At 45.6% G+C, this 57,671-nt stretch carries 41 protein-coding genes and 1 tRNA gene (1 of these 42 cut by a window edge); 11 read left to right on the top strand and 31 right to left on the bottom strand.

The window, feature by feature from the left end:
* Positions 1–105 carry the beginning of a phosphatase PAP2 family protein gene (locus LQ567_RS20285; RefSeq protein ID WP_231007556.1) on the bottom strand. The gene continues 555 nt to the left of window position 1, outside the view, so the window shows 105 of its 660 coding nt (coding positions 1–105); the start codon lies at positions 103–105; the stop codon falls past the left edge of the window.
* 221 nt (positions 106–326) lie between these two features.
* On the opposite strand from LQ567_RS20285, the gene LQ567_RS20280 reads away from it, so the two are divergent.
* The 4 genes from LQ567_RS20280 to LQ567_RS20265 all read left to right on the top strand — a co-directional run bounded on the left by LQ567_RS20280 (position 327) and on the right by LQ567_RS20265 (position 3,503).
* The gene (locus tag LQ567_RS20280) at positions 327–1,151 is read left to right on the top strand and encodes a 3-keto-disaccharide hydrolase (protein ID WP_231007555.1); all 825 of its coding nucleotides are present in this window, start codon (positions 327–329) and stop codon (positions 1,149–1,151) included.
* A gap of 15 nt (positions 1,152–1,166) precedes the next feature.
* A complete protein-coding gene (locus LQ567_RS20275; protein ID WP_231007553.1) occupies positions 1,167–1,451 on the top strand; it encodes a SemiSWEET family sugar transporter in 285 nt (94 codons plus the stop codon).
* A complete protein-coding gene (locus tag LQ567_RS20270) occupies positions 1,448–1,813 on the top strand; it encodes a septal ring lytic transglycosylase RlpA family protein (RefSeq protein WP_231007552.1) in 366 nt (121 codons plus the stop codon). The genes LQ567_RS20275 and LQ567_RS20270 overlap by 4 nt, the downstream gene beginning before the upstream one ends.
* A gap of 436 nt (positions 1,814–2,249) precedes the next feature.
* Positions 2,250–3,503 (top strand): ROK family protein, encoded by a 1,254-nt coding sequence (locus LQ567_RS20265; protein WP_231007551.1) that lies wholly within the window; start codon positions 2,250–2,252, stop codon positions 3,501–3,503.
* Between the two features lie 5 nt (positions 3,504–3,508).
* Here LQ567_RS20265 and metH read toward each other — a convergent pair whose 3' ends face one another.
* From metH to recR, 3 genes are all read right to left on the bottom strand, one after another.
* A complete protein-coding gene (gene metH, locus LQ567_RS20260) occupies positions 3,509–6,199 on the bottom strand; it encodes a methionine synthase (RefSeq protein WP_231007550.1) in 2,691 nt (896 codons plus the stop codon).
* Between the two features lie 88 nt (positions 6,200–6,287).
* Positions 6,288–7,328 carry a homocysteine S-methyltransferase family protein gene (locus LQ567_RS20255; protein ID WP_231007549.1) on the bottom strand — a complete coding sequence of 347 codons (1,041 nt, stop codon included), beginning with the start codon at positions 7,326–7,328 and terminating at the stop codon, positions 6,288–6,290.
* A gap of 353 nt (positions 7,329–7,681) precedes the next feature.
* Positions 7,682–8,299, bottom strand: coding sequence for a recombination mediator RecR (gene recR, locus LQ567_RS20250; RefSeq protein ID WP_231007548.1), 618 nt, complete (start codon positions 8,297–8,299; stop codon positions 7,682–7,684).
* A 178-nt stretch (positions 8,300–8,477) separates the two neighbouring features.
* On the opposite strand from recR, the gene LQ567_RS20245 reads away from it, so the two are divergent.
* Positions 8,478–9,914 (top strand): Ig-like domain-containing domain, encoded by a 1,437-nt coding sequence (locus LQ567_RS20245; RefSeq protein ID WP_231007547.1) that lies wholly within the window; start codon positions 8,478–8,480, stop codon positions 9,912–9,914.
* A gap of 356 nt (positions 9,915–10,270) precedes the next feature.
* Here the strand turns inward: LQ567_RS20245 and LQ567_RS20240 are convergent, their stop codons facing one another.
* Positions 10,271–10,921: a tetratricopeptide repeat protein gene (locus tag LQ567_RS20240; protein WP_231007546.1), complete on the bottom strand. Its 651-nt coding sequence runs from the start codon at positions 10,919–10,921 to the stop codon at positions 10,271–10,273.
* Between the two features lie 219 nt (positions 10,922–11,140).
* Here LQ567_RS20240 and LQ567_RS20235 point away from each other — a divergent pair, with 219 nt between their 5' ends.
* Positions 11,141–11,485 carry a hypothetical protein gene (locus LQ567_RS20235; protein ID WP_231007545.1) on the top strand — a complete coding sequence of 115 codons (345 nt, stop codon included), beginning with the start codon at positions 11,141–11,143 and terminating at the stop codon, positions 11,483–11,485.
* Between the two features lie 273 nt (positions 11,486–11,758).
* Here the strand turns inward: LQ567_RS20235 and LQ567_RS20230 are convergent, their stop codons facing one another.
* From LQ567_RS20230 to LQ567_RS20220, 3 genes are all read right to left on the bottom strand, one after another.
* Positions 11,759–13,282 (bottom strand): alpha-L-fucosidase, encoded by a 1,524-nt coding sequence (locus LQ567_RS20230; RefSeq protein ID WP_231007543.1) that lies wholly within the window; start codon positions 13,280–13,282, stop codon positions 11,759–11,761.
* A gap of 221 nt (positions 13,283–13,503) precedes the next feature.
* The gene (locus LQ567_RS20225) at positions 13,504–15,453 is read right to left on the bottom strand and encodes a heparinase II/III domain-containing protein (RefSeq protein WP_231007542.1); all 1,950 of its coding nucleotides are present in this window, start codon (positions 15,451–15,453) and stop codon (positions 13,504–13,506) included.
* 207 nt (positions 15,454–15,660) lie between these two features.
* Positions 15,661–16,410: a hypothetical protein gene (locus LQ567_RS20220; protein WP_231007541.1), complete on the bottom strand. Its 750-nt coding sequence runs from the start codon at positions 16,408–16,410 to the stop codon at positions 15,661–15,663.
* A gap of 216 nt (positions 16,411–16,626) precedes the next feature.
* On the opposite strand from LQ567_RS20220, the gene LQ567_RS20215 reads away from it, so the two are divergent.
* Positions 16,627–16,700, top strand: a tRNA-Ile gene (locus LQ567_RS20215).
* Between the two features lie 429 nt (positions 16,701–17,129).
* Here the strand turns inward: LQ567_RS20215 and LQ567_RS20210 are convergent.
* From LQ567_RS20210 to LQ567_RS20185, 6 genes are all read right to left on the bottom strand, one after another.
* Positions 17,130–18,065, bottom strand: a complete 936-nt coding sequence (locus tag LQ567_RS20210; protein WP_231007540.1) for a Dyp-type peroxidase — start codon at positions 18,063–18,065, stop codon at positions 17,130–17,132.
* A 70-nt stretch (positions 18,066–18,135) separates the two neighbouring features.
* Positions 18,136–18,501, bottom strand: a complete 366-nt coding sequence (locus tag LQ567_RS20205) for a hypothetical protein (protein WP_231007539.1) — start codon at positions 18,499–18,501, stop codon at positions 18,136–18,138.
* 18 nt (positions 18,502–18,519) lie between these two features.
* Positions 18,520–19,041 carry an RNA polymerase sigma factor gene (locus tag LQ567_RS20200; protein WP_231007538.1) on the bottom strand — a complete coding sequence of 174 codons (522 nt, stop codon included), beginning with the start codon at positions 19,039–19,041 and terminating at the stop codon, positions 18,520–18,522.
* Between the two features lie 512 nt (positions 19,042–19,553).
* Positions 19,554–20,564: a hypothetical protein gene (locus LQ567_RS20195; RefSeq protein ID WP_231007537.1), complete on the bottom strand. Its 1,011-nt coding sequence runs from the start codon at positions 20,562–20,564 to the stop codon at positions 19,554–19,556.
* 72 nt (positions 20,565–20,636) lie between these two features.
* Positions 20,637–25,046 carry a beta strand repeat-containing protein gene (locus LQ567_RS20190; RefSeq protein ID WP_231007536.1) on the bottom strand — a complete coding sequence of 1,470 codons (4,410 nt, stop codon included), beginning with the start codon at positions 25,044–25,046 and terminating at the stop codon, positions 20,637–20,639.
* Between the two features lie 573 nt (positions 25,047–25,619).
* Positions 25,620–26,969 carry a M12 family metallopeptidase gene (locus tag LQ567_RS20185; protein ID WP_231007535.1) on the bottom strand — a complete coding sequence of 450 codons (1,350 nt, stop codon included), beginning with the start codon at positions 26,967–26,969 and terminating at the stop codon, positions 25,620–25,622.
* Between the two features lie 903 nt (positions 26,970–27,872).
* Here LQ567_RS20185 and LQ567_RS20180 point away from each other — a divergent pair.
* Together LQ567_RS20180 and LQ567_RS20175 are read left to right on the top strand one after the other, a co-directional pair.
* Positions 27,873–28,403: a FecR domain-containing protein gene (locus LQ567_RS20180; protein ID WP_231007534.1), complete on the top strand. Its 531-nt coding sequence runs from the start codon at positions 27,873–27,875 to the stop codon at positions 28,401–28,403.
* Positions 28,404–28,495: 92 nt separating this feature from the next.
* Positions 28,496–29,818, top strand: coding sequence for a DUF3472 domain-containing protein (locus LQ567_RS20175; RefSeq protein WP_231007533.1), 1,323 nt, complete (start codon positions 28,496–28,498; stop codon positions 29,816–29,818).
* Between the two features lie 480 nt (positions 29,819–30,298).
* Here LQ567_RS20175 and ctlX read toward each other — a convergent pair whose 3' ends face one another.
* From ctlX to LQ567_RS20125, 10 genes are all read right to left on the bottom strand, one after another.
* Positions 30,299–31,246: a citrulline utilization hydrolase CtlX gene (gene ctlX / locus LQ567_RS20170; RefSeq protein ID WP_231007532.1), complete on the bottom strand. Its 948-nt coding sequence runs from the start codon at positions 31,244–31,246 to the stop codon at positions 30,299–30,301.
* Positions 31,247–31,275: 29 nt separating this feature from the next.
* Positions 31,276–32,706: an arginine deiminase family protein gene (locus LQ567_RS20165; protein WP_231007531.1), complete on the bottom strand. Its 1,431-nt coding sequence runs from the start codon at positions 32,704–32,706 to the stop codon at positions 31,276–31,278.
* Positions 32,707–32,829: 123 nt separating this feature from the next.
* A complete protein-coding gene (locus LQ567_RS20160) occupies positions 32,830–34,164 on the bottom strand; it encodes a DUF3472 domain-containing protein (RefSeq protein WP_231007530.1) in 1,335 nt (444 codons plus the stop codon).
* 35 nt (positions 34,165–34,199) lie between these two features.
* A complete protein-coding gene (locus LQ567_RS20155; RefSeq protein WP_231007529.1) occupies positions 34,200–35,471 on the bottom strand; it encodes an RICIN domain-containing protein in 1,272 nt (423 codons plus the stop codon).
* Position 35,472: 1 nt separating this feature from the next.
* Positions 35,473–36,384, bottom strand: coding sequence for a metallophosphoesterase (locus tag LQ567_RS20150; protein WP_231007527.1), 912 nt, complete (start codon positions 36,382–36,384; stop codon positions 35,473–35,475).
* Between the two features lie 50 nt (positions 36,385–36,434).
* Positions 36,435–38,234 carry a RagB/SusD family nutrient uptake outer membrane protein gene (locus LQ567_RS20145; RefSeq protein WP_231007526.1) on the bottom strand — a complete coding sequence of 600 codons (1,800 nt, stop codon included), beginning with the start codon at positions 38,232–38,234 and terminating at the stop codon, positions 36,435–36,437.
* A 59-nt stretch (positions 38,235–38,293) separates the two neighbouring features.
* The gene (locus LQ567_RS20140; RefSeq protein ID WP_231007525.1) at positions 38,294–41,515 is read right to left on the bottom strand and encodes a SusC/RagA family TonB-linked outer membrane protein; all 3,222 of its coding nucleotides are present in this window, start codon (positions 41,513–41,515) and stop codon (positions 38,294–38,296) included.
* A gap of 31 nt (positions 41,516–41,546) precedes the next feature.
* The gene (locus LQ567_RS20135; protein ID WP_231007524.1) at positions 41,547–42,890 is read right to left on the bottom strand and encodes a FecR family protein; all 1,344 of its coding nucleotides are present in this window, start codon (positions 42,888–42,890) and stop codon (positions 41,547–41,549) included.
* Between the two features lie 235 nt (positions 42,891–43,125).
* On the bottom strand, positions 43,126–43,692 hold the full coding sequence (locus LQ567_RS20130; protein ID WP_231007523.1) for an RNA polymerase sigma factor: 567 nt from the start codon (positions 43,690–43,692) through the stop codon (positions 43,126–43,128).
* A 352-nt stretch (positions 43,693–44,044) separates the two neighbouring features.
* On the bottom strand, positions 44,045–45,457 hold the full coding sequence (locus LQ567_RS20125) for an aminotransferase-like domain-containing protein (protein ID WP_231007522.1): 1,413 nt from the start codon (positions 45,455–45,457) through the stop codon (positions 44,045–44,047).
* A 177-nt stretch (positions 45,458–45,634) separates the two neighbouring features.
* On the opposite strand from LQ567_RS20125, the gene serC reads away from it, so the two are divergent.
* A complete protein-coding gene (gene serC, locus LQ567_RS20120) occupies positions 45,635–46,717 on the top strand; it encodes a 3-phosphoserine/phosphohydroxythreonine transaminase (protein WP_231007521.1) in 1,083 nt (360 codons plus the stop codon).
* Positions 46,718–46,811: 94 nt separating this feature from the next.
* Entirely contained in the window at positions 46,812–47,702 is an 891-nt protein-coding gene (locus LQ567_RS20115; RefSeq protein ID WP_231007520.1) for a DMT family transporter, read from the top strand.
* Positions 47,703–48,040: 338 nt separating this feature from the next.
* On the opposite strand, the gene LQ567_RS20110 is transcribed toward LQ567_RS20115, so the two are convergent.
* The 7 genes from LQ567_RS20110 to LQ567_RS20080 are packed head-to-tail and all read right to left on the bottom strand — an operon-like array spanning position 48,041 to position 57,232.
* On the bottom strand, positions 48,041–48,400 hold the full coding sequence (locus tag LQ567_RS20110) for a hypothetical protein (protein ID WP_231007519.1): 360 nt from the start codon (positions 48,398–48,400) through the stop codon (positions 48,041–48,043).
* A gap of 26 nt (positions 48,401–48,426) precedes the next feature.
* Entirely contained in the window at positions 48,427–48,762 is a 336-nt protein-coding gene (locus LQ567_RS20105; protein ID WP_231007518.1) for a hypothetical protein, read from the bottom strand.
* 10 nt (positions 48,763–48,772) lie between these two features.
* Positions 48,773–48,940 (bottom strand): hypothetical protein, encoded by a 168-nt coding sequence (locus LQ567_RS20100; RefSeq protein ID WP_231007517.1) that lies wholly within the window; start codon positions 48,938–48,940, stop codon positions 48,773–48,775.
* Complete coding sequence (locus LQ567_RS20095) at positions 48,934–49,383, bottom strand: hypothetical protein (protein ID WP_231007516.1); 450 nt, start codon at positions 49,381–49,383, stop codon at positions 48,934–48,936. The genes LQ567_RS20100 and LQ567_RS20095 overlap by 7 nt, the downstream gene beginning before the upstream one ends.
* A gap of 5 nt (positions 49,384–49,388) precedes the next feature.
* Complete coding sequence (locus LQ567_RS20090) at positions 49,389–53,477, bottom strand: DUF6443 domain-containing protein (RefSeq protein WP_231007515.1); 4,089 nt, start codon at positions 53,475–53,477, stop codon at positions 49,389–49,391.
* Positions 53,478–53,519: 42 nt separating this feature from the next.
* A complete protein-coding gene (locus tag LQ567_RS20085; protein WP_231007514.1) occupies positions 53,520–53,870 on the bottom strand; it encodes a hypothetical protein in 351 nt (116 codons plus the stop codon).
* A 23-nt stretch (positions 53,871–53,893) separates the two neighbouring features.
* On the bottom strand, positions 53,894–57,232 hold the full coding sequence (locus LQ567_RS20080) for an RHS repeat domain-containing protein (RefSeq protein WP_231007513.1): 3,339 nt from the start codon (positions 57,230–57,232) through the stop codon (positions 53,894–53,896).
* Between the last annotated feature and the right edge of the window lie 439 nt (positions 57,233–57,671).

Genomic DNA, 57,671 nt, shown 5'->3' with positions numbered 1-57,671 from the left:
TTCCTTGGGGACCAGCAGACTGGGAAACGCCAGCAAAAAAGCAAAGAGCAACAGGATACCGGCAAACGTCCTGTGCTGACCGATAAGGCTCCGGAAGTATTGCATAAACGGATATTTGCTTTCAAAACTATCCTTCTCCTGTTGCCTTTATATTAACTCCGGAAAATTAACAATCAGATAAAATACCGGTGCGGTTCACTGGCCTTATCTGATTTGGAGTCCTGTTGAAATTCAAAGTGAAACAGGAACGGCTACTCATTTTTGCGGGGATTTTATAAAATAGTATCTTTAAAAGTTCGATATCGTAATTTTAAAAAATTCTTTTTATGCGGATCCTTTTCCTTGTCTTTTTATCAGCCATTAGTGTTTTTTCAAATGCACAGGAACATTTTCCGCGAAAATGGGTGCAGCTTTTTAACGGCAAGGATCTTACCGGCTGGACACCCAAGATCACCGGTTATGCCTATGGCGATAACTACGGCAACACCTTCCGCGTAGTGAATAAAAGGCTTACGGTTAATTATGATCATTATAAAACCTTCGACGAACGTTTTGGCCACCTGTTCTATAAGGCGCCTTTTTCCTATTACCTGCTGGCGGTGGAATACCGTTTTGTAGGCAAACAAAATACCGGTGCGCCCGGCTGGGCTTATAAGAACAGCGGCGTGATGATCCATTGCCAGCCACCTGCTACCATGGGTAAGGACCAGGACTTTCCGATTTCAATTGAAGTGCAACTGCTGGGCGGAGACGCTACCGGTGAACGAAGCACCTGTAATTTGTGCACGCCCGGAACCAACGTGGAAATGAACGGCAAGCTGGTAACGCAGCATTGTATCAACTCTACCTCAAAAACCTTCCGCAATGAAGAATGGGTGCGGGCAGAAATTTTGGTACTGGGCGATTCTGTGATCAAGCATATCGCCAATGGCGATACGGTGCTGGTTTATCAGAAACCACAGATCGGCGGCGGCAGTGTAACCCATTTTGATCCGTCGGTAAAAAAAGACGGCCAGCTTTTGCAATCGGGTTATATCTCCTTACAAAGTGAAGGGCATCCTGTTGAATTCAGGAAAGTGGAAATCATAGACCTGAGTCCCTATTACGACAAAAAACCGGTGGTTACAGCCCGGAAGCCTATTCAGCAATAATTCAACTTTTCAATTATGTCATTGATGGTATCCGGAGTTGATATTTTGGGGTATGTGGCCGGCGCCATTACCACCCTTACGTTTTTACCCCAGGTGTTGAAAACGATCCGCGACAAATCGGTAAAAGACATCTCACTGATGATGTTTATCATCGCCGCCGTAAACGAGATCCTTTGGATCATTTATGGCGCCCTGAAAAACGACTGGGTCATTATTTTGACCAATGCCGTCATTCTTTGCCTGTCGCTGACCATGATCTACCTTAAGTTTGCCTACGCAAATAAACAGAACGCCTCATGAAAGGCCGTATACTCCGGCTACTGCCGTTGCTGTTGTTGCTGTTGGTGCTGTTCTCCTGCAGCCGAAAAATCAGCGAAACCGGCAAGGCTTCGTATTATGCAGACAGTTTTATCGGCCGGAAAACGGCCAGCGGTGCAATATTCCGTCAAAATAAACGAACGGCGGCGCATCCCTCCCTGCCTTTTGGTACCACCGTTAAAGTGACCAACCTGAAAAACGGCCGTCATGTAAAAGTCCGCATCAACGACCGTGGCCCTTTTGTGCAGGGGCGCATCATCGATCTTAGCAAAAAACCGGCTAGAAAGATTGGTATGCTGAACGACGGGGTGGTACCCGTAAAACTTACTTACAAAAAAAGATAGCCGCCGGATGTATCGTACCGGCGGCCTGCTGTTTAGAGGGCTAAGAGTAGCCATATAGTGTTACCCGGCGTACAATATGCACACCGACACCTGTTTCAAATATCTTTTTGATTGTTTCCCGGGTCAGTTTTGGATTCCGATGCGTAAAAATAAGGCTTATCTCATTAACCCGCTGTTATTTTTAATAGCTTTTGACTTCTTTTTTTCTTTTTCTCTCCTCTTTTATGATTTCCGGACCAGAAATAGCAGGAAATATCCCGGAGAATTAAAAAACTTTTACAATCATACCCTATTACACATAATTAATATAGAATTCAAGTAAAAAAAACATTTAATAAGCAAAACTTCTTTAATTTTTGATCGATTTTCCATTCTTGATTAAATTTTTAAAATAAGTTTAGCTATTTTCGGTAGCCTTAACGAAACAGACTGGATCATGAAATCAAAAACGATTGTAGAGAGCGAACAACCCTTGCTGCTGTCCGAAAGCAGGAAGCAATACCTTTTTAAAGTACGGCTGCTAAAATACCTGTATGAAGTGGATGCTGCATCCGTAGGAGAAATCTGTAAAGCCCTGTCGATAAGTACCCCCACTACCCTCAAATTGCTGGGTGAGCTCAGCAAGGAGCAATGGATCGAAAAAAGGGGCTTTGGAAAATCCATGGGTGGCCGTAAACCCGACCTGTTTGGGTTAAAGGCTGGATCCCTGTATACCCTTTGTATCGATATTGAACTGTTTAGTGTAAAGATGGTCATTATGGATAACGTGCACAAAGAGAGCACGCCCATTGTAACCACGGTGCATACCTTATCTAAAGACCGGCAGGGGATCGACCAGGTACACCAGATGGCGGTATCACTGCTGGATCAGTCCGGTATCGACAAGAGCCGCCTGATCGGCGTAAGCATTGGTATGCCGGGACTGGTAGATTCTTTCCAGGGCGAAAACTACAGCTATCTTACCAACGATATTCCCGGGAAAACGCTCCAGCATGCCTTTGAAGAAAAATTCAACCTGCCCGTGGTTTTACAGAATGATGTAAAAGGCACGGCGCTGGCAGAACTGCGGCACGGATTGGCCCTGGGCAAAAGGAATGCGCTGGTATTGCTGATGGACTGGGGGGTTGGACTGGGTATTATCATGGATGGAAAAGTGCGCCAGGGTGCTTCGGGTTTTTCGGGAGAGATGGGGCATATTCCCTTTATCGACAACGGCGACTTATGCTACTGCGGCAAACATGGCTGCCTGGAAACAGTGGCTTCCGGATTGGCACTGGCCAAGATGGCGAAGGAGGGGATCTTATCCGGCAAGAACTCCATACTGGCTGAACTTTCTGAAAAAGAAATTGACAATATTGAAGCAGAAGTGGTCATTAAGGCTGCCAACCGCGGTGATCAATATGCCATTAAATTATTGTCCAATATCGGCACCAATATGGGAAAGGGTATTTCAACGCTTATTCAATTATTTAACCCGGAACTGATCATCCTGGGCGGTAAAATTGCAGAAGCCCGGCAATACATCACCCTGCCGATGCAGCAGGCCATCAATACCTATTGCATGACGCAGATCCGGGAGAAGGCATCCATCGTATCCTCCGAACTGGGAAAGAACGGCCGCCTCCTGGGCTATGCCACGGCCTCCTTCGATCATTATTTTGATTCGCTGCTGCGGGAGCTGGAAGGGTAACTCTTTTATTCCAGCACCGGGCGGAGCCAACGCCGGAGGTCATCTTCCGGCATTTCCTTGCGTTGTACGTAATCCAGGAACTGGTCTTCCTGGATCTTTCCAACCCCGAAGTATTTGCTCTCCGGGTGACTGAAATACCAGCCGCATACGGAAGAAGCAGGGTACATGGCCAGGGATTCGGTCAGGTGGATGCCGGTATTTTCCTCGCCGCCCAGCAGGTTGAATAATTTATATTTTTCGGTATGATCCGGGCAGGCCGGGTAACCCGGGGCCGGGCGGATACCGCGGTATTTTTCCTGGATCAGCTCTTCGTTCGACAATGTCTCCTCTTTTACATACCCCCATAATTCCTTCCGCACCTTTTCGTGGAGCAGCTCGGCAAAAGCCTCTGCAAAACGGTCGGAAAGCGCTTGCAGGTTGATCTTTCCGTAATCATCGTTCTGTGCGATGAACCGCTCCAAATGAGGTTCGATCCCTTGTATGGTTACTGAAAAAGCACCGATAAAATCACCCTCTAGGGATGGGCAGATAAAATCTGCCAGGCTCAGGTTGGGCTGCCCCGCTGCCTTTTTTATCTGCTGACGAAGGAACTGAAGCGGTATGGTTTTCCCTTCGCTTTCCTGCACAAGCACGGTATCATCCGCCGTTTTTGTTACCGGCCAAAATCCGACAGCCCCCTGTGCAGTGAGCCATTTTTCAGCAATGATCTGATCCAGCATTTTATTGGCATCCTGGTATAGCTTTGTAGCCTCTTTTCCTACCACCGGATCTTCCAGTATCTGCGGAAACTTGCCATGCAGCTCCCAGGAAATAAAAAACGGCTGCCAGTCGATATACTTCCGGATCTCCGACAGGTCGTAATGATTAAACGTACGCACACCGGTAAAAGAAGGTGTCACCGGCTGAAACCCGGTCCAGTCGATAGCTACTTTATTCTTCTGCGCCTCACCAAACGGAAGGAATTCCTTTACCTTTCGCTTGCTGGCAAAATCCTCCGCCAGTTTGATATATTCAGTCCGGATGTTTGCCAGGAACTGCGGTTTCTGTTCGGGATTTAACAGTGAACCTACGACGGTTACGCTGCGGGAAGCATCCAGTACGTGCACCACTCCTTTATCAAATTGCGGGGCAATCTTCACCGCTGTGTGCATGCGGGAAGTGGTAGCTCCGCCAATCAGCAAGGGCTGCGGCATATTACGCCGCTGCATTTCATGTGCCACATTTACCATCTCATCCAGGGAGGGTGTAATCAACCCGCTAAGCCCGATGATATCGGCTTTTTCCCTTTCAGCAGTATCCAGTATTTTATCGGTAGGTACCATCACTCCCATGTCGATGATCTTATATCCGTTACAGGCCAGTACCACGCCTACGATATTTTTACCGATATCATGCACATCTCCTTTTACCGTAGCCATCAGGATGGTAGGGGCCGCATCATCATTGACATCAGGATTCGCCAGCTTTTCTTCCTCAATAAAAGGAGTAAGCCAGGCCACACTTTTCTTCATCACTCTTGCGCTTTTTACCACCTGTGGCAGGAACATTTTACCCGAACCAAACAGGTCGCCGACCACATCCATCCCGGACATCAGTGGTCCTTCAATTACATCCAGCGGCCGCGGGTATTTCAGGCGGGCCTCTTCTGTATCAGTATCGATATAGTCCGTAATACCGTTTACCAGTGCATGTTTCAGCCGCTCCTCCACCGGAGTATTTCTCCAGGCCAGGTCCTTCTTTTCTGTCTTGCCGGAGGCCTTTACGGTTTCGGCAAAGGCCAGCAGTTTTTCAGTGGCCTCATTATTTTCATTGTTGCGGTTCAGGATCACATCTTCACACAGCTCGCGCAACTGCAGTTCAATTTCATCGTATACCACCAGCTGCCCGGCATTCACAATGCCCATATTCATACCCGCCTTTATGGCGTAGTATAAAAACACCGCATGCATGGCTTCCCGCACCGGTTCATTACCCCGGAAAGAAAACGACAAATTACTCACCCCACCGCTGATGCTTACAGCAGGCATCCGTTCTTTGATCTCCTTTACCGCTTCAATAAAATCGACCCCGTAGTTATTGTGCTCTTCCAATCCCGTGGCGATGGCAAAAATATTCGGATCAAAAATGATATCCTGCGGAGCGATCCCTACTTTTTCGGTCAGTATTTTATAGGCCCGGTGGCAGATCTCCACCTTCCGCTCTTTGGTATCCGCCTGGCCCTGTTCATCAAAAGCCATCACCACTACTGCAGCACCAAAGCTTTTGCAGATAATTGCCTGTTCTATAAACTTCGCCTCGCCCTCTTTCATGGAGATCGAGTTTACGATACATTTGCCCTGTACACATTTAAGACCGGCCTGAATGATCTCGAACTTGGAAGAGTCGATCATCACGGGTACTTTGGCAATGTCCGGCTCACTCTGCACCAGGTTGATAAAGGTGGTCATGGCCTGCACCCCATCCAGCAGGGCATCATCCATATTAATATCAATCACCTGTGCTCCGTTCTCCACCTGCTGGCGTGCTACGCTCAGTGCTTCCTCGTATTTGTTTTCGCGGATCAGGCGGGCAAATTTCTTGGAGCCGGTTACGTTGGTACGTTCCCCAACATTTATAAAATTCGTTTCAGGCCTTACCACCAATGGTTCAAGCCCGGATAAACTTAAGAAAGAATGAATTTTTACAGTTGCTGACATGAATACTCATTTGAGCCACAGCGGTACGAAGACACAAAGCGGCGCTAAAATTTTATAATATCGTTCGTTTGCAGTTTATCACCGTCCATTAATTATACGCAGCCACCGGTACCGTTCGCGGTGTTACGTCTTTTACAGCTTTGGCGATGGCCGCAATATGTGCCGGTGTAGTGCCGCAGCAGCCGCCTACAATATTCACATACCCCTCTTTAGCCCAATCTTCCAGGAAGGCGGCCGTTTGCTCCGGAAGTTCGTCGTATTCGCCCATTGCATTGGGCAGGCCGGCATTGGGGTAGGCAGACACATAACAGCCGGCCAGGTGTGCCAGCTCGCTCACATGCGGACGCATTTCCTTTGCTCCCAGCGCACAGTTCAGGCCCACACTCAACGGACTTGCATGGGCCACCGAAATATAAAAGGCCTCCAGCGTTTGCCCGCTCAGGGTTCTGCCGGACGCATCCGTGATTGTACCACTGATCATCACCGGCGCACCCTCGGCACCGTTGTTGAAACGGGTTGCCTTCTCCGGGTGATCCCTGAAAAATTGCTTGACAGCAAAAATGGCCGCTTTTGCGTTGAGTGTATCAAAAATGGTTTCGATCAGCAGCAGATCCGCTCCCCCGTCTATCAATCCGTGAATCTGTTCGGTATAGGCCGCCACCACCTCGTCAAAGGTTACGGCCCTGTAACCCGGATTATTTACATCCGGCGACAGGGAAAGCGTTTTGTTCAGCGGTCCGATCGCACCGGCAATAAACTTCGGTCCGGTACCCGGATGCTCGCTCACAAAGGCGTCGATGGCTTCACGGGCGCATTTTACAGACGCCACATTCAGCTCATACGCCAGGGATTGCATATCATAATCTGCCTGTGCAATGGAGGTGGAGCTGAACGTATTGGTTTCGATAATATCCGATCCGGCTTCCAGGTACTCTTTATGAATGGCCTTAATCACATCCGGCCGCGTAATACTCAACAGATCGTTGTTTCCTTTTACATCCGAGTGCCAGTTCTGAAACCGGTTACCCCGGTAGTCTTCCTCTGTTAACCGATACCGCTGGATCATGGTACCCATAGCACCATCCAGCACCAGTATGCGCTGCTGTAACAGTTCCTTTATTTTGCTCATTATACAAAATTTTATTAGTGGCAACAGTGTTGCCGGAATCTGTAATCCCAAAAAAATAAACGTGGAAAATCTTTAGCAGGAATTCTAACGTTTATTAGTTCAGATTTTTAAACAGGCTGAACAATAAACAAATCCGCCTGCGGGTGCAAAGGTACGGTTTTTTAGTTATCAGATTTCAGAATTGAGAATCGAGAATTGAGAAGAAGCGCCAGGGATCAAACCGGCCCAACAAGGAACAAGCATTTGAAACCCTTGTGAATCGCAGCTGTTCACTTTTGTTCCGGAGCGAACGTGAACCCTGGAACTTCACACCTGAAACCCTTAATCTGATGGCTGACCGATGATACCTGCACTTACCGGCTCATATATTTTTCCACCGGAAGCCGGTTTTGCAGGCTGCGGCCCAGGGTTAATTCATCCGCGTATTCCAGCTCGCCACCAAAGGCAATTCCCCGGGCAATGGTGGTGATACGGACCGATTGATCCTGCAGCTTTTTCTGGATATAGTAGATGGTGGTATCGCCCTGGATGGTAGGATTTAAGGCAAAAATGAGCTCCTCCGTCTTTTCATGTTCTACCCGGTGCAGCAGCGATCCGATGTTCAGTTGGTCAGGCCCCACCCCATCCAGCGGGGAAATAACCCCTCCCAGTACATGATAGGTACCATTGTATTGCTGGGTGCTTTCGATGGCGATCACATCCCGGATGGTTTCTACCACGCAAATGGTGTGCTGTTGCCGGTGCGAATTGGAGCAAACCGAGCAAAAATCACCGTCTGCCACATTAAAACAACGTTTACAAAAACAAATATCCCTGCGCATCCTGTCGATGGTTTCACTAAACCGGCTCACTTCTCCCGGCTCCTGCCGCAACAGGTGCAGCACCAGCCGAAGCGCTGTTTTTTTACCAATGCCCGGAAGTTTTGCAAACTCATTGACCGCTGATTCCAATAAACCGGAAGAAAACTGCATCTTGCAAAGATACACCGGAAAACAGAAAATGCGGGGCTTTGCCGTATCAATTCAGCACCGTCAAAACACCCGTTAGCTGGTATAAGCGGAAGATTACGCAAATGACGCCCGCTTCAAAAACCGCAGATATTAACAATCACTAAGCAACGGGGAGCGTTTCATTTCCCCAAAAGCGATTATGTTTGCAATTCATATGCAAATAAAGCGTCTTTCGGGTTTGTTTTTTGTTGCTGCTGCTGTGATTGTGTTGATCTATTCAGGCGGTGGTTGTGCCAATATTATCGCCCCTACGGGAGGGCCAAAAGATAGTCTGCCGCCACAGATCGTTCGGGTAACCCCTCCGAATAAAACCAAGCATTTTGACCAGCAGCGGATCACCTTTTACTTTGACGAGTATGTAGATCTGAATGATGTATATCAGAACCTGGTCATATCCCCCCTGCCGAAAACCATTCCGCAGGTAGACCGCAAGCTGAAAACAGTAACCGTACGGCTCAAGGACAGCTTGAAAGAAAACACCACCTATGTACTCAATTTTACCAATGTAATTAAAGATATTACCGAAGGCAATAAGGCCAAGGACATGTTATACGTGGTAACCACCGGTGACTACTTTGATTCGCTGCAGCTAAGCGGCAACGTAAAAATGGCGAAAACCGTAAAACCGGATTCTACCTTAACGGTAATGCTGCATTCCGACCTGGAAGACAGCGCCGTTTTTAAACACAATCCGGAGTATATTGCCAAGCTGGACAGTACCGGCGACTTCCTGTTCCGGTACCTGCGCCCGGGCACCTACCGGCTTTATGCCCTTAAGAGTGAAGGCGGGGCTTATATGTATACCAGCAAACAGCAGGTATTTGCTTTTGCCGATACCCCGATCGTTATACGCCCGGTTCCCCCGCCACCGGTACGGTTGTATGCTTATGTACAGGAAGAAGAGAAGCAGGCCGGCGCAACCGCCGAGGAACCGGAGCTCGACAAAAAAGAAAAACGCCTGAAATTCCAAACCAATTTACAGGCACAGCAGCAGGACCTGCTGTCGCCCCTGCAGATCAGTTTTGCCAATTCCTTAAAGAACTTTTTCCCGGAAAAAATGATCCTGACCACCGATAGTAATTTTACCCCTGCTACCGGATATAAATTTACGCTAGACAGCACCCGGAGGATCATTACAATGAATATACAGTGGGAAGAAGGGAAACGATATAACCTGATCCTGCCAAAGGATTTTGCTTCCGACAGCCTGGACCGGGGGCTGTTAAAGCCAGACACGCTGAAATTCAACACACTGTCGCGAAAAGATTACGGACAGGCACGGCTTACGTTTAACAACCTGGATACTTCGGTTCACCCCGTGCTGCTGGTTTCGCAGGGCGATCAGCTGAAAAACGCCTTCCCGCTTCGCTCCAATATCCTCGAAATTGACCTGTACACCCCGGGCGACTATGACCTGCAGGTGCTTTTTGACCGGAACGGGAACGGCAAATGGGATCCGGGAGATTTTTACAAACATATACAACCGGAGATCATCGTGCCCCTGGACCGCAAGCTTAATTTTAAAGCCAACTGGACACTGGAACCGGAAATCAATTTAAAACCGCCGCCGAAATAGTTTTGGGTGTTGAGATTCGGGCATTAATGCCGTTGCGTTAGAGCCGCAGCTGCGCAGATCTGGTACCGGCTTTAATCGCACCCCAAATAGCACCGCAGGCGCCATCAGCGTATCTGCGGCAATAATAAAAAAAACGCTTCGTAAACGACATTGACTCGGGAACTGAGATTTGATTTCAACACATAAAGCGCTTGTCCGGTACCACCACTAACAACCATTTTTTCAGTTAAACAGGAAAACACTTCCGTCCACCAGTGTTATCTGTTATCGGTAGAAAACCCTGCTGATGGTCAATAAAACGGGTACGAATGGCTGCATGCCGGTTCTCAAATCGGAATGCGCAATGCTGCATACGGCTATCCCGGCATCCGGGAGATGTATTTTTCAATTTCCTTGATCTGGCTTACGATCTGTGGTGTGGTGGGTTTGCAGGCTTTGGCTTTACGGAAGAAATCCTTTGCAGCCCTGAATTCCCGTTTATTCATCATAATGCTGCACATCTGCAGGTAAGCAGCCGCTTCATTTTCTTTATCGGGCAATCCCTTACGAATGGCCTGGCGGATATAACTTTCGCCCTGGCGGGTATTGCCTTTTTGCATAGCCAGCATTCCCATTTGCAGCAAACTGGCGCCTTCGGCCTCTTTCATGGGCATACCCAGATCCAGTCCTTTTTTCATCATGGTTTCGGCGCTATCGAAGTCCTGCTTGCTCATCGCAATATTTCCCTTTAGCGTATAATATACGGAGCGGATGGGCTTGTACAACAGATTCGGGAAGCGGATCGAGTTCAGTACTTTTTCAGCACCGTCCAGGTCGCCTGTTTCCATATACTCCTGGATCAGGCGCAGCGGTCCAAAGAAAAAATGACTGAATAAAAGAATGGCTCCTACCAGGTACAACGGAAAAGCCGGCCAAAAACTACCCGCATAATTCACATATACACCCGCAAGGATTAAAAGAATGCTGATCGGTAACCGGTATTTTATTAAAACATTATACGCTTTCATGCTGATTTTTATTTTTTTAAGGATCGCCGTAGCCCTCCTTTTGGGGCTGCAAAGATAAGGGTTGCTATCCACCGTAAAAAGACGCGTGCCTTTTTTTATAGAATACGCCCTTTTTCCAGGCCCGCAATCATTGCACCGCGTGCACTGCGAAACCGATCTTATCCGATCGCGCTAAAAAGACCTTATGCGGGATATTTCATAACCCTGTACTTTTGCAGTATGGTAATGAGTGATGATCTGCAGGTGCGCTGGTGGAACCTGGAAGCAAAATTGGTGGAACGTTTTGGGAAAAAGCCGGATATGGAAACGCTTTTGTTCCTGATCGGCATCCAGGAATTCGGACAGATAAAACCCAAATTCTCCAAGGAGCAAAAGCAGGACCTGATGCATGTGGCTATTTGTAGCTTGCTGACGCCCAGCGGCTACTATGTTTATGAAGGAAAAGACAAGGATGGCTGGCCCCATTTTAAGCAGCTCAAACAAATGCCGGTAATGAGCCCGGTGGAGCAGGAAAACTTTTTAAAGGACCATGTACTGCTCTATTTTGAAGAGCACGGCATCTGATACAGCTAAACGATAAAAATATGCAGGTGTAAATACTACTCCCGGGCGACCTGGGCTCCTGAATATCCAGGAGATTGCAATAGTCACCTGCCTTCTATTGATGAAGATCCGGTTTCGGTGCCGGTTTTACCTGGTTCGCGCATCGTATTTTACACGTGTATTCCATACAATATAATGCATTTGCCCAGATTCAGGTTTTTCCAATAGACAAATGTCATTCAGGCCTCATCTGCCGGCAGACAAGATCTGAATGGCATTTGAAAGGCCGCGGCATTACTTATTTCCCGTTCCGGCCAGTTCCTTACAGAAGTAGAGCCCTGCTTCTGCGATTGCAGGGTTTAACCTCGACGACTCTATTTCAATTTTTACTTCAGCGGCGGTTATGGGGGCAAAATGAAGCAACCGTTTATACCCGATAGTGGTTTCGTTTGCAAAAGGTTTCCACTCACCGCTCTCCTTATACCAGGCACTGAATTTTTCCACGCGCTGTCCCACCCGGATATTTTCCTGGAGCGAAAGCACATTGAAGGTAGCCGGCTTTTTTAATTTGAAGAGGATGGTAGCAGCCGTATCCGTGCCGGTTGTGGTAAAATGCGTGGCATTGTTGCCGTCCAGCAAGGCACCGGTACGTATTCCATTCCTGCAAAGCATGGTTGCCCCTTTAAGGTAATTGGTGCTGAAAAGCCGGTTCCGTATCTGCGTCCATTCCCGCAGCGATCTGATATCGGCATCGGCGATAAGTCCCCGTTTGTTGGGCGGAATATTCAGCAGCAACACACTGTTCATTCCTACCGATGTAAAATAAATCTTCAGCAGTTCTTCCGGCGTTTTCACTTTTTTATCCTGGTCTTCATGATAGAACCAGCCCGGTCTTATGGATACATCCGTTTCGGCCGGGTACCACACCAATCCCTTTGCCTGTACAATTTTTTCGCGGCTTCCGAGATCGTCTCCCTTCAGATCGCTAACGGGTTTAAACAGCATTCCCTGCTGCGAGTTTGCAGCAATCTGTCCCTGGTCCAGGTTGTTAGTGGTTACCACGCTCCATTCCATCCGGCGTCCGCGACCGGTTTCGGTGCCTACCCACCGCACATCAGGTCCCATAATGGCAATGGTTGCCTGTGGCTGCAATTTCCGTATCAGCTGATACCAACGGTTAAAATCATAGACCTGCTTTTTACCGTTAGGTCCCTCGCCGTTGGCCCCGTCAAACCAAACCTCATCTACTTTTCCATAGCGGGTAAGCAGTTCCGTTAGCTGCCGTACAAAGAAATCATTATAGGCTTCGGTACCATAAACCGGGGCATTCCGGTCCCAGGGAGACAGGTAGACCCCAAAGCCCATATTGAGTTTTTTACAGGCCTCCGCTACTTCTTTTACCACATCGCCCTGCCCGTTCTTCCAGGGACTGCTTTTTACGGAATGTGCTGTGGTAGCAGTGGGCCATAAACAGAACCCGTCGTGATGTTTAGCCGTGATGATCACCTGTTTAAAGCCCGCATCCTTTACGGTCTTTACCCATTGCTGCGCATCCAGCGCCGTTGGATTAAAGATCGCCGGGTCTTCTTTACCATCGCCCCATTCCCTGCCGGTAAATGTATTGATGCCAAAGTGAAAGAAGGCGGTGAGCTCCAGCTGCTGCCAGCGCAACTGTCGTGCGGTAGGCACCACGTTGGCTGCTTTTTGGATGATCTGTTTTTCAGATTCACCCGGAGCAATTGCTACATAATTTTCTTTTTGGGCCTGTATCGTTCCGCAAGCGGATATCAGTCCCACAGTCATCAGTAAGTGCTTCATCTTCATTTTTACGCTGTCTTTGATTCAAAAAGGAGAGGTTGTATCAAAAAACCAATGATACAACCTCTTACCCATTCACGGTTTAATGTTACGATTTATTTTTGAATTTGTCAATCCAGAAGCGGCAGTTCTTCAAGAGTGGGCATGAATATGATTTTTCTAAAATCTCTTGTCTTCCAGAATAAAAAGCATTCCGTATCTGAATCCAGCATCCTGTTTGTTTACAATTGCCGGATCCGGAACACATAACTTCCCGACTGTTGCAACCTGCGGGCAGTCAGTACTACCCGGCTGAGCTGCTTTCCCCAAACGGATGATAAGCGGGCATCATCCTGGGGAACCGTTTCAACGGTGGCTTCAAAATCCCGGCTGTTGTACATAAATTCGGCTTTGCCCTGCGCCTGCTCGATCAGGATTTTTCCGGGTGCTTCCTTTTTTACGGAGCCATAGCAAAGGAAATGAACCCTGTTTTCCTTTTCCGGACGGTTGATCGAGAACTGGTCTTTTATTTCCAGCAGGCCGTTGGTAAGCCGGTAACTCCGCAACCAGCGTATTACGCCGGCGGCTTCGGGATACGCCTTGCTGATATCCAGCGAAAAGGTTTTTGTGGCTTCCCGGAATTGCGCATCCCGGGCTTTATAAGCGGCCCCGTTCTTCTGTTCGTACCCGTTAATTACCGGTACATTATGATAGCCGCTTTGCATGGTCCAGATGGAGTACCGCCCCGGACCAAAAGTTTGGCGGGTATAAGTGCCCACACCGGCATCGATAAACACCGGAACATCGTTCATGTACACATTGAACGTACCGACGTCGTTATGGTTATGACTTTCATTGTTATGCCCTCCTTTACCGGCGAAGAAAAGCGTTCCCTGCTTCATAAAGCACACCTGGGTTTGCGGGTACCAGGTTACCGCCGGAATATCGTGCGCGGCTGTAGCAGCGGCCAGATCGTTATCAAAGCGCAGCGTTTGAAACAACCGGTAGGCATCTCTCCCTGCCACAGGTACCTGTCCTTCTTTCCGGCTGTTGCGGATAAGCGCAGCCAGTTGCACCATTTCTGCGCTATTCACCGCCTTGCCGTAGCGGTAAATCAATGGCGCATCCGGATAAAGCTTTGCGGAGGCATCTGCAAAATTCACCACCCAGCCGTTGCCCACATATGCACGGGAGATATAGGTGCCCATATTTTTAATGATGGGTTCCCCGAAAAGGGAAATCTTCCCACCCGTAATATCATACAGCAGCTGAAGATAATCATAAAGTTTGCCGGCGGCATGTCCCCAGTAAGACGGGCCTTCTTCACAGGCACCGTCTTCATTGGTGTAATTGATAAATTGGTCTACAGACATCATTGTCCGGTAAACGGCTCGGGCCAGTTTCTCCGGGTCATCTTCAATGAGGGCAAATGTTTGCAGCACATTGGAATTGCACCAGGGGTTCCAGTTATTTACCAGGTCTCCGGGTTTGTACCGCAGGGCCATCCACCAAAGATGGTCTGTTTGCATATAAGGCACCAGGATACGGTCTTCCAGTTCTTTTTTCAACCGCATCTCCAGCAGCGGGTTTATTTTTTTAAATGCATCATGAAAATAATAATAGATCCAGGCAAACAACGATCCCATATCTCCGGCCATCAGATCAATGACCTGCTCCCGGTGATCCGGAAATCCGATTTTACTTGTCTGCAGGCTCAGGTGCGCCGACAATGCCCAGGAAGTCATTTCACAAGCGGCAAAAACACCATTGGCCAGCTGATCGAGGTACCGGCCCTTTCCCTCTGCCAGCTCCGCAGCAAAGAGGTTTACAATTGTTGTAATATTCTCGTTCAGGGGTGTTTCCATCACCACCCGGGAGCCGCTACGGGTATATTCCAGGTAGTCGGTGGCTTTTATCACTTTCCATTGATAGGCCAACGCCGCATTGCCTCTTTCAATAAAAGCATTTTTGTACACACCGGTTAGCCGGTCCCATCCGGCGCGGTCCGTATATGCCGGATACGGGATCCATTGTTGCCGGGGCAGCAGCATGCTTTTGATCTGTTGCACATTGCCCTGTTTTTGCAGCAGGTTCCGTTGCTCGTACGCAAAGGAAACCGCGGGCAGCAGCATACATGCCATCAGCAGGATGCCCATCCATCCCGGAAATAAAAATTTGATTTTTCTTTTCATATACCTGTTTTGATGATCCGGCATTACTGTTACCACAAGCAGCCGGATTCCTGCCGGTGCTACCATTTTTTGCCTGACTATGCCTTTTAAATAAATGCAACCATCGCTTTCACAATCGCCCGGGCACCGAAAGATAATAAAATCGAATGTTGGCGCCATAAAAAAAGCGGACCCTTCCGGATCCGCTCATCAAAAAATTGTAAAAACCTACAGTCCTCCAAAACTCAACCCGATGGTATACGGTTTAATTTCAGGACCTGCACCATCTTTCAGCAATTTGGTAAACTGGTAGGTGCCAAACAGGGTAAAATGGCCAACGCCTATACGGGCAGTACCTACAACCCTTGTGGTATTAAAATAACGTTTACTGGATTCTTTCAGCACGTAGTCACCTCCGGACTGCAGCACTCTTGACCGGGTAGCAGCTTTGATCATGGTTCCTAATTTTACACCCAGCGCCACTTTAAAACTACGATCGCTGTGTTCCGGATCCGATACAAAGCGCAATTCCACGGGAGCCTCCAGGTAAGCGGTAGAAAGTTTCGTCTTTTTCACGTCAAAACGCGCGGTATCATTAAACGGAAGCCGTGTACCGGTAGCCTTTACGTTTGCAAAATTCAGATTTTTATCCAGGGTCATATGATCCGAACCGATGCCCAACCCGATGGCTGCGCTCAGTTTCTGATTGCTCTTGAATGGAAAGTCGAGCATAAAATACGCGTTGATACTCCGGGGCAGATTTCCGGTTTTAATGCTGTCTGGCAAGCTCGCCCAGTTGGTGTATCCAAGCTGCAGCAAAAAATGATCATTCGCCCGCTTGGAAAGATCATACTTCTTCTTTTTAGGTTTGGGAGGATTGGCAGCCACAACGGCAGCTGCTACAGACGTATCAACCTGCGCATACAACGCTCCGCCCAATAAAAAGCTGGCAACCAGGAATAGAACTATTTTCTTCATAAATATTTTAAGTTGCGCAAATATAGCTTGTCTTTGGGTTAAAATTAGGTTAATACCCCCTTGTTCTTGGAAAACTTTTCTCCCTGAAAATGGAACTTTCTGCTTGCGGAATGATTATTTTGTTTAATTTCGCCCTCCCCCGGAGGAAACCGGTTCCGCCAGGGCATGATCAAATTACCAGGTTCTTTTTACATATTATTTGCTGTTTACAGCATTGGTCCTATAGCTCAGCCGGTTAGAGCATCTGACTCATAATCAGAGGGTCCCTGGTTCGAGCCCAGGTGGGACCACTTAAAAATCAAGCACTTACAAAAATGTAGGTGCTTTTTTATTTGTACCCACTATATAGAGATACTTTATTGTTGCATGCAAAACGCCTGTACCCTTTAGGCTTTTGAAGCCCGATCTCAAATATGTTGAACCAAGGAGTAATGAGTGATGGCAATCCGGATTGGGTATAGAAAATTTTTTCATGGAAAGGCATCGAAAGATAAATCAAGCCCGAAGTAGCTCGTATTCCAACGGCCTCCTCATAAATTGAACATAATTGAGGATTGAGGATCTGAGTGGCATCATGAAAATGCACTTTCCCGGATTTTCCAAAGCGAATACTTTTTTAGGTATTATGTAGTTTTCGGCTTTGCAAGGAAGCATATAAAGTCCTTTATACAACTGACAGCTTCTGCCTGTTTGGACTTTTTATCCGGTAAGTTCCACACTCATGAAAAATCATCCAGCATATCCAGTGTTGGTACAAAGAACAGACTTCCTGTTTTTGCGGTGCTGAAATCCAATAGCCGGTCATAATTTCCCGCAGGCTCACCGATGAACATTTTATCCAGCATTTTTTTAACCGTGCTGAAGGTACTTGCATAGGCAATAAAATAAGTACCCATTTCATTGCTTCCGATATTTCCAAAGGGCATATTATCCCGAATGACCTTAAAATCATCACCCACATTGGCCACAGCACTGTGCGAATTTTTGGGTTTTACATCATCCGGCATTTCTATATCACTAGCCTTATGCCGGCCAAACACCGCTTCCTGTTCGGGCAGGGACAATGCCTTAAATGCTTTCAGATCGTGGATGTATTTCTGAACAAAGAGATAGCTACCTCCTTTATACGCTGGGTCGCTATCGCCTACCAGGCCAAAATAAGCCCGCTCTTTTTCCCCATGCGGGTTTTCGGTACCATCTACAAACCCCAAAATAGACCGCCCGTCCCAATACCTGAAACCGTGCACTTCTTCCACACATACCGCCACGGGTGTTAACACATCGGATATGGCCGCAGCCATATCATAACAGATGCCTCTATTGTTAAACGACCGGAGATGAAAATGCAGATCCCCTTTGGTTGCCACAGCGGTATGCTTTTCCCCGGCAATGGGCGTAAATTGTTCCAATTCTTTGGGAAGCGGAGCCGGGAGCTGCAGCCGTAACCAGGCTTCATGCCCGATACCCATTACACAGCTTTCACTATCATCCTGAAATCGGACATCTGCAGAATGATTCAGGTTGATCACCAATGCGCAAAGTCTTTTGAATGCATCGTTGGCATCTACGTTGTCCTTAAAATTCCAAACCATGAACAGCGTATTGTTACCATGATAATCCAGTACGTTTTGGGGGGTGGGGTCTGTATACAACATCGTTCTTCTGAGTTGAAAGATTCTTACCTGATGATTTTTTTACAAAGATATAAGCCTGCCATGAACCGGTTCATTTTTCTTCTAATCGTTTTGTTATCGCAGCCACTGCTATTTCGTTGATCTTTTTCCAATTCCGTTTTCCCGAAGGCAATGTCATATGCTCCAGGTTGGAGTGTGCAATGAGCAATTCCACATCATCCGGAGCATTTACCGCTAACGGAGCGAAAAGAACCGCCACATCCCCGTTAAACCCGGCCGATTTGTCGACATGGCCCTCGCCGGTAAGCCGGCCATACAATGGTTTTGCCGTGTAATGCCCATACAGATGATCGCCGATCCTGAGATCATGAAAATTATCGCGATGCAAGGGATAACGAAAATAATACCCTATACGCCGCAATTTTCGAAGTGCATCCAGGTCGAGGTCATCAATCATGCAGGCAAAGTTCCTGTTTTACATCGAAAGTAACTTCTGCAACTGCCGGTTGACTTTTAAAAGTTGCCTTTCGGCCGCCTTAGCAGGAATCCCCAAAAGCATCGCGATCTCTTTATTGGAATACCCCCCAACATGCCGGAGCTCAAACAATTCCTTATCCTTTGGAGGCAATGATTCAAGCGCCTGCAGCACATCCGGATTCAATTGGTAGGTATCATCAGCCAGCACGAACAACGCCACCTGTTTTCCATCCTCCGTTATTAAAAAGCTGTCGCGGAAACGGTATTTCCGGCTCAGCCAGCCAATAAACGTCAGGCGTGCATTACGGAATATTTGTTCATTCAATGTACCTTCTTCAGAAAGTGCATCCCGGTGTGTCCATAAATTTATAAATACCCGTTGGGTTAAATCTTTTGAATCTGCTGCATTTTGAGTTTGCTTGAGGAAATAGCGGTATACTTTGCGCCAGAACCGATCAAACACTTCGGAAAAGATCCTATAGTTCCCCTCCTTTACGGCTTTAATTGTCTTCGTTTCCATACCGAAACCCTTTATTGATAAGCATCCATGAACAGACACCCGTTTCACTGATTAAAATGCCCGTTAAAGATGATTGCTGCAGCCTGATAAGGCCAGTAAAAAGGGCATTTCAAATCCGGCATCAAGATGCTACATAATTTGTATATTCAACTCATAAAGAATGTCGAATATTATTCAAATAATATCGATAATTGTAACTGCTACGCATAAGCTGCCCCCCCTCATATTTCTTTACTGCATCAGAACGGCTACTTCATGCGTGCCGCATAAACAGGTTAAGCGCCTTTACACCAGCCCGAAGCATCCGCTTCCTGCATGAAAGATTTATAACAACTACAGAAGCGAGGCCCTGCACAATGAAGGTTATGCTGCTTGCAGGCACTGCTTTCGCCGGGCAAGTACGCTGTTAAATAAAACAATAGGCCCAGAAAACTCCGGACCTATTTCCCTCTATTGCATGTACTGGCCGTCTTACTAAAAAGAAGGACGGGGCAGACATAACCTACTTTATGCTATTCAGCAACCACTTTTATCACTTTGGAATAATTAGTGGTCGTGCCATCGATATTGACCTGACCGATCCGCAAATAAACCGTAGGATATTCGCCTGATGCATCAACATCTCTTTTGTTTTTGCGGCAACCAATGCTACCTGCTGTCATTAACAGCACCAGGGAAAACAGCATCATTTTTGGTTTGGACTGTCTTACGGATAATACAACTGAAATGGCTAACAGTAACAACACGCCCATCTGCCAAAATGAAAAGCCCAAAGCTGTTGAAACCTCTTTCCACTCTTTACTATACTCATATTCAATTTCAGCAGTAGAGTTACCACCTGTTGCCTTTGTAGGCACAACATCCGCTGTTCTAAACGCTTTCCCGTCTTTAGACAATTCAATAGAAAACGATTTATTCGCATTTTCTGTAAATGTTGACCAGTGAACGCTCAATTTTCCGTTACTAAAACTGGCGCTGGTAAAGCCGAATGCAACGGGTAAAGCGCCATCCGTGAACGTATACGCTACCGTATTATCATTATCCAGTTTTATATTGCCGCCGGCTCCCTGCTGTATATTTACGTTTGCGCCATTCCCATTGGAAGCACCCGCCTGGGCAGGTGTGGATGCTGCCGAAAATACGCCCTCAACAACAACCGGTCCTCCTACAGGTGTCATTGGGTCTGTTGCCCCGGGAATATCCTGTTTTTGAATACCTTTCACCGTTGCGGTTCCTGCATTGTAGGTCCAATCGAAGAACGCAGCTCCAGCACCGGTAACCTGGGGAATACCGTTACCGTCTACTATGGGCGTAAACTTATTCAGGCTGATGGTAACTGAAGTAGGAACAACTCCCATTGGAATAGGACTGTTCGAAAGATTTTGAAAATTAAAGCTAAACTTCCCCTGGCCGTTCACAAGCCCCGGACTGGGAGTAACCGTTGCTCCGTTAACCGCCGGATCCTGTGCATTTAAACCACTATACATCATTAAGGCCAGGACAAAACCACAAAGCTTTTTCATATTATTATTTTTTAATTTAAAGAATATTATACCCAACGTTTACAATTCATTGAGTCATTAAACTATTTACCATCAGTTGCCTGAGGAAGGCGTATACTTAATGGTTTCTGTATCTGTATTATTGCTTTCTATACTTTCGCCTCCGGAGCCGCCGAATATTCTTGCTAAAATATTATCAGACCCTGATGTGCTGCCCGCGTTGAAGGAAACGGTGATACCAAATATCGATGCAGAGGCTCCCGCAATTGTTTGCTTTTGGTTGGTGCCGCCAAGTTTAAAGACATAGTTCACATTATTGGCGTCTACTCCCACATATTCCCAATCTGCATTTTGTACCGGTTGCCCGTTTATCGTAGATAAGCTGGGATTATACGCTTCCAGTGTAAAGTTGGGCGACTTGGCAATCAGTATATACACCGGCGACGTTGTAGTTGCGTTACCATTAGTGGTATACGTGGTTACCCGCAATCCTACTGCCTTCGCTCCCACTACCTGGGTAGGCTCGGCCAGGATACTGATACTCAGATCGATTACCGATCCCTTCACATTTATGTACAAGGTAGCCAAGGCTTTGGCGCCCTTACTGTCTGTGTTGGTATAGGTAAACTGGGCAGTTCCTATAAAACCTGTTGCAGGTGTATAAGTATACGTGCCATCCGCATTTAGCACAAATGTGCCATAACTATTCGTAACATTTTGGGTAGTAATTGCCTGAGGATCGCCTTCTGCATCCATATCATTTGTTTTTACATTACCTGTTACTGCGGTGCCGATTATCGTTTCTGCAAAGTCATCTGATGCTGTTGTTGTATTCGCTGCTGCCGGTTTTACGTCTATGATCACATATGCAACGCTGCATTTGTTTCCAGGAGTTTCACAGATACTATAGGTAAGAGAATCCTTCCCGGTAAATCCTGTTGCAGGAACATAGGTCACTGTTTTATCCGGGTTTACCGATGCGGTTCCGGAGGATGGAGCGTCGACGATCACTGGCGTTCCCAATGTACCCCCGTTACTGCTGTGATCGTTCACCAGTACCTTTATATTCACCGGTGCTTCCATATTTGTTGTAGCAATATCTGTATTGGCCACCGGAGGGTTTATATTCGAAGTAGTATCCGTTACGGTAATGGTCAGATTTTGTGCTTCACAGGCATTGCCGCCTGTACAGGCCGTAACATTATAACTGTACACCCCTATCGCGCTGGCAGAAAATGTATAATCGCCATTAGGATTCAGGTTGATCGTTGCTCCGGAAGGATTCGGCTGACCGTCTGCGCCATTTACCGGCACTGCGTTGGAATACGTGAGCGTGGTTCCCGACGGCACCTGATCGTTTGAAGCCACTGAACCGGTAACCGGTTTATTAACGGTAGTATAATTAATATCGGGATTTGTCAGTCCGTTACCCTCCGCCCCGCTACCTTTAGTATACACATACAGGGTTGCATTTGCGACTGCACCTTTATTATCGGCATTGTTATATTTGAATTGTGCGGTACCGGCAAAACCTGCAGCCGGCGTAAACGTATAGCTGCCATCTGTGTTCTGTACAAAGGTACCATAGCTATTGGTAACATTTTGCGGCGTGATGGATTGGGGATCACCCTCCGGATCAACATCATTTGTTTTTATGTTGCCGCTCACCGCTGTGCCCGAAAGGGTTTGATTATAATCGTCTGCCGCTGCCGTTGAATTGATCTCAACCGGCCTTACATCTACAATCACATACGCCTGGCCGCATTTGTTCCCCGGATTTTCGCAAACCGTATAGGTGATGGTGTCTTTTCCAACAAACCCCGCTTCGGGCGTATACGTAAGTGTATTATTGCCGTTGATGGCGGCCGTTCCGTGCGTCGGAGCATCTGATACCACAGGTGTACCCAATGTACCACCGGGGTTGCTGCCATGATCATTCGCAAGTATGGCTACGGTAACCGGTTTTCCTGTATTCGTGGCTGTAGCATCGGTATTAACCACCGGAAGATTTGCATTCGATCCGGGATCCGTAACGGAAACCGTCAGGTTCTGCACCTCGCAATTACCAGAGCCGGTACATATGGTGGTACTATAACTATATATACCAGGTGTGGCGGTGCTGAACGTATATGTACCATTCGAATTCAGGTTGATGGTAGCATTGGCGGGATTCGCCTGTCCATCGGCTCCATTTACCGGAACCGCATTAGTATACGTGGTTCCCGATGGCACCTGGTCATTGGTTTCCAAAGAGCCGGTAACAGGCTTATTAATCGTGGTATAATTGATATCCGGGCTGGTTTTGAATACAGAGCAATTCAGGCCCGGCGTTCCCGGAACAACATAGCGGGTATCAATAACAGCATTGAATACATCCATATTCCGGATAGCTGTTCCCAGCGAATTTACGGTGAAACGGATCTCATCATAGGGCTGGGTGGTGATGAAGCCCACATTCCGGACACCATAGTTATTAAATATGGGCAATAAAACGGTTAGTCCGATCAATTGACTGGCCGATTTAGATTCAACCTGCGCACCATTGTTATAAGTCGTAATAGTAATCGCACTAAGCAGATCGCCGAACAGCAACCCGTTATTATCGCGGATCATAAAGCCTGCAAAGCTTCCGGCCGGGTATGTATTGGCACCGTCCGCCACAGCAATCGACCCCTGGGTTCCGATTCCCGCTATCAATTGAATATTGGCGTAATCCGTGGGATTGGCATTCACCAGATTCCAGGCATCCCCAACCTTACATGCAGCACAAGCCGCGCCTGTAATTCCGGTACGGGCACCATCAATGACCACTCCATACTCCGGAGTCTTCAGCAACACGGTAGTATTACAGGGAAGCGATCCTGCACAGTTCTTTTGCCATACCGCATCATAAATTTTCACATTGCCCAGATCGCCGCCGGCAAGCTGGCTGAAGGTGAGCTTTACTTCATCAAATTCGGTATTGGCAATCAACCCCACTGTTTGCCGCGTGGTACCGGTAAGCAAATTAGACGTTCCCCCAATAATTAACGCGTTGCCGGTACCCGACTGTACAACCACCCCTTCTTTTAACAGTTGTACGGTTGCTGCATTCAGCGCATTTATATTCAGCAGTGTATTTGTTTCCACATCAAATCCGGCAAAGGTCCCCACTGCATAGGTTGTAACAGCATCCCTTACAGCAACACTGCCCGAAACACCGATACTGGCTGTAAATGTCATGGTTGCATAGGTGTTCGCATTGCCGTCGATCATGGCATCCATCCCGGAAATAGCGCAACTGGCGCAGGCTACGTTATTGATGCCCGTATGGAACATATCCACATATACCGGTTGCTGTACATTCGCATTCATACGAGTAAGGGTGTTACATTGCAGCGTACCCGCGCAGAAACGCTTAATCACAGCCGCATACACCTGGGTTTCGCCAATATTAACACCCACCGGTTGCGAAATTGTATAGCGTATTTCATCAAACGCCTTGGTGGTTGCAAAGCCAAGCGTTTGCTGTGATGAGCCTGTCAAAACAGGCAGGGAAAGCATCAAACTATTTCCGGTTGCGCTTTCCTGTTCTATACCATCTAAATAGGTAGTTACCTTAGAATTAGAAATCAAACTACCACTGGCAAGCGATGCATTGGATACAATAAAGCCTGCAAAATAACCCGCCGGCAATGCAGATCCTGCATTTCTTACAGCAACATGCGCTGAAGCAAGTACGTTTATATTGGGCATGGTGATCGTTGCCGAATTGGCTGTACTCGGATCAACCACATTTTCTATATTGGAAAAAACCTGTCCCAGCAAATCTGCGCTAAGACCGGTTGTTCCGGTACTTACCGTTGCCGGATAAACATTCTGCACGAATGGCGTGCTTACATTACAGGCGGGCGCTGGTCCGGCTTGCGGCCGCAAAATTTCTGCGTGATATACCCTCCGTGTTGTACCAATTCCTGTTACGGAAAAAGTAATCCGGATACGGTCGAAGCTCTTGGCCGTAACAAATCCGACGCGTCCCTTACCTCCGCCAAGCAACGATACAGACGCGATCCCGTTGGATGCATTGTAGGTTTCCTGTAAGGTAGCACCAAGGAACGTTTCCAGTTTTATGTTGCTGGTTATATCCAGCAGTGTTCCCGTGCCAATTACAAAACCGGCATAAGACCCGGCTGGGTATGCATTGGGTCCCACGGCCAGGGGATCATGCACTTCAACCCATGCGGATGACAGCACCGATAAAAGCGCCTGCCAGCTTGAGGTATTGGTAACATCGTTATCAATGACCGTTGCTTCATTTTGAAAGTTCCCGGCCAATAGCCCACTATTGCCCTTTGCAACAGTAAGTGCCGGAAATTTGGCGAGCACCAATGGCTCATACGTATTGAAAGCAGCATTGGTTACCTGGGCATATGTCATGTATCCTCTGAGTGATGACAGGAACATAAGCAGGACAAACAAAACAGCAGGTTTAATGGCAGGTCTTAAAAGTAGATTGGTATTCATGGTTCTTATATTTTTGCTCCGGTTACATCATTAACCAGGAACGTAAAAGAATACGATAAGTAATTTTGAGTTGTAAGGCAATACATCTCCTTAAGGCAATATTGCCAGGTAAATACAATACTTAACAAATCGGGTATTACAAAGTCGCGCAAGGACTTTTATAACAAAATCATTCCTGCGCTGACCAAACAGGTATAGGCGGTTTAATGGCTTTCATATTGACCGTTTTATTAGTTATTCATTACAGTTAACAGCGCTCCTGGTCTGCACTACGCGCGTTTAACACATGCCGGAAAGAAGGGCTAAATAGGATTCCGGGCAGGATGCCGTTTCAGGGCCCGGCAGCACATTCATCTCCCTCCTTATATTTCATAATATGGAGCTGCTCTAAAAGACAATTAAAAATGCAATGCTTTTTCATGTTTAAAGGCTCATTAATAGTTATACGATTTAGCAAGTTCAGAAGGTACAGGGAGTGCGCATTGGTTACCGCCCTGCTGCTCCGGAAACCTCAACAGGCTCCAAGGCACCCGGCAGTCATCAACACTTTTTTACGCGTTTTTTGTTAACTGGTTAATTAAGTTTTGTTAACACAAACTGTTGTTTTGTTGCATTATCAGATACTGCCCCCACTACTATGGGTGTCAGATCCGAGGTCTGACCACCCTTTATCTCCAGGCGCAGTGATGATGCATGTTTGGGTGAAAAACCAAAGCCGTTATTCCCCAGGTTATATAAATACCATTTTTGTGCGTCTGTTCCGGCGTAGGCTTTGAGTTCCACTACCGTGCCGTTCGCAGTTCCCGCCGACCGCACGGTTAAAACCTTACTCGTGTCTACCATCGACTTAATGATAAAATAGCCATGCTCAACTTTTCGGAACAGGAACTGCTGGTTTTTGCCGGTATGATTGGAATAAAGAATCACCGGGGTTCCGTTATCCGTACGTCCGCCCTGAATATCAAAACTTTTAGCGCTGCTCAAGGGTGTACCAATACGATATATGCCATTCGTAAGCGCAGCCGTGTTAAAGGGAGCATATAAATGCGTGATCCCTGCGAAATCCCCCTCCGAAAGACGACTGCGCTGCCCGACAAATGTACTGCCGTCCAGGCGAGTCATGGGCGGATCATCTGAATCAATAGCAAAAGAAGTGGAACTGTATAACATCACGGACCCGAAATCAAAAGGACCTTCCCCGGCGTAATCAAACGCAATGTTATAATTATGCTCCTTACCTGCTTCCACTTTCGACAAGTCAACAACTACATACTGATCCCTGTCAGGCCGGCATTGCTCATGTTTGATGCCCAAAGAGTGCATGATCTCATGGGCCGTAATGTACGGGTGCGTATAGTTATAAAGCTGAATCGTATTTACCCGGTTCTTGCTCCACCCTAACGGAGAACTGTTTCCTGTAGACTTTACAAATGTTATATACTCTGCTTGCGTGCTCCGTTCTACAAATCTTACGGGTGTGCGCGACTCAATAACGTTAAATGCCGAATCAATCGTTCTTAGAAAATTGCCGTACTGTGTACTTGTTAAACTGCCGTCATTTACGGGTAACCGGTAGTAAACAACCCCATTGGGCCAGGTTTGAATAAAACGTTGCGTGATGGTACTTCTTTGCGTGGTCGGTAAATGACTGGAAAGATGCTTCAGCATTCCAAACTGCTCCGGCGTAAGCACAATATCATCACTGTAATAATAAAGCCCGTTGGTCTCATTAACAAAATTGACGGTGCCATCTACTACAAACCGATGTATAATCGTACTGTCATTCAACCGGTGACTGCTATACTGTGCTTCATTGCCGGCCTTTTCATCCTCATACGGAGTTCGAATCTCTCTTTTACATGCTCCACAAAAAACAAGGCAACCAAAAAAAATGGTGAGGCTTAAGAGTGGTCTTCTTTTCATTATCAACAATTCGGTTTAGAGTAGTCTGCGTGTTTTACACAATTACAAGGTAAAATAGCTACCAGCGCAATTATTCAATTCTTAATTCAAATCTTCCGGAACCTCCATATCATTTAATGCGCAGCTATAATATCAGCAATTGACATACAGTCCATGACTGCTCATGCCAGAAAGTTTTTTAAACGATTACTATTCCGTTAATTTATCATTAACTAAAGGGCCCTATATATTAATAAGTACGCTGGCTTCAAAAGAACTCCCTATTGCCCCGGAAAAAAATTTTAAATGGAATTTAACTTTTCGATCTGTCACTTGCAGGCTATCTAAAAAAACCCGGAAAAATAATCAGGCGCTTAAACAGCTAAATACATGCTTTCTTCCTATACCAGGCTTCTGTTCCCTCAAAGCAGCCTCATTGTTCTGAGGCATACATAAAAAGAGAAGCCCCCAAAAGGGGGCTTCGAATCGTGCATTGCGATTAACGATTGACATTGATTGTTCAACTATCCAGATCAGTACTCTAAACTAAACGAATTCATCCGCAGAAAGCGATTATCAAATGAACTTTTACATCAGTTCGGATACCTCATTAATATAAAGTACGTTTTACATATAAAAACTCCCTATCAGGGAAAAAGAAATTTATCTATCCTGATACTATTGCGAAACGGCGCTTCCCGGACCACCCGGAAACGGGAATAAAACGGCGCGTAAGGTTGTGCGCCGTCTGTTCTTTAAGCAGCAATAGAGCCAGCCAGACATGAAAATTATTTCTCTTCCCAAATAGGGGGTTTGGATGAAATCAGCGTACTTAATATACATACAGCCGATTCATCAATGGACAAAAATGCGCTGATACAAAAGTTTTTTGCAAACAAATGCACCCCGGAGGAAGTCGCCCTCATGGAAAACATTTTCGAAGACGATCCTGATGCCGTAGACCGCATCTTCAATTTGAAAGACTGGAATAATTGTGAAAGATTTGCAGCGTCTCATCCTTCATTTTTAAAAAAAGAAATCTGGCAGAACGTCACCACGAGTATTGCACCCAGCCAGATGTTTTTCAAGGTAACGGCCGATGCCTCTTATAATTCGATCATCGCTGAAACCAGCGCTACATCCGATACCGTTGCAGTGGACAGAAAAAACGCTGCACCCAACGGGGAGCGTGCAGCTTACAATAACTCAAAAGACATACAACGATTGACCTTGCCAGATGGGTCTACTGCGATATTATACCCCAACTCCTGTATCCAATACCAGCGTAATTTCAGGCTGAACAGGAATATACAACTGATGTATGGAAAGGTTGTTGTCGAAATTGCCAGAGACCCTCACCATCCATTTACCGTTTACACTAACGCTACTGCTGCAACGACCTGCAGTGCGAGGCTTGTTACCGATAAAACCGGGGAAACAAATGTTTCCGGCTGAACAGTTATACGATAAAGTAAGGGGATATAAGTTATACGACAAAGCATTGAAAAAAGGTTCATTTAATATTTATAAATTTAAAAATCACATTTATGAAACTGATCAAATGCCTGTTCATAACCTATATTGCAGTTGGCTTATGCGCCTGCTCCAAAACCAGTACTCATGATGATGCTCCCGAGGTTGCCGCAACAACTGATCCGAGAGCTCTTTCCGATCTTACAGTTGCCATTCCCATGGGAGGAAATGCCTTTGTAACCAATGGCGCAAGCGGGGCCACTATTTATGACGACAATAATTACGGCCTGCACGACTGGACGAACTTATCGGCCACTATCAGCACCTATTTTAAAGTGGCCAATACCGGTACTTTATATTTGGGCGTAAAAGGAAAGGCGCAAAGCGGCGGTTCCAGTACCATCCGCCTAACGGTCAATGGTCAGTCGTTTGACATGACGCTTAGCGGCGCCACTAAAAAAAATTATTATGCCGGAGCCATAAACATCAGCTCGCCGGGTTATATTAAGGTCGATTTAAAAGGTGTGAGCAAAACCAAAACTTATATCGCCGATCTCACGGATATCATGATCGGTGGTCCGGCAGCGGGTACGGGATTGATTTATGCGTCGGATGCCAGTAATTTTTACTGGTCGAGAAGAGGACCTTCGGTGCATCTGAATCATACCCTCACAAGCGGAAATACGTATGAATGGATGTACAGTGAAGTAACGGTTCCTTCCGGCCAGGATGCCATCGGAAGCTACTACATGGCAAACGGTTTCGGGCAGGGCTATTTCGGCTTCCAGGTGAACTCTGCCACCAAAAGGCAGGTATTGTTTTCTGTATGGGATCCATCCAGCGGATCTACTACCTTGATCAGCAAGGGCGATGACGTGATCGATGGAAATTTTGGCGGCGAAGGCACCGGCGGAAAAAGCTACCTGCTGTTTAACTGGGTTGCAGGCAACACCTACAAATTCCTGACCCGCATACGCCCGGATGGAGCCGGCAATACCCTGTACTCCTCCTGGTTTTATGCCCCTGAAGTAGGTGCCTGGAAGTATATCGCCACCTTTAACCGGCCCAATACCAACACCTATGTTTCCAGCCCCTATTCCTTCCTGGAGAACTTTATCAATACCAATGGCTATATGGGCCGCAAAGCCTATTATTCCAATTTCTGGGGCCGGACAACCGGTGGTACCTGGATCGAATCCACATCTACAAAATTTACCGTAGACGGCAGCGGAAGTAATAACCAGAGAAAGGACTACAAAGGCGGTGTTGAAGATGGCAAGTTCTTTTTACAGAACGGCGGCTTCTTTAATGATTTTGTACAACAAAACACAACGTTTACAAGACCGGCAACAGGAACACCGCCCGGCGTTGATCTCAGCAACTTACCAACGCACTAACAGCAAGCAGATTCCAAAGAACAGGAGATCAGGCAACGAGCGCAGCCCACGTATTTCATGCAATTCCTGGTGCCGTTCGCCTGCATCTCCTGTTTAAATAGTATAAAGTACTAAAAAATAACGGCGCCCAAACTTTCACCCCGCGGTATGGCAGGCGTTCAAGACATACGCTAACATTTATGAAAGCAACAAATCGCCGCCGGCATACTGCGCCTGTTGTTGAAACCAAAACAGAAAACAATAACGATACAGGTACATACGACATTGCGCATCTCAAAAAATACGATATAGGTCAGCATACCCGTTAGCTCCATTCTCCCCGCCCTACCGGAATAAGACCGGTTACCATTACAGAAAATGCCCGCTTTAGAAAAAGCAGGCATTAGAGATTGATTGCTACTTGTCTAGCTTTTTTTGTCCGTTAAACAGACGTAATTATTTTAATCGTACTGTGCATTGCAATCATGCCCTAATCTATTATTACAAGAGTTCGTGTCGGTCAGCTTCCTGCTCCCCTGCATGCTGGGGCAAAAATATTTCAGCGATCATGCACCGGGCACTGCCTCCTCCATTTTGCTCAATCGTATCCAGCGGCGAGTGAAGGATCGGATTGAATTTTTCTATCTGCTTTCGCTGTTGCCGGGAAAGTGATCGATATCCGGCCTCCGACATCACTAAAAACCGCTGCCCATCGGTACTTTTCACCTGCAGGGCATTTGCCGCAAAATGCTCCATTTGCTCCAGGCTGATAAAAACGATCTCCTTTCTTGCTTTTAAAAAAGACTGAAGCACCAGGTAGCGTTGCGACCGGTCTTTAATCGTATCCTGAGCAATAATGGCATAATCATCGGCAACGCTCATCATTACGTTTGTATGATAAACAGGCGTGCCGTTGCGATCCGTGGCATCGAATATCACCGGGGTAAAATCAAGTGCCTCACAAAAATCATACAATACGCGTGCACTGGTACGGGGTGAAATACAGGCATAGGCCCGCTGATTCAGTCGGTCCAGTACCATACTGCCGGTTCCTTCAAGAAAGTAGCCTTCTTCCTCATAACCGGTAAGATCCAGCGTGGAAACAATCTCAAATTGCTCCTGCAACGCTTCCAACACGCCCTTTGCACGCTCTGCCCGCCGGTTAGATGCAAACATTGGATAGAGCACCGCTTTTGCATGCGGATGGGTGGAAATCCAGTTGTTAGGGAAAACAGCATCCGGCGTGTAGGGTTGTGCCCGGTCCTGTATGATATGCACGTCAATTTTGTTGTACCTGAGGAGATCTGTCATCTGGTCAAATTCCTGCTGTGCTTTTTCATTTACGTTCCAGTCAACATTCATTTTCTGAAAAGCATTGTTTACAGCTGTTTCTTTATTAAAACCAAACGCACCAGGACGAATCATTAATAATTGAGAAGTTATTTGCATACAGATATCATTATTGCAGGTATTATTTTCTACAGATCATCGCGAAGCAGCGGCATACTCATGCAATGAAATCCGCCGCGCGCTCTTGAAAGCTCTGCAGATGGTATGGTTATAAAAACATTTTTCAACGCCTTTGTGCTGGTGGCGCCACGTTCCAACTGAGGTAACAATTCCCGTACATCAATGATCCTGAAGCCCGCATTCCGGAAGGCCTCCAGGGTTTTATCATTCCTGTCGTACCCCACAACCACTCCTTCCCGCAACGCCAGCAGGTTGCAGCTATCCGTCCACTGCTCCCGCAGGTCAAATGGAAATACATCATTACCCGAATGGATAAAAGTGATCTTCCCCTTCACTTTCAGATCCTTCCTGCTAATATCGGAAAGCAGGTCCTCCAGGTTAGAGAAACGCACCGGTTTTGAAATATGCTGCTTGTTGAACTGTATAATTGAAATCGTTGTTTCCGGTTGCTGATCTTCAATCTGTGGCAAGATAACGTTACCGGAACGCTGTTGTGGCTGCTTCCCGGAAAATGCGCCCAACAATACCCAGGTATCTTTCCGTACCTGGGTAAAAATGGTGTCAATATGCATGTATTCCCTCTTCTTGGGTATCTGCACCAAGGTTACCTTACGCACAATGTTTTTTTCGAAAAGAAGGGTGGCCACCTGTTGCGCCGCAGCCGTGCTGGTACGCTCACTGATGCCAATAATTACGTGATCTTTATTTACAACCATCACATCCCCGCCTTCGAGTGTAACATTATAGGCATCCACATCCACCGGAAGCAGAAAATGATAGGGACTATCGGCTAATTCTATGATTTTTGAGCGGTATTTGCTGAACATGGGATGATTAAAGAAGATGTATTTCATCAGCAATGCTTCGCGCAACCGTGCTTTTTTTGCAGGCTTGTTCAGCAAGATGTGATCATTGATAACAATGCCAATATCCCTTGTGAAGATAAAATTAGGCACCGGCGGAAACAACATGTCCAGGTTCGTGCCCGTTCCGCTGATAAAGATCATCGAGAGTTCATCCGGCGGCTGTTCCAGCAACAGCTCCTGTGTATGATAAGAACAGTTTTCTATCGCACAAACAGAAGCCACCAGTTTTTGCCGGATCGTCTTATCGCGCAATATCTCCGCAAGCAGTTGCTGTATTTCTATAACATTTTCTGAATGGTGAAAGCCGGGCTTGCCGGGCTTGTAAAAATGAAAATTATTCGCGGGATTATCAACCGATTCCAGTCTGCCTTTTATCAGGAGCGGATCCAGAAAAAACAGCAGCAGTTTTGTATAATAATCATATTCTTTTCTCCGGATGGTATCGAGATGTACGATATCCTCAAAAAGCCAGTCCTGTGCCTTTGAAGGGATCACCTTTCCGATTCCACTGTCCGGACTGTGCACCAATACTTTTTTCAGCGCACCAATCTCTGAATTTACTTTTATCTGCATACAAAATAGGGAGCCGCCAACACGTTTATTAAAGGAGTGTATACCGGCTTCGTTTCAAATATTAAGAAAACGAGGCCATTCTTGTATATCAAATGGCCTCGTCCATATAACAACCAACGAGGATTAGTGTGTCGGGAGCGTATTTAAGTTAACACTGGGCGGGGTTCCTGTTGCCGGTCTTGTAAACGTTGTGTTTTGTTGTACAAAATCATTAAAGAAGCCGCCGTTCTGTAAAAAGAACTTGCCATTTTCAACACCGCCTTTGTAGTCCTTTCTCTGGTTATTGCTTCCACTACCATCTACGGTGAACGTTGTAGATGTGGATTCGATCCAGGTACCACCGGTTGTCCGGCCCCAGAAATTGGAATAATAGGCTTTGCGGCCCATATAGCCATTGGTATTGATAAAGTTCTCCAGGAAGGAATAGGGGCTGGAAACATACGTGTTGGTATTGGGCCGGTTAAAGGTAGCGATATACTTCCAGGCACCTACTTCTGGGGCATAAAACCAGGAGGAGTACAGGGTATTACCGGCTCCATCCGGGCGTATGCGGGTCAGGAATTTGTAGGTGTTGCCTGCAACCCAGTCAAACAGCAGGTAACTTTTTCCACCGGTACCTTCGCCACCAAAGCTTCCATCTACTACATCATCACCTTTGCTAACTAAAGTAGTAGAGCCGCTGGATGGATCCCATACAGAAAACAATACCTGCCTTTTGGTGGCAGAGTTCACCTGGAAGCCGAAATAACCCTGCCCGAAGCCGTTCACCATATAATAGCTGCCGATGGCATCCTGGCCGGAAGGTACCGTTACTTCATTATACATCCATTCATATGTATTTCCGCTTGTGAGGGTATGATTCAGATGCACCGAAGGCCCTCTTCTCGACCAGTAAAAGTTATTGGCATCCGAAGCATAGATCAATCCGGTACCCGCGGCAGGCCCCCCGATCATAATGTCGGTCATATTCCCAATGTAGGTGGAAGTTTTGCTTATGCCCTTCAGATCCACCTTAACATAACCCGGCGTACTGATATTCACCGAGCCTGCATAGTAGGTTTTTGCGGGTGCGCCTCCCGTCATCGTTACATCAAAGGACTGACCGTTTACCGTAAGGCGAACCACACTGGTTCCGGTAGTTACGTATCCTTTAATACCGAGATACAGGGTACCCGTATTAGCCACCTTAAAATAGGTGCTGGTTACCGCCGACAAATTCGTCCAGTTACGCAATCCGAAATTGCTGTCGTCATAAATGGTTGCCCCGGTAGCATCATTCATTACGAAGGAATTTCCTCCCATCGGAATCGCAACCGTAAGATCGGAAAGGGCACGTGCCGTTATTGCTCCTGCGTTGGCTCCATCACCCTTTTCCTGTATCCCAGATCGCTTATCACACGATGACAACAATGTATAGCAAGCACATAACAGAACGATTATTTTATATGTAGCTTTCATTATATGATTTTTGGTTTAATTTACTAAAACCCGCCTTATTGCTTTACCAGCCTAAACTTCTGTGAGCCGTAGGTATGTGCCGTATATATCTGGATCTGTGTACCATTGGAGGCATCCCCGCCGTCTACATCCAGGTTTTTACCAGTCGCACATGCCGGAGTAAGATTATAGTATCCGCCGCCAACATAATTGATCTTCCATTTCTGCGCGTTGGAATTGTTAAAGGCAGAAACCACTACCGGTGTACTATTGGCCGACCCCCCGCCTGTAACATGCAATACTTTCGTTGTATCTGCGAGTGTTTTAAAAGCATAATACCCACTGCCCAGGGACCGCAATTTCCATACCTGGTTGTTGCTGGTAGGGTAGTTATAGGTCCAAAGCGTAACATTTGTACCGTTTACAGGATAGGTTGCATTTACATCAACCAACATACTGGGTTCATCCGTAAGTTCAGAAACGATCCGGTAGTTGGCGCCGTCAACGATCGTTGCCTGCGGTGGATCAAAAGAGATTAACAGGATGCCCAAATTGTCGTATCCGGCGATTTTTGTGCTCAGGTTGGGCTCTCCGTAATACCGGGAAATATCCCATGAATACATCTTCACCGGCTGTCCGCCAACTGTTTTACTTGAAAAATAATTCTTCATTGGTGTGTTGATGGCTGCATCATAGCTAATGCCATCAATACCGTAAGTGGTTAACTCGCTATACATCTGCCCCATCACGATTTGCTGCTGGGCCGAAGACTGTCCATACACATCCTCCCAGTTGCAATAGTAACTTACTTTCCACCCGTTTTGTTTAAAACTAACCAGGTAGGGGATATACCGGCTTTCCACTAATACCCGGTTTTTTATGGAGTACAAGGTATTCAGACTGTTAAGCGTATTCGTAAACAATGTTTCATTCGCCGAGCTGTTCAGATCCTTACAATCCAGCCAAACCGATTCAAAATCCGGTATTTTCTGGTTCAGATAAGCAAAATATTCTGCCAGCGTTTGCCCGGTGGCCGTTGCCGCTTCATGGCCGATGAGACAGGTGGGCTGTCCGTTTTTCATTCCTACGAATATGTCAACCTCCAGGCTTTTGATGCCTGAATTTTTTACTTCGTCCAATTTAAGAAGGTCATTTACCCGGTGGGCACTTACAATCGCCGGCCCCGATGTAACGCCTCTCGGTTTTACCTGCTGCCCCGCATCCGATGGTTCTCTTACATCCTTTGAACAGCTCGCCAGGATAGCCGAAAACAATACCACAGACTTACCGATTTTCCAAAAATTTTTTAATTCGATTTTCTTTTTCATGTTACTTTTTTTTGTTGAAATAAAGTGTTCTAGATGTCATTCTTCCATAACCAGTAAGCGTTAGTTTGTCCGGGTAAAGTTCAATAATGCCATAAGCATTCTGATCAGCTGTTTCAACCATGCCTTCAGCAACGATACATGGAATGGCGTTTTCCTCGCAAAAGGCTCCTGCGTGATGATGGCCCGCGATAAGGGCTTTTACACATGAAAATTTTGATACCAGTGCCAGTACTTCTTTATCATTTAAAGCCGTAAGACCATCTGCGCAGCTAAAAGGATGGTGTGAAAAAATAAGCACTTTTTCTGAGCGGTTTTCGGCGGTTTGAAGTTGCTGTTGCAGCCATTTCAATTGCCTGCTGCTGATACCGCCGTTGTATTCCTCCGCGTTATTTCCGTTAGCCTGTTTAATTGTCTGTATCATTTGGTTTAATTCGTCTTCCTTCCATGTTCCGGTTACATTTGCATAGGAGGCCACTTCATTGGTATTCAACATCACAAAGCGCCATTCGCCTTTCTTAAAGGAATAGTATTCTGCGGGCATGCCCAGTTTCCGGTAAAGCGCCGCATTGTCCTTAACTCCTTTATAATCGTGGTTGCCCGATGTTTGGTACACCTTCGATCTGAATTTTCCAAGCTCCTTTAATACCGGTGCAAGATCATCCGGGTTACGGTCTGTTATATCACCCAGGTTAATGATGAAAGGAACTTTCGCCTTATTAAATTCCCGGACGCTTTCCTCCAGCTTCTTTAGTGAGTTGCGGTAGAAGCGGGTTCCCCTTGTATCAAAATTTGCATACTGGATATCCGCGATCAGCCCGAAACGCACCAGGGGTGCAGCCGACTGACCGTTCGCAAGCATAGAGCAGCCAATTAAAAGAAGCGAAATCCAGATATGCCGTCCAATTTTTTTCATTTTGTTGATATGATTTAGTGTATTGTACTGGTATTGCGAAACAAAACCTGCTACCAACCCGGGTTCTGCTTCAGGTTGGGATTCAGGGTAATTTCATTTAATGGAATACATTCCAGATAGTCCCGGTCTGCCTTAAAACCATAACCGTTAGGAAGCACCGTTGCATAGGGGTCCAGAAAGCCATCGGAATCTGTTCTGTAACTAATAGGTTTTGCCCATTCCGATGCATCAAGCGGATAACCCTTTGGGCGTTTGTCTTTCAATAAATTATGTGCCGCCCAACGTCTTAAATCGTCATAACGGAAACCTTCGGCACCCAACTCAACTTCACGTTCTCTTCTGATTTCAAAAAGCTCATTAGAGATCGCATAACCGTAATCAGCATAACGTGATTTGTTAAGGTCGCTTTGCACTTTAAAGTCTGGCATACCCGCCCGTTTTCTTAATAAATTGATCGACTTAGCATAATCCACGGCTTCCCCAAGCTCTGCTTTGGCTTCAGCATAATTAAGCAACGCCTCTGCGTAGCGAAATACAATAGCCCCCGTTTCACTGCTCGTATTCCAGGCAACACCGCTGCCCGCTTGCGGGTCTTTAGGGTCATTGCCTTTCCTGATCTGGAACCCGGTATTATTGAGGCTTTCTCCGGACTTATCTAAAAATGGCTTGGAAAATACGCCCTTGCCGTAGCTGTTATCCCACATCAATCCTCCCGGCGTCCATATTGTTTGGGCTAAACGGGGGTCGCAATCCGTGGCTATCTTGGTAAGAAAAGCACTACCTTTTACAGCTTTCCCGATATTAAAATAATCATATACGTTACCACTTTTGTCCAGGTAATTGTACACCTGCTGCAGGGTCATGCTGATACCGGCGGTACGGTCCGAAACATAAATCTGGAAAGAATGCGACAGGCTTAATCCAACTGAATACGCTTTCCAGAGAATCACTTCTTTGTTATTGGCCTGGTTGGTCAGGGAGAACAGCCTGCAATAGTCATTGGCAGGCTCATTATTGGAATATAAAGAACGTCCATAAGTTGGAGCCATCAGCTCTTCCGCAGCATTAGCAGCCGCGCGTAAATACTTATTTGGATCTGCTCCGGCTGTTCCGAATGCGGTACCTTTATGATATTTTTGCCAGGTGCCTTCATAAAGTGCTACTCGGGATTTAAACAACAGCGCAGCTTCTTTAGACAAACGGTTATTACCTCCAATGGAACCAGCATCCTTTAAAGGTGTAAGATATTCTATTGCCTTATCTAAATGCCAGAGTATAGAGTCAACTACCTCGGTACGGGGAGACCGCGCTTTATACAGTTCTTCCGATTCAGTAACCATAGGCTCCGTATACCAGGGCACGTCGCCATACTGCTTTACCTTTTCAAAATAAAACCAGGCTTTGAAAAAATGGGCTTCGCCTAAAAAATGCTTGTATTTCTCAAACGGGTCGCCACATTTCTGGTAATTACTGAAAAAAACATTTATACTTCTTATATACTGCCAGTTCCAGTTGGGACCAGGCGTTTCGCCATTTGCTATATTTGCTATCGGCGATGCTGAAGCTACAACGGTGCTTGCTCCATTCCATAACGTACTGGGAGAGCTCGTTATTTGAACGTCCGACCCCCTGGTACCATCCCAGCCGATCAGCCCCATATAGCTGCCAACAATGTCAAAAGAAGGGAAACGACTATAGAATTGCAGGGTATAGTTTCCCAAATCATTCGCCGTCTTCCAATAAGCGCCATTTTCAATTCTTGTTAGCGGTGGCCGTTGTAAAAAATCTTTGGAGCAGGATCCCAGCACAAGAAGGACAACGTGTAATATTATGATTAAGTACTTTTTCATCTTTATATTTTTTACAGTCGAAATTTCAACTTGATTTATATTTTATGAGCAGCTTGCTTTTAGAATGAAATGTTTAATCCAAATGCCCAGATAGCCTGCATAAACATATTTTTACCATTACCCAGTCCTCCTAAAGTCGCTGTTTCGGGATCAAATCCAACAGGCAATTTTGTAAGTGTATATATATTCTCCCCGGAAAAATAAAGGCGGGCTTTTTTAAGTCTCGTCCATTTGAGCGCTGCCTTCGGAAGGGTATAACCGAGCTGAACGTTTTTTAACCGGGCGTATGCCCCATCCTGCAGGTAACGGGTTTGCACCTGTTGGTTTTTTGCATATTGGGATTGGGTGCTATAAGGACGGGGGAAATAGGCATCTTTATTAATGTCCAAACCAGAATACTTGGTAGGCTCCACATCCCTGTAATAATCCAAATGATCCGAATTGGCAAAAAGCGAGGTCTGATTCCAGGAGTTGAAGCCCCAGAAGATATTGCCGGTTAACCACAAATCGCGTTTCCCCACACCCTGAATAAATACCCCGAGGTCGATATTTTTATAGGCGGCGGTTAAATTAAGGCCAAACTGGTAACGCCTTGCTGAGTTACCAATAATTTTTAAGTCTCCATGATCGGTCAGTGTGTTCTTACCAAAATCGATCTTGCCATCTCCATTCAGGTCCCGGTACTCCACATCACCGGTACGCCAGGTTTGTGCGTGTATAGCATTTTGATACTTGGTGGCATTGATCTCATCGGCCCTTTCCTGGGTTTGTATCAATCCTACAGTCTCATACCCCCATATTTCACCGGTGTTTTTGCCTGTGTAAAAGTTGGAGTTTGCCAGGAGTCCCGTTGGGTTTGGATACTTGCTGACAATATTATTATAGTCAAATACTTGCGCGGTTACGGAATAAGAAAAATCACTGCCGGCTTTTCCTCTCCAGGATATATTAAAGTCCCAGCCAGTTGTCTTCATTTCAGAATTATTTTCCTTTGGTACTGCGGTGCCCAAAACAGCCGGTAGTGTTCTGGCCGGTCCTAATTGATCAAATGTTAACCGCTGGTAATATTCAAACTCAACCTGCAACCGGTTCTGCAGCAATCCCAGGTTTATACCGAAGTTGGTAGAGCTGGAAGATTCCCAGGTAAGCAACGGATTAATTAAATTAGGCGCCATCGTATAAGCAGGCCTTTTTCCATTGATGATCCAGCCCAACCGGGGACCTACATCCAGTAACGCCAGATCCTGGTACGCTGTTACATCCTGGTTACCCAGCCTTCCCCAGGAGGCTCTTAATTTAAAAAAGGGTATATAAGCGGATAGCTGCTCCCAGAACTTTTCTTTTGAAACAACCCAACCAGCAGAAACGGAAGGAAATGAGCCCCATCTTTTTCCTTCGGCAAATTTTGAGGTACCGTCATAGCGCAGGTTGGCTTCCAACAGATATTTTTCCTTAAAATCATAATTCAGCCTTCCAAAGTATCCTTCTGTTGTCCAATGAGATAAGTCATCGGTAACCTGCATCTCACCGGTAGCGGTGGTAATAGAAGGCACTTCAGGAGTAATCAGCTCTGACTTATAACCGCTTAAATAGTCATAATTACTGCTCTCCTGCTGATAGCCGGCCATTACTTCGAAGTGATGGCTAGCAGCAATATCAAATTTGTAGTTGGAAAAAATATTCAGCGCTTTATATGTTCTGTTCGATTTGTTTTTTGAAATATAAGAGGGAACCGTTAATGCAATCGGTACAAGGGAGCCATCCACCTCGTCTTCATATGCTACCAGGTTCAGTCCTTCATAGGTATTGGGTCTATAGTCGATAGAATAGTCGGCATTGATTGACCAGCCCTTGAGTGGCGTGATCTCCGTGGCGAGCCGCTGTACCAACGTGTTATCGGTAAATTTCTCATACCCCGCCTGCATCTGCGGCACTCTCGATAATTGCGAATAGTAGCCATTGGGAGATTTCAGGTATACTTCCGGATGGGTCCGGAATATCTGGTGAATCAGGATATCATAACCGCCTTCTCCATTGTAAATAGGCCGGTCTCTTACTTCATTGGTAAGACGGGTATTCGAACTCAGTTTCCACCAGCTGGCTAAGTTCGCATCTATTTTAGCCGTCATATTATACCGGTTATACTTGTCATCCACTACCTGCAATGGACCTTTTTCATATGCATGGCCCGCCGAAAGGAAATATCTGGCGTCTTTAGTGCCTCCGCGTACTGAAATGTTTTCCTGGCTTCTATAACCCGAGCCATAATGAAAATCGATCCAGTCATTATTCCCGTTGGACAATTCGTAAACATTCCATTTTTTGGGGTTACTGGTATTGGGATAGGTTTCCGGCAAACTGGGGTCCTCGATATGTGCAATGATCCGGTCGATGGTGGTCTCCGAGAATAAACGGGCTACACCCTGGTTATCGTGTATCTGGTTCATAGCTCTTGCAAAAGTGTAGGAATCCACCATCTTGGGTTTACGGATGATCGTTGTAGGACCGCTGTTTATAGAAAGATCTACCTGTGGTTTTTGGTTGGCAGTACCCGATTTGGTAGTGATCAATAATACGCCATAAGGTGCCCTTGCTCCATAAATGGCCGATGCAGCAGCGTCTTTTAACGTTGAAATACTTTCAATGGTATTCGGGTCCAGCGTATTAATATCGCCAGCCGTACCATCGATCAGCACATACGGAGCTCCCTGGCCGCGAATCTGTATAGACGGAGCTGCCCCTGGCTCAAAACCGTTATTGCCATAAGCGATGGTTAACCCCGGTACGGTGCCATACAAAGCCTGGGAAACATTATTCACCGGCCTGTCTTGTAATCTTTTTCCATCCACCACCGCAACAGACCCGGTTAAATTTATTTTTTTCTGAGTGCCATAACCAACGACCACAACTTCGTTCAAACCGGCACCTTCAGAGGACTGTAATTTAACCATCATCGAATTATTACTCCCTTCTTTCAGAAGCAAGCTTTTTAGTGTCTGGGGCTCATAAGCGACATGGGAAAACGTAAACGTATACTTGGTACCGGCCAGCAAATCAGAAAACTTAAAAATACCATTGGAGTCGGTAACCGCATTGAACTTTTGATCGGGATCGGTATCCTTAAATACAGTGACATTCGCTCCTTTTACAGGGCTCGCTTTTTCATCCAAAACCGTTCCTGTTGCTGTAGTATTTCGTTGTGCATCCGAATATAAGGGGATCAGTGACAGTAATAGCATGCACACCCCGCCCAGGCAGAGCATTTTAAGTCTGAGTCTCATTACGTGATTTTAAGTTTTTATGTTGTTTTGATTACTTCATAATGCCATATCCTTTAGCATTTCTGACAAGCTGTAGATCGTTCATTTTGCAAATAATGGATATTATTTTTCCAACATCATCCTTTGATGATATGGCTCCTGTAAAGTACTTATTCTTTATATCGCCTTTATCGAATTCTATGACAACGCCGGATCTTTTTCCCAGTTCTCGAAACACCTGTTCCAACGAAGCATTATCGTATTTTAAGAAAGACTCCGGATCAGCGGCGGGCGTTTTGGGCCGCTTACCATTTACTCCTCCGGTTTCCTTCATAGGGCCTGTTGCAACGGCATCCGCGGGTTTAATAACATTCATAACGCCCTGATCATTTTGAACGATGAAGCCATTCGTCTTGGTAAGGATATTCAAAATATGATCAAAAGAATCTTCTGCCGAAAATTCACCTGTAAAATAGATCGTCTCCACTTCCTTGGCATTGTACTCAATATGTTTCCCAAACGCTTCCTCCAGCTGCTCAAACGCATCACTAAGCGGCTCATTCGTAAATTTCAAACCGCTTTTTACAATTTCCTCTTTTGCCGTTCCCAACGTGCTGTTTCGCAATACATCCTGAAACTGCTCATTATTAAGGGATGCAATCGTGGTAACACCGCCCTTTTTGGTATTGATCACACACTGTTCGCCGGGAGAAAGAAACGTAGGTTGGCGCTGCGTATCTTTTTCAATATGCTTTACAACCACCTTACCTTCATATAACCGGACATTGATCCGGCCTTCAGACTGATCCACAATAAACTTGGTTCCAAGTGCCGTGGTCGAAATATCACCGGAAAGCACAACAAACGGATGCGCCCGGTCTTTTGCCACCTCAAAAGCAGCTCTGCCGGTAATAAGCCGTATTTTCCTGTTCTCCCTGAAATTTGTGCTGTATCGAATGGAAGCACCCGGATACAGGGTAACAACAGATCCGTCAGTAAGCGCTAACCGCCGAATTTGACCGGAGTTATTGTGCTCCAGGTGTACCGAGTCAAAAAGAACAGCATTGGCCGATTCTCGTGGTTGTAACCGATTCGTGCGGCTGTAAAAAAACCACAGGGCTATTACCAACAGGATACCGGCAGCAACCGCGGCAGATCTGAAAAACCAGCTGCAGATCAAGTTGCCTTTTGTTCCGGATCTGACCTTTTGCCATATTTCTGATCTGAGTTCCGGGTCTTCTTCCTTTTCATCATCACCGGTTTCATCCCATTCGCGCTGATTCAAAACTTCATCCAAAACGCTTGGATCCGATTCCAGAAGCTGTTGCACAATGATACCTTCTTCCTTGGTACACCTGTTGTCAAGAAATTTTTGTATCAATTCTTTTTCATTCATGGCTGATCAAAAGTTCTGTATCTAAATTGTATCTATAATAAGTACGCCAGGGTTGGGGAAAGTCCCTATTCCGGCCAAAAAAAATCTGCTTTTAAATACCTGGATCTGTCGCATCGGAACTGGTTGCATGTTCATGTATCTGCCGGTGCTGTTTAACTATCAATGCGGGCTCCAATAAATGTTGCACACCCGTAATGCCAGGCAATATCTTTAGTACAATTTTATTCACCCCGCTTTACGCAACATTATTAATAATATCAATACCGATAGCTGTAAAAACGGACATCTGAAGGAGCTTGCGTAGCTGCAAATTAGCTTTTGTTAATTGATTATCAACAGTTTTTACCGATATTTTTAATGCCGCTGCGATTTCCTTATATGAATATCCATGAATATGCTTAAGCTCAAATATCTGCTTTCTTTTAGGTGGCAGGGTTTGCAGCGCTATATAAATATCTCTTTTAGTTTCAAGATTTTCTTCATTTGCAAGTATGGCTCCCGCCTGGGGCAGGTTATCCACTGCCATAATATGATTGCGGTTACGTAGCTCCTGGCGTAACCAATCAATAAATATTTGTTTTGTTTTCCTGAATATCTGCTCGTTTAGCCCAATCTGATCGGACAATGTCTGACGATATTTCCAAAGTTTGATAAACACAAGCTGAGTCAGATCCTTTGCTACTTCTGAGTTCTTGGTTTTTTTTACTAAATAGATATATACTTTATTCCAGTAGGCTTCGAAAACATCATTGAAGACCCTATAGTCTCCCTCTTTTAAGGCCAAAACCTTGTTACGCTCCATACATTAAGTTGTAGTTACAGAGAAATATAAGTGATCGTTTTTACTAAAGGCGATAACTGTGCTTAAAATACACAAACAAACAATTCATAATAAAACTACAAAACATCCGGCAGAAATTTTCGCAGAATTATGTGCAAACGATTGAGCGCTATAATTGCACATACCCGCAACTTCATTGGCGATCCAGGGCAGGCAGCCTTAACAACTGAATATAAAAACATTAAAAAACGTTTTTATATTAAAAAAATATTAATGCAACAATTGCACTGACCCGATAACCCGGATCTGTTCATACGGTGTTAATGCATAAACCTGGCCATTCCTCCTGGTTATCTTTTGTTGCTCCGGGCAGTTATATCATTTTCGCAAGCGCTCCGAGCTGTTTCAATTTCAGTTTCAGCTCATCCGTCCACGGTAAACCGATACAAAGACGCATACAGTTATGAAACTGGTTTTGCAATGTAAACATTCGACCAGGCGAAATACTGATGCGCTTTTTCAGGGCATCGTTGTACAATTCACCCGTATCTACTGTTTTCGGGAATTCTACCCAAAGTGCAAGACCTCCCTGTGGCCGGCTGATCCTGGTTCCTTCCGGAAAATAGTCGGCGATCGCATCCGCGCATTGCTGATAATTTTCCTGTAACGTTCTGCGCAGGTGGCGAAGATGGTGCTCATATTTCCCCGTCAGCAGGAAGTTTCCCACGGCTTCGTTGATCACAGAGGTAGAAGACACGGAATGTATCAGCTTTAGTTTCAGTATTTGCTCTTTGTACCTGCCGGGCGCAACCCAACCTACGCGATATCCCGGGGCAAGCGTTTTGGATACAGACCCGCACCACAGCACATTACCATGCCGGTCGAACGATTTACAGCATTTTGGACGTTCCGAACCGAAATGAATATCCCCGTAGGTATCATCTTCAATAAGCGGAATGTTATACGCCGCCAGCAGTGCCACCACCTCCTTTTTATTTGCATCGGGCATACAATATCCCAGAGGCGTATTGAAATTGGGCACCAAAAGGCAGACGGTTATCTTCGGCAGCAATTTTTTCAGCGCCGCAATATCGATGCCCGTTACGGGGTGCGTGGCTACTTCCAGCACTTTCAGTCCCAGGCTTACCGCAAGCTGGAGAATGCCGGGATAACAGGGACTTTCCAACGCAATGGTATCACCCCGTTTCGTCAATGCCATCAGACACAAAGCCAATGCGTTCATGCAGCCGTTTGTGGTAACCAGGTCGCTTTCCTTTAAACTGCCCTTCCAGGCCAATGAGCGGGCGGCCACCATCCGGCGCAGTTTCACATTGCCCTGCAGCGGTTCATATTCCGTACCTCCTTCCTTTAGTTCTCTTGTGGCCAGTACAATCTCCTTTTTTAATTTTGCCAGCGGCAGCAGGTTGCCGGAGGGTACGCCAATGGAAAACAGCGTTAGATCGCTGCGTCCCATGGTGGAGTAAACACCGCTTATCAGTGCATCCGGTTCCCTGTTATTGGCAACCGGAACCGGCTGACTGGCCTCCGGTAACGGAAGCTTCAGATAATTTAACGTGCTTACAAAATAGCCTGACTGGGGTTTTGACTGCACCAATGATTGTGCTTCCAGTTCGAGAAAGACCCTTTTCGCGGTATTAACACTCATCCCGTGTTCCTCGCTCAATTTTCTTACCGATGGAAGACGCTCCCCCGCTTTAAGTACGCCTGTCTTAATCTTATCGGCAATGTTATTTGCTATTTCACTATATAAAAATTCCTTTTTCATGGCTATTGGATTTGTAGCTTTTTGCCGGTACGCAAGTGCTCTATACCAAAAATCGCTGTACGACTGTTAAAATCATCCCCGGTATAGCAAAAATAACTGTGTCTATTAAAATATCAAAAACTGTGACTGTGTTTATCCAAAACCCAAGAGTACTTTTGTCCTAAAATAGGATCAATAATGAAATTGCATAATTTTAGCGGTGGCCCCGCTATACTACCCGATTACGTATATCATAAGGCAGCGGATGCCATTAAGAATTATAACGGAACCGGGCTTTCTTTGCTGGAAACTTCGCACCGGTCTTCCGCGTTTGCCGGCATTCTTATGGAAGCAGAAGCTTTGCTGCGTGAACTGCTTTCTATTCCACAGGCATATGCCGTGTTGTTTCTTGCGGGCGGAGCAAGCCAGCATTTTGCACAAATTCCGCTCAACCTCTTACATAAAGACACAGGAGCCGCTTACCTCGACAGCGGCGTTTGGGCAGCCAATGCCATCAATGAGGCCCGCTATTACGGCAGGGTTCATGTTGTTGCATCGGGAAAAGCGGAGGCCTACCGTTCCATTCCTACCGGCTTCGCTATTCCAGAAGACAGTATTTATTTTCACTATACTTCAAACAATACGATCTACGGAACAACCCTGAGGGAGGTACCGCAAACATCCGTGCCGGTTATCTGCGATATGTCATCCGATATACTGAGTGCGGAAATCGATGTTACAAAATTCGGGATGATATATGCCAGTGTACAAAAAAATGCCGGGGCAGCGGGTGTTTCCATCATCGTTATTAGAAAAGACCTGCTGGATAACGTCAACCCGGATATTCCCAACATATTTAACTATGCCACCCTTGCAACAAACAGGTCGCTCTACAATACGCCGCCCGTTTTTGCCATTTATACAACCTTGCTCAATCTCCAGTGGCTGCAACGTGAAGGCGGCATCAGCGCCATTGAAAAAAGGAATATCGAGAAAAGCCAGCTGCTTTATGAAGAAATTGACAGGAACCGTCTTTTTACGGGCAGAGTCAGCAATAGCACGCAACGGAGCAGGATGAACATTACATTTTGGGCAGATAAGCCGGAACAGGAACAGGCGTTCCTGGATTTTGCAGCAGAACGAGGGGTGGTAGGCATCAAACAATATGCAGATTACGGCGGGTTCAGGGCATCACTGTACAATGCATTGTCGCTGGAAAGTGTTAAGACCTTAGTTGCCGTTATGCAGGAGTTTGAACACCATATGCAGCCAGGCGCTTAAAGATCCGTAGTTACACTGTATCCATAAAAACAATCGTAACTGCGGCGGTACTCATCTACACTCGTTTCCGAAATTTACATCAACATATAATCCAATGTCAGAACTGGTTATAAATAAGATAAAAGAAAATTCAGCACAGGGCTGGTTGAATGGCTTTATAGGTGTGGTATTGTTTAGTGGGTCGCTGCCGGCCACAAGAGTAGCGGTTGCTGTATTTAATCCTGTGTTTCTTACCGTTGCCCGCGCTGCTGTTGCAGGGATACTGGCACTTATCGTATTAATCCTCTTCAAAGAAAAGCGCCCGGAACGAAAACATTTTTTTTCACTGGCCATTGTGGCGCTTGGTGTAGTGGTTGGTTTTCCCTTATTAAGTGCCTTAGCGCTAACATACGTCACCTCGGCGCATTCCATTGTTTTTATAGGAATATTGCCGGTAGCTACCGCCATATTTGGTATCCTTCGCGGAGGCGAACGGCCCCGGCCCATATTCTGGCTTTTTTCTGTTTTGGGCAGCCTGCTGGTGATCGGCTATGCGTTGGCACAAGGTCTTTCGGCTTCACCTCTCGGCGACGTACTGATGCTTGGCGCGGTCATTCTTTGTGGATTGGGTTATGCGGAAGGCGCAAAACTGACAAAGACCTTAGGTGGATGGCAGGTTATTTCCTGGGCCCTGGTACTTTCATTACCGCTGATGCTGCCGCTTACAGTAGTTTTTATGCCTGCCTCATTTGAGGCCGTTGGTACAGGAGCCTGGATCGGCCTGGGTTATGTATCGTTGTTCAGTATGTTTATCGGCTTCGTTTTCTGGTATAAAGGTTTGGCACAAGGCGGTACTGCAACCGTAGGACAATTGCAGTTGTTACAACCCTTTTTCGGTTTGGCACTTGCCACCTGCTTACTGCACGAGCACGTAAGCATCGGTATGCTGGCCGTTACAGTTGGGGTGATTTTATGTGTAGTCGGTACAAAGAAATTTGCCAGATAAAATTTAAAGGGGAAAAGAGTGGCATTATTACTGATTCATTCCCACATTTATCAGTTGAGCAACGCTCTGAAAGTTGCCGTTATTGTCTTTGCAACCTTAGGCGATTGTACTGACAATAGGGTTCTTCCTATTGTCCTGAACGGAATTTTCTCGAACACCTTAGACGTTACCCCAATTTTAAAGCCAATGGAGTTGCCGACCAGGGCCGTATCTTTTCTACTATTACTTTTCTCAATCAACTCAAAAGTAGCTTCGACCTCTCCGCCTAGCATCTTTACATAATGCACATATTGATAAGCGCTCTAAAAGCCCCGCAATGCCGGGCTTTTATATTTAAACTAAGCAGCTTCTTTAATTACATCACCAGCAATATTGCATAGCCAACACAGAGCCATAATAAAGAAACATATTCCAAAAATTTTATTAACAAGTCCGCCGTACTTAAAATAAAGCAATATCCCTAATATAATCAGGCCTGGGCCGCTCATGAATATTTGTATATAAATCCAAAATTTACCATGTGGTAACTTATCCGTCATGTAACCTAATTGAAACATCAATATATGCGCAATAACCGGATAAAGAAAAATCATCGCCAATAAATACACTAAAATAATTTGATAACACTGTTTCATAAAGTGCTGCCTATACATACCGCAAACAGTCCGGGCGCCCGGACTGTTGTCCAGATTTTTCACTTTTTTCCCTGTCCTTTAACTTTATTTTACTGAAGTATATCACTTATATCCCTGCTCATTCTATAAGTCCGTCCCTCCACTTTCATTGATTTAGCATTACATAGAACTAATACCCGCAAGCCATTGCGATACAAAACCTCAAGCCTATGGGTAGCGTAAAACTTTATTGGCGTTGGATATGCCTTATTTAATTGATTTAAAATGCTCTTAATGCTATCCTTAGTCGTTATGTATTTCGCACTGGAATCAAATTCATTATTTGAGGATACAGTAATGCTCTCTGCATCATTAGTATTAATAACTTCTGATCTTCCAGAACAACTTAATATAGCAAAACTCAAAACAAACAGTTTCCAATACATAAGTAATCATTTAATTGAGATATTTATGTTCTGCTTTTGATTGCCTTTTTCCGCCACCAGTTACTGCTTCAACAAATGTTTTTTCAACTTTTGTCCCGAGTTTCCGACTTGACACCTTTGAAGTATTGAATCCGCAATTAGGAAGGTTATTTATTTTATCCATTACTGCTGTTACCAATTCTCCATTTTTATTATTGTTCCATCGGCTTTAAAGTAAATAGAAGCACCATGTAAAATCAAGCTTACTTTTTTTACATTTCCATCTCGATCACCGAACAAACCAATATTATTATCAATAGCAGCAAATGTCAAATCATAGTCAAAAATTAATGGATAAATAGATTTATTAATCAGGACAAAACGATTAGTTTTCCTAACCCATTGTAGAACATTCTTCTCTTCTGTTTTATTATACCGTCCCATTGTAATATTAAAATGCGCATCCTTTTTGAATAGAAAATAAAATTTATATTCTTTACCGGACATGATATTAATACTACTGTCCAGGTACTTTTCGACGCTGTTTGGTAAGATATATCTAATCTTATCATCTGTCTGTGCGACCAAGACTGTTCCTTGAAAAAAGAATAGCAGTACTAAAAGATTTTTAATATTATTCATAATTACTACATTTGAGGTTTCCCGCTTCTACCCCAAATCTTCAGGGCGTCTCTACCAATATTAAATGTTCCTGACTTCCCTACACCACTGGTCTTTCCCACTTTATTAGTAGTAGTTCCGTCAGGATTTGCTCTATTTATATTTGCCGCTGCACCTCTTCTTCCAGACATAGCATCTACTCCATAAATCGGAATTTGCAAACCTTTTGAAGTTCCTTCATCTTTTGGCGACATTTGACTTAATGTTTGAGTATTGGGTGTATTCGATTCCGGATGTCCATGAGCCTGAGCAATTAATATCGTATTAGCATCTCGTTTTCCATCGACTCCATCTATCTGACTAAATCCAGCTTTGATTGGATAACTTTCTAATGTAGTTTCAGAATTTGTTCCAGGTTTTCCAATTCTAGATGTGATTGTGGAATTAGCGACATCGATATAAATATAGATCTGATGCTCAATACTTTGGGTTCTTGAATCATCTCTGATTGTTTGTAAATCAGATTGAATTTTTGAATCATCAACAGAAATAATAGAACCTTCACTTTGTAGTTGTACAGTAGCTGTCCATGTATTTGTTCCTCCACTTTCATTACCTATTTGCGTAAACCTATCTTCATCAATCAGGCGTCTTACACCAACGGAACTGTTATCTGCATCACTTCCTAGATATTTACCAGTTCTTCTACTATAATAATCATCAAAGGGAGCCATCCCATCCGGATCTATAAATTTTATCGGATTATCAAAAGCATAATTATAAACAGAATGTCTACGCATCTGATCCGCCAGCGGATCTACCTGCCCCCATCTTCCTATCTGTGCATCATAAAACCTCGCTCCATAATCATATTGGTCTAGTCCTAAATCACTTTGCAACTCTTTACCATTATACAAATATTTATTCTGTAACGAAGCTGTTGCTTGCTGCGCACTTATTCCTCTTTGCGTCAACCCAAATGGATAATAATGGGTCTCCTCCAATAACGTTCCATTCTCATTGATCATTGACCGTACATTGCCCAGATGATCCTTCAGGAAATAGTCGGCGGTAAAGGAACTGCCATTGGGCCGGAGTCGCCCTTCCTCCGTTGTTATATGCTGGAGCACATTGTTTTCAAAGATCATTCCGTCCAGGTAAATGGTTATCTTCTGACCCTGGCCGGTTTCATTGACTGTTTTACTTAGTTTATTACCGGCGGCATCATACTGATAGCTGATCGTTCCCTTGCCGGTAACGGTAATCTGTTCCGGTAAATTTAGGCTATTGTAGCTAATGCCGGAAATATTCTTGTTCTCGTCTTTGGTCAGGTTGCCATTGACATCATAGGCATAATCGTCACCGCCGTTGCCGCCATCATTGAAATCGCCCAACTGGTAACTACGGGTATCGCCCGCCTGGTCCGTCACCTTTGCCAGCTTATTGCTCCCCGGCTGGTACGTATATGAAAGCTGATCGATGAGCAAGCTATTACCATTGTACATCCCCTGTTGGGTCATCTCTTTAATATTGCCGTTGTAATCATAGGCGCTTTCCGGGTTTAACGGGCTTCCATTTCCCATGCGACTGTTAAAGGCGCCCGTAGCTGAAAAACTGCTGCCATTGTACTGCTTAAAGTCCGCAAGCATCAGGCGGTTAACATTGTCATAGCTAAAATCATAACGCCGGATTTCGGCAGTTCCTGTTTTCCCGCGCCAGGTCATTCCTGCTATATTACCGTTGTAATACCGATTGCCGGTTGAACCGCCTAAAACAGGATCCTGGTCATAGCTTAGCTCAAAACCAAAATTACTGTTATTATTACTGCCGCTGGCGTAGCCCCGGTTCATTCCCAACAGCCAGTCTCTTATATTATAATCAAACATCTGTTTTTCCAGGCCGGATATGCCATTGGCATCCGTCGGGGCCAGCACTTTTTCCTTCAGCCGGCCCAGTTCATCGTATTTATTGATGGCCATGTCCTTCGTTGCACTCATTACTCCGCCGTTGATCAGACTATTGGCCAGCTTTTTACTGATCTTTACCAACCGGTTCAGGGCGTCATAAGTGTTGATGGTTACCAGGGTGTTCGTTTGTGCACCAGCACCTGTCTTGTTTTGTTTGCTGATGGTTAGCAACGGCTGCCCCGCCCAGCTGTACTGGGTGGTGAATATGTCTGCACCGCCGGTATGATTGAGCTGTTTAACCTGTATTGGACGAGCCTTGTTATCGTAAATGTTCAGGCTGTACCGGTAAGTAGTAGGGTTACCCAACACCTGTACCCTGGTACCGGTAATCATGCCCTTGGTACGGTCGTCTTTCGCGTTAGACTGGGCATAAGGCCAGGTAGTATTGCTACCGGCAAGCAAATTACCGGCATCACTGCTGCCGTCATAAGCGGCGTCAATTTTCCCGCTAAGGGCACTACTATAAGGTGCCGCAATTACCCAATCGTAATTATCATAAAATGTTTCGGTGAGGTGTTGTACGCCATTCAGCATGGCCGGCGTGGGATACCCAATGCTGGATGATGCACTGCCACGATGGCTTTGCGCGGTATTCCCGTTAGAGAATACACCGGTAGCAACAGGGCGGTTTAGGGCATCATAGCAGGTATAGTTCCACATATTCCCTTCTCGTAGCTTTCCATCCTGGGTCATTACGAGCCGGTCTCTTGCATCATAGATCATGTATACGGCCGCGGCCCCCGGTACCTGTTTTACAATCATCCGCTGGCGGCCATCGTACTCATACCGGAAGCATTGTTCGGCAAGCAGTGTGGATGTCAGCTGCCAGTTGCTGGCGGATAACGTTTTTACACCTTCCGGCTGGATGACACATCTTAGCTGGTTCAGATCATCATATATATAATAGGTGCAGATCCAGCCACTATGCCCATTCCCCAAACCATTGTCGGCGGTGGCCGTAAGTTGTACCTTCTTCAGTACGGTTAATCCTTCATTATTTGTGAATTCAATTACCTGGCTACCCTGTTCATCCACGGTAATGCTCTTATATAGTGACCCCGCGGCATAGGAAGCATTCCTTGCAGCGTAGGTTCCCCAGTCGCCGGGTGTTACAGCATTTGTTACATCCCAGATCCGTATACTGTCCTGGCTGGTATTTACCAAATATTTGCTTTTAATACTGTGCCGGTCGGCCTCATTTGACTGTATAATGCTTCCTGCCCAATTCTTGCCGGGTGCAAACTGTTCCAGCACCCGGTTTAAAGGGGAGGCCTCAAATACCGTCTGACTATAAAAATGGCTCTCGTTCTGACCGGCCAGACCGGGTGCGGAACTATAATAACCGGCCTGGGCAGCTACCGCGCCGTCCTTATAGATCCCTGTAGCATCCGCGGTTACATACGGAAGATATTTCCTGGCTTCCCTACCCAGCTCATCATACACCACGGGGGTAACCACGTCTTTGCATATTCCTGTTTCGGTATCCAAAGATCCTTTCTTTATAACGCCTTGCAGCGGACGGCCCAGGCCATCAAAGTACTGGGCAGTATGCGCTACATCCTGAACATCCTTACCTAACAGGGTTGTTACACTTGTCTCCGGGTACTTAGCTTCCCAGACTTTTATAAAATTGCGGGGATCGGAAGTAAAGACAACCGGCGGCGACTGTACGAAACAATTAACGGATAACGCCAGGTTACCGGAATAACTACCATACCCCTCTGTTACTATATAATAGATGCCCGGAGTTATATTCGTTTGGATGGATGACTGCACCCCAGTGCACAGGGGACCGCTATCGTCGTTAGACTGGATAATAGTTCCGGAACTGTTGAGCAGATACAGGTAGGTATCAAAGGTTGAATTACAAAGGGCGATACTGATCTGGGTATTGCCCTGCACCGTTAGCTTGTAGTAAATATCATCGCTGGACTGGCCGATATCGTTGCCGTACCCGTTTGAAGTACTGTTATTTTTTGTATCACTGTAGCTGTAGCTTCCCGCTGCATAGTTGCCAATTATTACGGGATTGGTTATGTTGGCGCCTGTTATCTGGCTGAATGCCTGCGTTGGCAGAAAAAAACTTAAAAAAAGAGCCAGTAATAATAGGGGTTGAAGATGTCGGATGTTTGTCGCAGATCGGTTCATAAGCCGGTATTTTGTTTTTAACGAGCAGGTGCAATCGCAGTTTTATTTTTGATCAGTTATTCCGATAAGCGTCCGTTTCCGTTGCAGGTACTGTTGATATTTAGCCGGGCTGAGCACGGTCTTATACAATGAATCCCGGCTATTTTCTATCAGCTGCAGCCGTTTACTTACACCGGCCCTGTCGTTGGAGGCTTTGCGCGCCTGCAACTTTTGTTCAGCAATATATTGACTCAACCGGAATAATTTGGCCCGGGTTTGTTCATCCAGTCCAAGGCTGTCGGCCACTTTATCAGATATCTTATGCGATACCTGTACGTCGGATATTACCCGCTGTTGCGCTGAAATATTGGTACTGGCAAAAAACAGCCCAACCAGGTATACTACTTTTTTCATTGCTTGAATGTTTATGTTATTGATTAAAACCGACAGTAACCATCATAATTATACTCGTAATAATTTTCACTCCATACGCCATCGCTCCATTCATAGTGATATACGCAGACATACCGGTGGTTTGTATTATCGTAGTAGGTATCCGTATACACCATATACCCATTCTCACAGAAGCCATTCACACATCGATAAGTTGGCCCATAGTTATCGCAGGGATAACTACAGGAGGCAGGCAGGGGACAGGAATTGGTGTTATACCCGTTATTGGTCCAACGCAGCTGATTATAGCTGCTGCTATAGGGATTGACGTCCCGCTCCTCCCGTTCCTGGTAACCGGTATTACTGCCTCCACCATCTGTTACGCAACGGTAGCTGCCGGTGGCTGTCCATTGTGGCGTTGTAGTAACCAGCATTCCTGTACTGCAATCCGTCTGCATTCCTGCATAGTTGTAACATATTTTCTTTACTATTTTCCCTTCGCTATCTTTAACCAGGCTTAACCGGCCGAAACCGTCATAGCTATAGAATGTTGTGCGTCCGGTTGGGTCAGTTTCGGAGGTCATGCCAAATGACGGCCGGTACGTATAGGTAAATACCTGTGAACTGGTATTTGCAAGACCTGTTCGTATTTTATTGAGCTCTGTCCGCACTTGGTCCTCCGTATACAAATGCGCGCTGTCTAAAATTGCCTGGCTAATGAAACTTTTTACGGTAACATAGTCGCTTCCGGATACTTTCGCTACCGGGTACTGGCTTCTGTATCCCCAAAGAAATACCTCCCTTACATCATTGGCTTTTTGCTGCTCCAGCAGGTTCCCCTTAACATCGAAAGCGTTAAACGAATATTTTGTCTCCAGGCTGTTATTTCCGTATTGATCTTTTACTGAAACGGGTACGTATATGCTATTAACCAACCCATAATTTGTAACACCATAAAATGTTTGCAGACTATTTACCTTTCTGGTATCTTCAATAACCGGGTTTAAGATATTTTTCCCGATCATTTGCTGATAGACGGGAATGGATGGCAGATCAATGGGATACTTGTAGGAGGTAGATTTCTGTTCGTTTTTGCTGTTCATTGCTGAAATGACTGCTGTTTGGTTGAGGCCGTTATAATCAAAATCGGTCGTTGTTGTTTTTACCGGCGTAACGCCAAGATCATCATAGAGTGTTTCTTTTTCCTGGCTCAAAAGATTTGTTGCGCAACTGATCCAATATTCTGCATAATCAAACAAAGACGGAACATGCTGATAGTAATAGTCCTTTAAAGAAGGATGATACTCCGGATAACAGGATACAAACCGCCGCACATGTAAGCCTCCATAATTTTCAGTATCTTTTTGGATATAGGCATATTCCTTTTTCCTGGTCAGAAAAAGCGAACTGCCTCGCTGCGTATAATAGCGTTCTTCCTTCAGAAAGGGTTGTTTCCATGTCTCCGAGTAATCAATGTGACTGGGCCGATAAATTCTGTCTGATCCTATTTCATAAAGAACACTGCAGGTTAGGTTCAGACCGCCAATTGTGCTGTAAAATTTATACCCATATTCAGAATATACGGACTCGGCGTTGTTGAAAAAATATTCCGTTTTCCCGTAGTCATAACCCGGACCGCTCTGTTTTTTCTTATAAACCGTTACCTGCGGGTAATAAATGCTTCCCTTAGAATTGACCATGCCTGCATACGGATTAGTGGAGTTATACAATACAGATCGCCCGATTACCGAGTTGTAATTGGATGGTGAAAGTAAAAGCTCGGCCCCCTCGGACGCAAACCAGGATGTTCTGGCCATATCGTTGTAAACAATGCCCAAGCCATTTTCATTAAAGCCGTATTTGTATTCCTCAATCAGTGTGTTGTTGGCGCCGTCGTAAGAGCTGATTTGTTTCACCCGGATGCCCATTTCCTTTGTACCCATTGCATTATATCGTTCATCGAACCCGGTATACTGATGGGGTTCATATTCATAAGTTCTGCTGCCCCCGGTAGGAAAATGTATTTTCTTTAAAACATAACTTTCCGCAGCCTGTGAAGACGTGTAAACCGCATTTAAGGCAATGATATTGCTTAATGTAATTAATGCACATTCCCCGTTAATCAGAAAATGAATATTCTGAAAAGCCGGGTAGCGCTGATCGCCAATGCCGGCAGACGCATAAAAGCCCCAATGATCCTGTGGATATTCATTGCCCCGGTTATTGTATTCAAAACGATAACGCTGCATTTCTCCGTTGCTGCCGGTTAACGTTACAGAGTCCAGCATTTGATGCATCCATGAAAGGGAATAGTGAAACTGCACTTTTTTAACGCGTTCATTATTCATATTTACGATCAGGATAGAATCGATTCTGCCTCCTTCATTGATATTATCTTTCTGCCGGTAGTACAATATCTTTTCAGCTCCTGTTTCGATGCTTTTTACCTGCATAACTTTGAAATAGTTATAGGGAATGGAAGTATTATGACTGATAACTCCTGAGCTGGAAAAATCAGGCAGCATTGTTTTGTTCTTCACAAAAACAGACGTCCGCAGGTTCCTATCCGTTTCATAACCCTTTGTGTAGTTTATTTTAACCGCATTGCCTGCAGGGTCGGTGATTCTGGATGCATACCATCCCGTAATTGCAGAGCCGTCTTCCGTAGCGGTAACCGCATAAAGTTTTTCATTACTGCCGGCCTGTTTACCCATTTCATATTTAATGCCATTTCCATCAGTAATTTCAAGATATTTAATACCCGCCGGAATAGGGTCTCCTCCGCCCTGCGTAACGGCATCCTGTAAGTAGGAAATGCTGGTTGTGTTTTTTGAGATCTGCCGGATTTGACGATTTGCACGATCCGTGATAATAAACGACCCATTACTGGTTGCTGTGTTATAGTGAAACAGATCATATTCGCTGTCCCAATAGTCCGTAGCATTGGGTATCTCGGGCTCATAGCCCAGCCTGATAAAAGAAGATAGAAAAAAATCACGGTCCGCATTATTCGTATATGCATGCAATTTTTCCAGCATGCTATCCGGCATCGGGTAGAGCTCGTCCGTACGGTTATAAACAGTTCTTGATACCGAATATTTGGGCGTGATCATCCAGCCGGTACCCACCTCATCTGTTGGTCCGTTGTTTTCGATTGGCGCGGCTTTATAACTCAAAACAATCGGAATGGTTATTTTGCCTGTTACAATGTTGTGAATAGGAATTTCGAAAGAGGCCACCCCGTTCTGTAATCCAACATTATAAGTAGTATACTTTTCCATCTCACGTACGCTTGGAGCCACCGGAATCTGCATTAATTTTTCCTGCGATATGCAACAAAGGCAACTGGTCAACAGCACCAAAGCAGTTAGTATCTTTTTCATTTCTGGGTTATTTTATTTTCAACCTGTTTCGTTTCCATAAAGTAGCACAAGCGCTCTTGCCTTAGCAGCTAGCTGATATTCCAAGTGTCTTGCATATCCGGCAGGCTATTTTATTTATTTTAATCTGCGATGTTTTTAATAATAAACAGTTGTCCAGTTGAGCGTTTATTGATAGTCCTGAGTGCCGGTTTTTATCCGCACGTTGTTTGATCTCTATTCGCGTTATATGAACATGGTCTTCCATATACGTACGCTGGATTCAGGCAAATCCCCTACCCTCCCCAAAAAAATTTAGCAATAAGCCGCACCCACCCTGCCTTTTTCCATTGGCAGACGGCCATTATAGCGATGATTAAAAAAAAGTAACCGGATCAACCGGATATACCAATAGCTGCGACAAACAAATGCAGTTGCAACAGGCCGGTCAAAATGTACAGGA

Source organism: Niabella pedocola (assembly GCF_021044425.1).
GTDB classification, from domain to species: domain Bacteria; phylum Bacteroidota; class Bacteroidia; order Chitinophagales; family Chitinophagaceae; genus Niabella; species Niabella pedocola.
This window is presented reverse-complemented; position numbering and strand designations above follow the sequence as displayed.

Bases quoted from the DNA above. Each gene is read 5' to 3' on its own strand.
- LQ567_RS20280 (WP_231007555.1), top strand. From the start codon at position 327: ATGCGGATCCTTTTCCTTGTCTTTTTATCAGCCATTAGTGTTTTTTCA.
- LQ567_RS20275 (WP_231007553.1), top strand. From the start codon at position 1,167: ATGTCATTGATGGTATCCGGAGTTGATATTTTGGGGTATGTGGCCGGC.
- LQ567_RS20270 (WP_231007552.1), top strand. From the start codon at position 1,448: ATGAAAGGCCGTATACTCCGGCTACTGCCGTTGCTGTTGTTGCTGTTG.
- LQ567_RS20265 (WP_231007551.1), top strand. From the start codon at position 2,250: ATGAAATCAAAAACGATTGTAGAGAGCGAACAACCCTTGCTGCTGTCC.
- metH (WP_231007550.1), bottom strand. From the start codon at position 6,199: ATGTCAGCAACTGTAAAAATTCATTCTTTCTTAAGTTTATCCGGGCTT.
- LQ567_RS20255 (WP_231007549.1), bottom strand. From the start codon at position 7,328: ATGAGCAAAATAAAGGAACTGTTACAGCAGCGCATACTGGTGCTGGAT.
- recR (WP_231007548.1), bottom strand. From the start codon at position 8,299: ATGCAGTTTTCTTCCGGTTTATTGGAATCAGCGGTCAATGAGTTTGCA.
- LQ567_RS20245 (WP_231007547.1), top strand. From the start codon at position 8,478: ATGTTTGCAATTCATATGCAAATAAAGCGTCTTTCGGGTTTGTTTTTT.
- LQ567_RS20240 (WP_231007546.1), bottom strand. From the start codon at position 10,921: ATGAAAGCGTATAATGTTTTAATAAAATACCGGTTACCGATCAGCATT.
- LQ567_RS20235 (WP_231007545.1), top strand. From the start codon at position 11,141: ATGGTAATGAGTGATGATCTGCAGGTGCGCTGGTGGAACCTGGAAGCA.
- LQ567_RS20230 (WP_231007543.1), bottom strand. From the start codon at position 13,282: ATGAAGCACTTACTGATGACTGTGGGACTGATATCCGCTTGCGGAACG.
- LQ567_RS20225 (WP_231007542.1), bottom strand. From the start codon at position 15,453: ATGAAAAGAAAAATCAAATTTTTATTTCCGGGATGGATGGGCATCCTG.
- LQ567_RS20220 (WP_231007541.1), bottom strand. From the start codon at position 16,410: ATGAAGAAAATAGTTCTATTCCTGGTTGCCAGCTTTTTATTGGGCGGA.
- LQ567_RS20210 (WP_231007540.1), bottom strand. From the start codon at position 18,065: ATGTTGTATACAGACCCCACCCCCCAAAACGTACTGGATTATCATGGT.
- LQ567_RS20205 (WP_231007539.1), bottom strand. From the start codon at position 18,501: ATGATTGATGACCTCGACCTGGATGCACTTCGAAAATTGCGGCGTATA.
- LQ567_RS20200 (WP_231007538.1), bottom strand. From the start codon at position 19,041: ATGGAAACGAAGACAATTAAAGCCGTAAAGGAGGGGAACTATAGGATC.
- LQ567_RS20195 (WP_231007537.1), bottom strand. From the start codon at position 20,564: ATGAAAAAGCTTTGTGGTTTTGTCCTGGCCTTAATGATGTATAGTGGT.
- LQ567_RS20190 (WP_231007536.1), bottom strand. From the start codon at position 25,046: ATGAATACCAATCTACTTTTAAGACCTGCCATTAAACCTGCTGTTTTG.
- LQ567_RS20185 (WP_231007535.1), bottom strand. From the start codon at position 26,969: ATGAAAAGAAGACCACTCTTAAGCCTCACCATTTTTTTTGGTTGCCTT.
- LQ567_RS20180 (WP_231007534.1), top strand. From the start codon at position 27,873: ATGGAAAACATTTTCGAAGACGATCCTGATGCCGTAGACCGCATCTTC.
- LQ567_RS20175 (WP_231007533.1), top strand. From the start codon at position 28,496: ATGAAACTGATCAAATGCCTGTTCATAACCTATATTGCAGTTGGCTTA.
- ctlX (WP_231007532.1), bottom strand. From the start codon at position 31,246: ATGCAAATAACTTCTCAATTATTAATGATTCGTCCTGGTGCGTTTGGT.
- LQ567_RS20165 (WP_231007531.1), bottom strand. From the start codon at position 32,706: ATGCAGATAAAAGTAAATTCAGAGATTGGTGCGCTGAAAAAAGTATTG.
- LQ567_RS20160 (WP_231007530.1), bottom strand. From the start codon at position 34,164: ATGAAAGCTACATATAAAATAATCGTTCTGTTATGTGCTTGCTATACA.
- LQ567_RS20155 (WP_231007529.1), bottom strand. From the start codon at position 35,471: ATGAAAAAGAAAATCGAATTAAAAAATTTTTGGAAAATCGGTAAGTCT.
- LQ567_RS20150 (WP_231007527.1), bottom strand. From the start codon at position 36,384: ATGAAAAAAATTGGACGGCATATCTGGATTTCGCTTCTTTTAATTGGC.
- LQ567_RS20145 (WP_231007526.1), bottom strand. From the start codon at position 38,234: ATGAAAAAGTACTTAATCATAATATTACACGTTGTCCTTCTTGTGCTG.
- LQ567_RS20140 (WP_231007525.1), bottom strand. From the start codon at position 41,515: ATGAGACTCAGACTTAAAATGCTCTGCCTGGGCGGGGTGTGCATGCTA.
- LQ567_RS20135 (WP_231007524.1), bottom strand. From the start codon at position 42,890: ATGAATGAAAAAGAATTGATACAAAAATTTCTTGACAACAGGTGTACC.
- LQ567_RS20130 (WP_231007523.1), bottom strand. From the start codon at position 43,692: ATGGAGCGTAACAAGGTTTTGGCCTTAAAAGAGGGAGACTATAGGGTC.
- LQ567_RS20125 (WP_231007522.1), bottom strand. From the start codon at position 45,457: ATGAAAAAGGAATTTTTATATAGTGAAATAGCAAATAACATTGCCGAT.
- serC (WP_231007521.1), top strand. From the start codon at position 45,635: ATGAAATTGCATAATTTTAGCGGTGGCCCCGCTATACTACCCGATTAC.
- LQ567_RS20115 (WP_231007520.1), top strand. From the start codon at position 46,812: ATGTCAGAACTGGTTATAAATAAGATAAAAGAAAATTCAGCACAGGGC.
- LQ567_RS20105 (WP_231007518.1), bottom strand. From the start codon at position 48,762: ATGTATTGGAAACTGTTTGTTTTGAGTTTTGCTATATTAAGTTGTTCT.
- LQ567_RS20095 (WP_231007516.1), bottom strand. From the start codon at position 49,383: ATGAATAATATTAAAAATCTTTTAGTACTGCTATTCTTTTTTCAAGGA.
- LQ567_RS20090 (WP_231007515.1), bottom strand. From the start codon at position 53,477: ATGAACCGATCTGCGACAAACATCCGACATCTTCAACCCCTATTATTA.
- LQ567_RS20085 (WP_231007514.1), bottom strand. From the start codon at position 53,870: ATGAAAAAAGTAGTATACCTGGTTGGGCTGTTTTTTGCCAGTACCAAT.
- LQ567_RS20080 (WP_231007513.1), bottom strand. From the start codon at position 57,232: ATGAAAAAGATACTAACTGCTTTGGTGCTGTTGACCAGTTGCCTTTGT.